We start from the raw sequence: 55429 nt of genomic DNA, 5'->3' as shown, positions 1-55429 counted from the left end.
GAATCGGCAAGACTCATTCACCTAGGTGATGAAAGTCGGCCGGTAAATGGGTTTCTATATGCACGGTCATGGATATCGGTTTCGGTCGCTCGAGCGACCGACTCGCGGTCGAACGATCGACGGCAGGTTGAAACAGGAGTGACGGTCGCCGACGGCTACGCACGTCGTGACGTCCCTATTCGAAATCGAGATCGAACTCGAGAGACACCTGGTTCGTCACGCTGTCGTACAGCGGCGACGTCTCGAGGACTTCCTCGTGTAACGCCTCGAGTTCCTCGTCCGACGCGTCGGCGTCGATGTGTGTCGTGGCACGGATCTCTTCGTATCCTGCCCGGACGTCGTCGCTCAATCCGAGAAAGCCCCGCAGATCGATGTCACCCTCGAATTCGAAGTGCATCTCGTCGATCTCGATGCCCTTCGCAGCGGCGTGTCCCGCGTAGGTCACGCTGAGACACGAGCCGATGGCAGCCAAGAGGTGTTCGACCGCGTTCGGACCGTCCCGTTCGCCGAGCAACGCCGCTGGCTCGTCGCCGGTTACGGTAAACTCCGGCGACTCGATCGGTGTCCCGTCCTGTTCGAAGTCGCTAATACGCGTCTCGCTTGCGAAGCCACCCGTCCATTCCGTCTCGGCACGGAACGTAAACGACGCTTGCTCTGGCTCGGCAGCGACTCCGTCGATGAGCGACTCGAGTTCGTCGACATCGAGTCCGTTCATGTCTTCCATGGATATATTGTACAATACTCTATTGTCTATGACTTCAGATAGCCCTTTCGAAGCGGCCACGACAACTGGTCGCAGACGAGGTAGAACGAACAATATTCATACCGAAGCAATACCCACATTTTGGGTTCCTGGATAGAGTTCCGATCGGCACAAACTGTCCAAGCGAACAGTAATAGCCACAGAGCGCCTGGTCCGAGAGCAGTGTTCTCAACAGTACACTGCAGAACTAACTGTACGTCGAGTATAGCTGTCTCATCTCATTCGGAAATTATGTTGATTTCCGCCGGGTTTATAATCAGGACAGCACCACATAGTATTGGACAGTATTTGCATGACTCTGAAAAACGGAATCGAGATGGAGAAGTTCGAACAGCTCACCGCCGCTGCCGAAGACGACCCGGAAAACGCGGCGTTCCGGTTTTTCGCAGAAACGGAGTGGACGGGCGAGACGACGTGTGAAACAACCGTCAGTGAGATCGAGAAAGGAGGCACGCTCGTCGACTCGCCCGAGTTCACCATGGAAGGTGCGTTGTTCGGCCATCGTGACGCACCGAACGCACTCGAGCAGTTGCTGTCCTCGCTTGGGACCTGTCTGACGATTACCTACGCCGCCCACGGCGCAAAGCGGGATATCGAGATTTCCGAGATCCGCCTCGAGTTCGAAGGCCGTGCCGACATGCGCGGCCTCCTCGGGCTCGCCGACGACGTCCGGCCGGGTTTCGATCACATCGAGTGTACTGCACACATCGAGTCGCCCGCGTCGACAGCGGAACTCGAAGCGGTACGAGAGGCGGCACACGCGAGTTCGCCCATCCTCGATAACCTCGAGAACGAAGTGACGGTCGACATTCACCACGCAGGGGAGTAACGCGGCGTCGCGTTCGCTCCGCACAGACACTCTCCGGCCTCGACTGATCGAACGCGCTATTTTCGCTTTCGCTCGGCTTCGAATCCACTCGGGTTCCGTCTCGACGGACATCCGTAGCCGTGGCTCGAGTCGCACGGCTAATCGAGTCGTTTTTGATCAGGCCGCCTAAACGTACGGTCGTGCTGTCGGTCGAACTCCACACGCACTCGTCGCTGTCCTACGACGGTCGCGACCCGGTCGAGCTCATCTTAGAGCAGGCCGAGGCAGTCGGGCTGGACGCGATCGCCGTGACGGACCACGACGAGATCGACGCGAGCCTCGAAGCCGCCGAACTGGCCCCCGAGTACGGACTGGTCGGCATTCCGGGCATGGAAATCTCGAGCAAGGCCGGCCACGTGCTGGGTCTGGGCCTGAAAGAGGCGGTCCCGCCGGGACTGTCCTTCGAGTCGACGCTCGAGGCGATCCACGCTCAGGGCGGGCTCGCGGTGATCCCGCATCCGTTTCAGGAGGCTCGACACGGCGTCATGGCTCGTATTTCTCGGGAACAGCTCGCGCGTGGCGACGCGATCGAGGTCTACAACTCGCGGCTGTTTACCGGCCGTGCGAACCGACAGGCAGAGCGCTACGCTCGGTCGCGGGAGCTACCGATGACCGCCGGCAGCGACGCCCACATCAGCGAGATGGTCGGACAGGCGGTCACCCGGGTCGACGCCGACGAACGCTCGGCCGACGCGATCCTCGCGGCCATCGCCGACGGCCGGACGACCGTCGAGGGGAAGCGAACGCCGTGGCGGATCAGCGTCCAACAGTTCGCCGGCGGCGTCACGCGACGACTGAACCGCGTTCTGAGTATCCTCCGATGACCGATGACCTGCGCGGCGACCGAACGATCGTCCGCGACGCCATCGAGCGGACCGACCCGCTGCCCGGTGGATCCGGGTTCGCCGGGCGCGTCGACGGCCGCCTCGTCCGCGACGTCCTCGGTCGCGAGCCGCTGTTCGTCGACGCCGACGAGTCCGCGGGCGAGGAGCGGACGTGGGCGTTCGAGCCCGCCTCGCTCGCCGAGCCCGTCCGCTTCCCGGCCGGCGCGGCCGCATCCGCCGCCGATCCGCTTCCCGAGCCGGAATCGTACTGGTCCCTGCCCGATCCCGAGCCGCGCGCCCCCGAGCGGGCCCTCGCGGCCCTCGAGCGGGCGGTCGAGACGGCGGCCGACGCCGCGCTTGGCGACGACCGCGATATCGCAGTCGCCTTCTCCGGCGGGGTCGACTCGGCGCTGGTCGCCGAACTGCTCGACGCGCCGCTGTACGTCGTCGGCTTCCCCGACAGCCACGACGTCGAAGCCGCGCGGACGGCCGCCGACGCGATGGGCCGGGACCTGACGGTCGTCGAACTCGAGCCCGCAGACCTCGAGCGGGCGGTGCCGGAGGTCGTGCGGGCGACCGGGCGGACGAACGCGATGGACATCCAGATCGCCCTGCCGCTGTATCTGGTCGGCGAGCGGGTCGCCGCCGACGGGTTCGACGCGCTCGCGGTCGGACAGGGCGCGGACGAACTGTTCGGCGGCTACGAGAAGGTCGTCCGACTCGACCACCGGGTCGAGGCCGAGACGGTCCGGGGGGCCGTCCGGGAGGGGATCCGGAGCCTCCCCGATCAGCTCCCGCGAGACGTGTTGACGATCGAAGCGACCGGGCTCGAGCCCGTCGCCCCGTTCCTCCACGACGCCGTGGTCGAGGCGGCGCTTCGGCTGCCCGACGAGCTACTGGCCGACGCGGACGAACGGAAACGCGGCTTCCGTCGGGTCGCGGCCGAGTACCTCCCGGCCGAGGTCGCTGAGCGGGACAAGAAAGCCGTCCAGTACGGCAGCCTCGTCGCCCGCGAACTCGACCGACTCGCCCGGCAGGCCGGCTACAAGCGCCGGATCGACGATCACGTCGACAAGTACGTCGCCGCGCTGTGTTCGGACGGCCCGACCGCCCGCGACGAGAATTAGGACGGCAGCGGACAGAGGCTCGCGGTGAAGATCACCGTCTCGCCGGTCTCGTTTCTCGCCCCGTGGTCGACGCCGCGCTCGTGGTGGACGACGCCGGGCGCGTCGATCGCTTCGCGTTCCTCGCCCTGTACGACGGTCACCGTCCCCTCGAGGACGTGAAAGACGTTCGTGCTGTCGGCGTGGTCGTGGGCCTCGAGTTCCGCACCCGGACCGAGGGCGAAGGCCTTCACTAGGACGTCGTCGCTGACGACCAGTTCGGCGGTCTCGATCTCGCCGGCTCCCGGCTCGAGGTCGGCGATCGATTCGGCGTAGCTATCGAGCATGTGAACTCCTTCGCTCGACCACACTATAACGCTCGGGGAACGGCCCCGATAGAAGTCGACGCGCCGGGCGACGACCGCGACCGGTGAGGGTTCAGTCTTCCGTCTCGGTCGGCAGTTTGTTCGTCGGTTCGTGGGTGACGTTCTCCGAGACTTTGCGGCGGTTCTGCTCGCCGATCCGGTCGGCGATCTCGCCGACGACGTCCTCGAGGGAGTCCTGGACCTCGCTGTCGTCGTCCTTGACGAGGGCCCCTTCGCTGCCGTCGGCCCCGAAGTCGGGGTGGATCGGGATCCGACCCAGCAGCGGCACGTCGTACCTGTCGACGATGGTGTCGGCCCCGCCGGTCCCGAACAGTCCGTGCTGGTCGCCACAGGACGGACAGACGAACGAACTCATGTTCTCGACGACGCCCAGCACCGGCGTGTCGTGTTTGTTGAACATCTGGATCCCCTTGCGGGTGTCGTCCAGGGCCATCTCCTGGGGCGTCGTGACGACGACCGATCCGGTCACCGGCATCGACTGCAGCAGGTTCAGCGTCGCGTCACCGGTCCCCGGCGGCAGGTCGACGATGAGGTAGTCCAGCCGACCCCACTCGACGCCCTCGAGGAACTTCATCATGAACTTGTTGACCATCGGCCCCCGGAGGATCGCCGGGTCGTCCTCGTCTTCCATCATCATCCCCATGCTGATGACGCGAACGCCGTCCGATCGCGGCGGGACGATCTCCTCGTTGGGCGTGACGCCGGGGTCGCTCTCGACCGGCAGAATCTGGGGGACGTTCGGCCCGTGGATGTCGGCGTCGAGCAGTCCGACCATCGCGCCGCGTTTCTGGAGGCCGGCCGCGAGGTTGGCCGCGACCGTCGTCTTGCCGACGCCGCCTTTCCCCGAGGAGACGGCGATGACGTTGCGAACCCGCGGGAGAACCTCCTGATCGAAGCCGTGTTCCTCGTCGACGTGTGCCCGCAGGTCGGGCTCGAGGCCGGCGTCTTCGATGACCTCACGGACCCGGTTGCCAAGCTCCAGTTCGGACGGCGCGTACGGCGCGTTAAAGGCCAGCGAGATCCGAGCGGTCTCGTCTTCGATCCGGACGTCGTTGACCAGCCCCAGCGAGACGATGTCCTCGCCGATGTCGGGATCTTCGACTCCCTCGAGTTTGATTTCGAGTTCGTGTTCAGTGATGCTCATTGTGGCTGTGTGCTGCGAATAAAGGGGATCGAACGGGATACGTGTGATGGTTCGGCCATCGGAGCCGTCGCTCGAGGGCGAAGATTCGCGCACAAAAAACGAAACCGGGTGTTCGAACGCGGTTCGACTCGTTACGGCGGGCCGACACTGCTGAACGGCTCGGGCAAGCCGCCGTAGAAGACGAACCCGATCAGCAGGGTCAGGATGAACATCCCGACCCACATCGACGTCGTCAGACCGACGAGATAGCCGACGCCCATCAGTCCGGACTTCGTATCGCGGGGCTCGCCGAGGAACCAGGCCGCGATCATGACGTAGATCGGCACCAGGATCACGGCGAAGATGATCCAGGTCCCTTCGTTGGCGAAGCCGGTGAAGCCGGCCGTGCCGTCGTAGCCGTGGTACAGGAGGTCGAGCGGGAGCGCCGAGCTCATGCTTCCACCTCCGGTTCGGTCGCGTCGTCATCGTGTGCGTGATCGCCACGCAGGTGTTCGATCGCGTGCAGTTCGACCACCGGGACTAGCTTCGAGAGGTTGAGGAATATAAGTACCACCATGCCGATCGTCCCGGCCAGCGAGAGCCACTCGATCGCGCTCGGGAAGTATTCCCCGGGCGTCGCGGCGTAGATGTCGAAGACGGGGTGCAGGAAGCCCTCGACGACGAACAGCAGTTTCTCGATGAAGGTCGCGGTCAGCACGACGAGGCCGGCGGCGACGGCTCGTCCCTTCGAGAACAGAGCGGGTCGGATGCCCTGGACGAAGATGTAGACGAGCGTCGCGAAGACGAGCCCCATCGAGAGCTGATACAGCGGGTGGGCGATCTTTGCCTCGGTCGAAATCGCACTGGAAGTCGGGCCGAGGAAGACGCCGTTGATGACCTGCTGCAGCTGGAACCACAGGAACAGCAGGCAGAAGAACCCGAGCCATAGCAGGAGGCCGCGGAAGATGTCGTCGGTGAAGATGTGATCCCAGTCGTAGGCGCGACGGAACGCGTACGCGATGAGGATCACGCCACTGATCGCCGAGGTGAGGGCGATCGAGAGGAACTGCGGCCCCTGGATCGCACCGCTCCAGGCCGGCATCGCCGGCAGCAGGGCGAACAGCCACGGAATGACGCCGCCGTGAAGCAGGAGCGGTGCCATGATGATGACCGCGGCCGCGAGCCACCAGACCATCCGCTCGATGATCTCGTCTTCTTTCTTGGAGTAGCCCAGAGTCAGGAGCTTGTAGACCGGTTCGAAATGAGACGGGAGGTCGTCGCGCAGTCGACTCACGTCGTAGCGAAGCGTCAGACCGAGGTAGGTCGCGGTCATCACGAAGTAGGCCGTGATGACGGTCACGTCCCACACCAGCGGCGAGTTGTTGACCGTGATGTGGTAGTGGCCGATAACGCTGGTGACCATCCGGTCCGGGCGACCCATGTGGACCAGAATGTAGAAGCCGGCCGCGGAGAGTCCGGCGATGGTCAGCATCTCGGCGAGGCGGGCGACCGGCATGTACCGGTCCATCCCCAGCAGGCGGACGGCCGCCGAGAGAATGATACCGCCGTGAGCGATCCCGACCCACCAGATGAACGCGCCGATGTACAGGCCCCAGGTCGAACCGCCGCCGGTCCCCCAGTCGCCGAGGCCGGTGACGATCAGGCCCTGTTGGAGCTGGTAGGCCCACGCGACGAGGAAGGCGACCAGAGCGAGCGCGGAGATGCCGTACAGAGCGATGTACTTGTTCGTGAACGTATTGATCGGTCGCAGGATGTCCTCCTCTGACGGCTCTTTCGTACTCATAGTCTCACCCCTGCGTCACCGACCGTCTCGTTGTCGAGGTATTCCTGGCGCTTGTCGAGCAAGTCGACGTCCTCGTACTTGGTCGGCCCTTCGACCTGATGGGCCTCCGGTCCGGGCTGAGTTCCGAGATACGTGATGTTCGGGTTCGTCCCGATATCTTCGAGCAACTGGAACGAACTCGGGTCGCCGGCGTACTGCTCGAGTCGGATCTGGGCGGCGCTCTCGAGATCGTCTACCTGGTCCAGATCCAGCGTCTCGCGGGCGCTCTCGCTCTCGAGGTCGACGTACTCCTCGAGCGCGGTGACGAACTCGAGGACCGCCTGTTGCTGCTCGAGGATGCTGTTGTTCTCCTCGTCGCCGGGCTCGGTTTCGGCATCCCGGCTTTGAATCTCGATCGCCTTCGCGACCGAAACCATGGTCTCGTCGAGCTCCGCGTTTTCGGTGCTGTCGATCGCCTCGATGGCGTCCTCGAGGCTGTCGCCGTCGCTGACGTTTTCGTCGACGACGTCCGCCGACGGAACGTCGGCGTTGATGTCGATCACCGCGCGGCTCTTGGTCGGGTACTCGCGGTGCTGGGAGGGGTCGCTGCGCTCGTCCTTGACGTTCCCGAACTGGATCGCGTCCGGCGGACAGGCCGTTTCGCACGCGGTCGTTCCGATCTTGTCATCGCCCTGTTTGCCGTCCTGCATGGACGGACACATCGTACACTTGCTCATCACACCACGGGGCGCGCGGCTGTCGACCCAGCGCTCGCCGTGTTCGTACTCGGCGTGGGTGATCTCGTCGGGGTCCTCGGGATCCTCGAGGCCGTCGATATCCTCGTATGCGACGTCGGGGTCGTCCCACTGGAAGTAGTTGACGCCGTAGGGACAGGCGACCTGACAGTACCGACAACCGATACAGACGTCGTAGTCGGTCAGGACGAGCCCGTCCTTGTCGCGGGTGTGGCGAGCCGTGGTCGGACAGACCTTCTCGCAGGGGGCGTCCGTGCAGTGCTGGCACGGCCGCACGAGCATGTTGTAGTCGCTGAGTCGGTTGAACTGGCTACTGGTATCGGTGTTCTCGCCGTCGCTGGCACCGGAGTGGTTCTCGTCCTCCCAGGCCATGACGTACATCCAGTTGACCCCCTTATCGACGTCGTTCTCCTGAGAACAGGCGGTCATACAGGAGAGACAGCCGTCACAACGATCGAGGTCGATCGTCATCCCCCACTGGGTGTCGCTCTCCTCGGTGGTCTCCTGTCGGGGTCCCTCTTCCGCCGCGAGGCTCTGTCCGGGACCGTCCGCAGCGGTCCCGAACGCGCCCATCCCGACGGCCGCAGCGCCGACACCCATCTTCTTCATCGTCTCGCGACGGGTCTCCTCGCCGTCGCCATCGAACCGACTGAGCATGTTGGAGACGGTGCCTTTCGCCTCCTCTTGGGCCGCCTCGTAGGCTTCCTTGGTCGGGCGTTCGTCCTCGCCGAACTCCTCCATGACCTCCTCGTGATAGCGGTCGTGGAATTCGGCCTCGGAGAGTTCGCCCTTCGTGACCCGCATCGCGTCCTGGGCCATCTCCATACCGAGTTCGCTGTCGTACTCGGTATCGTCGAGCATCGTCTCGAGTTCGTCTTCCCACTCCTCGCCGAGCGGGTGGAATGATTCGTCGTCCGTACTCATTAGATCAGAACACCTCTGGATATGACACTGGTGTCATGCCGGGGCTACTCGACGGCATGCACTTCAAATCGTTCATTTGTGGATCCTCACTCCGGCACTCACAACCCTACTCGGATGAAGCATCAAGCCAATTTCCAACGCCTGAGAATCAATACGACCATGTTCGTAGGTATATATAGGGTGTGCTATATTAGCAACTCCATCGAGCCGCGGAGGCCCGGACCGCGCGCGGACAGAGACCGATGACTTAGCTGGTCGCGAGTTGCTCCTCGAGTTCCTCCTCGTCGTCGAGTCCCGAGAAATCCTCGACGAACCGCTTGACGATCGCCCCCTCGGCCCGGTGGAGCGTCTCGCTGCAGGTCGACTTGGCGATGTCCAGGTGACCGGCCAGATCGGTCAGCGAACAGCACCGCGGGGTGTCGTAGTAGCCCTCGTCGACCGCGGCGATGACGACCTCGAGTTGGCGCTCGGAGAGCAGTTGGCTCTCGTGGAGCCGTTCGCGGACGTGTTCGATCCGGTACTGGAGCCCGAAGTGTTCGAGTTGTTCGGCGAGTCCTGCGAGTCGCTCTCGGGAGCCGGTCACCTCGATCTTCGCCTCGCCGTCCTGAATCTCGACCGGCAACTCGATGGGCATCCCCGACTCTCGAGAGGAGAACAGCAACAGCGGCGCCGTCGTCTCGAAGTGGACCGTCGCCTCGTCGTCGCTCCACTGGGCCAGCGTGAGTTCGGTAAGCTGGGGGTGATCGTTCATGTCCTCGATCACCTCCGGCACCGACGAGCCGGCGATCCGGACGAGAGCGAACCCGGACTCGGAGCCGGGGACGGCGGCCAGCACCCGGAAGGTCGACTCGGGGTAGTCTGTCGATATCTGGTGGATCCAGACCTCCTCGGGCATCGTGAGACTGAGTGTTGCTTGGGCCATACGAACGTGTTCCGTTCGAATCTATATCGCGGTGGCTACGAATATGTTCGCCCACTTCCTACCGCGTGGGAAGGTCGTCGGGCCGAACACGTTCGGACGAACGACCACCGATCCACGGGCGGAACGTGAGCTCGATCGCGACCGAATCAGCCGAACAAACGCTCGACGTCCGCGAAATCGATGGACAGCCGTTCGACGACATCATGGCCGCCCTCGAGGAACTGGAGGCTGAACAACGGCTCCGGCTGATCGCCCCGCTCGAGTCGGAGCCGCTCTACGAGGTCCTCGACGATCGCGGGTTCACCCACGAGAGCGAAAAACGGGAGCGCAGCGTCTGGCACGTCAACATCGAACACGCGTAGATCTCGTGGCTCCGTCCTCGAAAGCTGGGCGAACGCATTCGTGCACACGTCGATACGGGACTCGACCCGAGTACGGATCGCATGACGCGACTCGACGTCAGGGACGTCCCGCCGGCGAACCGCCATCCGACCATCCACGACGAGTTCGCGGCCCTCGAGCCGGGCGAAACGCTGACGATCGTCAACGGTCACGAACCCAAGCCGTTGTTCTACGAGTTCGACGCCGAAGTCGAGAGCTTCGACGCCGACGGCTATGAGGTCGAACGGGTCGCACCCGACGAGTTCGTCGCGACGTTCCCGAAAGTGGCGGCCCGATCGGGCCGCCCGGTCGGCCGGGCCGCCGGAGCCGCTCCAGCGGACGCTCGAGACGCTCGTCGACCTGCCCGACGAGACGGTTCTCGTCCAGCGAAACGACCGCGTTCCCCAGTTCCTCTTCCCGAAGCTGGACGGCCGCGGCTACAGCTACGAGGCGGTCGAACGCGACGACGACGTCGTGACCGTCATCTGGCGTGTCTAACGCCGTCGGGCGACGGGCGGATCGAGTAACTGACCGATCGAGAGGCCACGGAAACGGGGACGGGAACGGCCGGGAGTTTACCTACGGATGACAGCTGAACACAGTCGACGACGGTTCGCGGACCTGCTGACAGCAACGGTGATCGCGGCGTACGTCCTCGTCGCGCTCGGGACCGCCGTCTCGACGACCGATAGCGCGGTCGCCTGCAGCGCGTGGCCGACCTGTTCGACCGATCCGATCGTCGGCTCGGCCACCGGCACCACCTACCTCTACTGGGGCCATCGCGTGGCGGCGCTCGTGGCCGGCTGCCTCGTTCTCGCGTCCGGGCTCGCCGCTCGCCGGGTTGCGGTCGGCCGTCGCGTGACCGGTCTCGGCTGTGCGCTCGTTCTCTTCCCCGTCCAGGTCCTCCTCGGCGCGACCATCGCCGTCGGCGGCCCGTCGGTCGCGGGCGTAACTCGGCCGACGAGATCCAATCGGCGATCGACGCCGTCGGGGGTGGGTGACGTGACGAGCGGCGAACGCCACGGTACCGTGGCGTTCGCCCTCGGTGCCGGCATCGCTATACTTTTTTCACCGTGTGCGCACGCGCTCTTGCCCGGGTACGTCGGCTACTACGTCGTCGCGACCGGCGACGAGACCGCGCCGCCGCTGTCGGGGACGCTCGCCCGCGGGTTCGCCGCCGCCGGCGCGGTGGGAATCCTCCGCGCGCTCCGCGACGGGGACGGCGAAACGCTGCGACGGTACCGGCGGTCCGTGGCGTCGGTGTCCGAGGCGTAGGTCGTCGATCGGACGGTGCAGTCGAACGCCGCGACGAGTGCGCCGTCCCTATGGAGTCGTATATAGAGAAAATATCAACCTACTTTTAATCACCACGATACCTCGAAGCGATGGCTGGAAAGACGCTGGACAGCGAACTTATTACTGAGACGAACCTATATATTGACGGAGTTACAGAATGCGTCACTCTCGTCGGGACACTGCTCGACGACTATCTGGCCGAACGGGACTATCGGGAGACCGTCGACGAGATCCGCACCCGCGAAAGCGAGTGCGATCGGACCAATCGACGGATTAGCGCGCTCATCACGAACGCGACTGCCAGGGACATCGGGCTCCGGAACACGCGTATCCACTTGAACTCCACGCAGATCATCAGGCTGTACCAGCGGGTCGACGACATCGCAAACGCCGCCGAAAAGATCGCGGAGGAGTTGCTGACGATCGCCCCGTCGCCGCCCGAGACCCATTTCCGGCGGTACGAGGAGATGGTCGAGTGTGCGGCGTCGGCGATGGAGGCCCTCAGTCAGGCCATGGCGACGTTTGCCCGCCTGCTCTGTTCACCCACCGAATCCGGGTCCATCGTGGCGGAGATAGAGACGGTCCGTACCGCCGAGAGCGCCTGCGATGAACTCCGAAACGATCTCATCGCCGACGCGTTTTCGGACGAGAGCCGTTCGGACCCGTGGATGCTCCACCGGTTCGCCCACCTGTTCGACGAGTTGGTAGACACGATCGAGGACGTCACCGACCAGTTGGTACTCGTCTCGAGTAGCGAGGAATGGATAGCGACGGAACAGTAGCGGTAGTGACGGGGCCTACGACACACTGTCGGCAGAAGGGGAATCCCACGCTCAAGCCCACGGTTTTAGCCGTGGGTAGATGACTCGCGGTCCGACCGCCAACGGTAGCCGCCCGTCACCGCCAGCCGCCACGGGAGAATAAAACCGAGTCCGAAGGCGGCGTTGATCAGCAGGAACTCAGGCGATGCGCCGCCGAGGAACGGCGACGACGAGCGCGTCGACGACGGCCAACGACAGGACGAACGGTTCGGCGACGATTCGGCCGACCGACTGCGGGATTCGATCATGCTATAGTAGCTCTTGAAACTATTTACACACCGATCACAACGCTGTCCTGCGATCGGATGTGCATTGACTTTCAAGAGCTACTATAGTCCTCGAGCGCCGCGCGGACCGACGGGACGGGCCGGGATCGCCGGTGATCCGGCACGGAGCGACTCGGTCGGACCGACGCGCCCGTCGGATGCGGTTCCTCTCCCGAACGTGTTCCGTCCGTCCGGTCGGCGCCCGGTACCGACGGGGCCGGTCAATCAGCCAGCTGTCCGAGGATTTCGTCGGTGAGTCGCGCCGGCGCTTCGTGGGGAACCCAGTGGCTCGTCTCCGGGAGCAATTCGAGCCGACCGTCGGCACACAGCATCGCGCTGTCGACCGCCAGCGAGGGGACGAGCGCGACGTCGTCCTCGCCCCAGACGACGAGCGTCGGCGGCTCGATCGAGTCGGTCGGCATCCGGGGCGGATACCGAGCGGCCGCTCGATACCAGTTCAGCATCGACGTCAGCGCTCCCTCTCGGTCCCAGGCGCGGCGGTAGCGAGCCAGTTCGTCGTCGCGGAACGCGTCCGGTGTGGCCGTCCCGCGAAGGGCTCGCTCGAGGGCGCGGTAGTCGTCGTACCGGGCGACGCGTTCGGGAAGCCACGGCAACTGAAACGAGAGGGCGTACCAGCTCCGGCGCAACTGCGCCGGGTTCGACAGGAGCTGGCGGCGGTAGGCGGTCGGATGCGGGGCGTTCGCGATAGTCAGTCGGTCGACGACCTCGGGGTGGCGGGCCGCGACCGACCATGCGACCATGCCGCCCCAGTCGTGGCCGACGACGGCCGCCCGTTCGCGGTCCTCGGTCCCGATCAGTTCGACCACGTCCCGCGTCAGTTCGGCGAGCCGGTAGGAGCCGACGCCGGCGGGTTTCTCGCTTCGGTTGTAGCCGCGCTGATCCGGGACGACGACCCGATAGCCGGCCTCGACGAGCGGCCCGATCACCCGCCGCCAGCCGTACCAGAACTCGGGGAACCCGTGGAGCAAGACCACCAGCGGCGCCGACTCCTCGCCGGCGGCGACGACGTGCAGGTCGACCCCGTTGACCGGTCGGCGACTCGAGCGCAGTTCGACCGACGGAACGGCCGCCTCGAGCGCCGCGTTCGAAGCGCTCCCGTGTGGTTTCATGTCTTCGCTTCCACCGAGAGCGGATATATCGGTTCGGGTCGATCGCGCTCGAGTCCTCCGTTCGGACCGGTATCGACGCAGACGGCTTTGTGCGCGTGACGCCGACCGTCGGTTCGCCCGGCAGTAGAGCGCGTCAGGTCCAGACGTGGAGACAGTCGGTCGAGCAGAAGTGGAGTTCGACCGACTCCCGTCCGTCCGGTTCGACGTAGGTCGTCAGCGTGTACGCGACCGTGTCGGAATCGCAGTTGTCACAGTGCATACCGCCACGGTCGCGACGACCGCCTTTGAGTATCAACCCATTAAAATATCATTCTCGTGACTGTTCGGCGAGTAAGATAGTGTTGGAACGCGACAATCACGGATTGACCGCCGGCTGCGACGCCGCTCAGGCCGGCGTACCGCCGTCGGCCTCGAGCAGTTCCTTGTAGCGGTTCCGGATAGTGACCTCGGAGATGCTGGCGACGTCGCTGACGTCGTTCTGGGTGACCTTCTCGTTGGTCAGGAGTGCGGCGGCGTAGACGGCGGCCGCGGCGAGGCCGACCGGGGACTTGCCGCTGTGGACGCCGCGTTCCTTGGCCGTCGACAGGAGGTCGCGGGCGCGGTGTTCGGTCTCGTCGGAGAGATCGAGGTCGCTGGCGAACCGGGGGACGTAGCTCTCGGGATCGGCCGGCTGGACCTCGAGGCCGAGTTCTCGGACGACGTACCGGTAGGTGCGGGCGATCTCGGCTTTGGCGACGCGGGAGACGGCGGCGATTTCGTCGAGACTGCGGGGCGTGCCGGCCTGTCGGGCGGCGGCGTACAACGACGCGGTCGCGACGCCCTCGATCGAGCGGCCCGGCAGCAGATCCTCCTCGAGGGCGCGCCGGTAGATCACGCTCGACGTTTCGCGGACGGTGTCGGGCAGACCGAGCGCGGAGGCCATCCGATCGATCTCGCCCAGCGCCTGCTTGAGGTTGCGCTCCTTGGAGTTGCGGGTTCGAAAGCGCTCGTTCCAGGTTCGTAGGCGCTGCATCTTCTCGCGCTGGCGGTTCGAGAGCGAGCGGCCGTAGGCGTCTTTGTCCTGCCAGCCGATGTTGGTCGAGAGCCCCTGGTCGTGCATCATGTTGGTCGTCGGCGCGCCGACGCGGGACTTCTCGTCCTTTTCGGCGGCGTCGAAGGCCCGCCACTCGGGGCCGCGGTCGATCTCGTCTTCCTCGACGACGAGGCCACAGTCCGTACAGACCGTCTCGGCGCGTTCGTCGTCCGAGACGAGACGGCCGCCACACTCGGGACACTCGGTACGCTCGTCGGCGATCTCGGTCGATGCCTCGGGCTCGGTCTGGCAGGGCTCGTCGCTTCGGGTACGGATGGGCGTATCTGTCATTGTCAGCGGACGGGTACCGGTGGCTGGAAAACGTTCTCGCACCCCATATAACGGAATCCTGTCACTTAAATGCTTGGATCGCCGCCGAGTCCGCGGCGGGCGGCGGTCGGCGGACGGTTCGACGGCCCCGCGGTATCGAAACCCTTACTCTCCGGAGGCCGGTCTGACCACGTATGAGCGACGACGCCGTCAGTCCCGAGGAGGTCCGCCACGTCGCGGAGCTGGCCCGCGTCGACCTCGACGACGAGGAGGTCGACCGGTTCACCGGGCAGTTCGCGGACATCCTCGAGTACTTCGAGACCCTAGACGAGGTGCCGGCAGTCGATCGGGACGCCGAACTCGCGAACGTGATGCGGCCCGACGAGGAACGCACTTCGCTCGACAGCGAGGACGCGCTCCGGAACGCGCCGGAAACCGAGGACGGCTACTTCAAGGGGCCGAACGTCTCGTAACCATGTCCGACGACATTTTCATCACCGCGGAGCGAATCGAGGGAGCCGACGACGGCCCGCTCGCCGGTCGGACGGTCGCGGTCAAGGACAACATCTCGACGGCGGGCGTCCGGACGACCTGCGGCTCGAAGATGCTCGAGGACTACGTACCGCCCTACGACGCGACGGTCGTCGAGCGGCTGAAAGAGGCCGGCGCGACCATCGTCGGCAAGGCCAACATGGACGAGTTCGGTATGGGGACGACCACCGAGACCTCGCACTTCGGCGCGACGGACAACCCCGCCGCGCCCGGCCACGTCCCCGGCGGCTCCTCGGGGGGTTCCGCGGCCGCCGTCGCTGCCGGCGAGGCCGACCTCGCGCTCGGCTCCGACACCGGCGGCTCGGTCCGCTGTCCCGCGGCCTTCTGCGGCGTCGTCGGGATCAAGCCCACCTACGGACTGGTCTCGCGGTACGGACTGGTCGCCTACGGCAACAGTCTCGAGCAGATTGGTCCCTTCGGCGAGACCGTCGCGGACGCCGCCGAACTGCTCGACGTGATCGCAGGCAGCGACGACCGGGACGCGACGACACGCCAGGCGCCACGCGCCTCGGACGGTCGAACGGGCGACGCCCGTGAGACGCGCGAAACGCCGCTCGAGGCCGAGGAAAACTACGCCGACGCCGCGACCGGTGACGTCGACGGGCTCTCGATCGGCGTTCCGACGGAACTGCTCGAGGGAGCCGACGAGGGCGTCGTCGAGACGTTCTGGGACGCCATCGCCGACTTGGAGGACCGCGGTGCGGAGTACCACCAGGTCTCGCTTCCTTCGGTCGAACACGCGGTCGAGGCCTACTACGTGATCGCGATGTCGGAGGCCTCCTCGAACCTCGCGCGGTTCGACGGCGTCCGCTACGGTCAGTCGGGCGGTTACGACGGCAACTGGAACGAAACCTTCGCGAAAGCGCGCGAGGAGGGCTTCGGCGACGAGGTCAAACGGCGAATCCTGCTGGGTACCTACGCGCTTTCCGCGGGGTATCACGACAAGTACTACAAGAAGGCTCAGGACGCCCGCGCGTGGGTCAAACAGGACTTCGACGAGGCCCTCGCGGAGGCGGACGTCCTCGCCAGCCCGACGATGCCGGTGCCGCCGTTCGAACTCGGCGAGAGCCTCGACGATCCGCTGCAGTTGTATCTCGCCGACGCGAACACCGTGCCGGTGAACCTCGCGGACCTGCCCGCGATCTCGGTGCCGGCCGGCGAGACCGACGGGCTCCCCGTCGGCCTCCAGCTGATCGGCCCCGCTTTCGGCGAACGGCGGCTGATCCGGGCCGCGAGCGCGCTCGCCTGATACGGACTGCTGTCCCGACGTCCCGGCGCAACCGCTGCCCGGGCCGCGGTTGCGCCGGCAATGACTGACAGGAATCCGTATGAACGACGGATAGATTTTTGTGTACGTGTGTCAATCCTAGGCGTACCGAACGGTTCACTCGAGGAGACTCATGAAAATCGCACAGGATCAGCAGGTCGAATTCGACGAGTTCTCGCGGGCGTGTGACCTCGTCGAGAGTTATTTCGGGGAGACGATCGACAACGTCGCGTTGCACGCACCGGTTTCCCGCCGGCAGCTCATCGCCGTCCTCGCGCGCGCACAGCTGTCCGGCCGGCAGTTCGCCATCGACGGGTTGACCGAACAGGGCGAGGTCGTCTACCAGTCCAACGACGAAACGCTGCTGTGGCTCGACGGCGGGTTCTGGACCGACATGCGGGGCCAGCACCACTTAGAACCCGACGAGGGACGAGCGGCCCGCGAGGTTCACCGGCGGCTCATCGAGGCGTTGGACGGCGACGTCCCCTACTACAACCGCGAACGCGACCCCTTCGTTCTCATCGAGCGGTTCGACCCCCACGACTGATCGGGGGTTCCCTGCCGACCGTTCCCCGCCGTGTCGTCAGTCCGGCGTGTTCATGTCGCGCCCTTATATATCAACGAGCCGTAACTAGCCCGTGTCCGTCGCACCGGATCCCGCCGAGATATTCGACCGGGCGGTTACCGAGGGACAGCGGCGACTCGAGCAGTCGCTGCTCGAACTCGCCGCGACCAGCTTCATCGCGGGGTTTACGATCGTCTTCGGCATCGTCGCGCTCGGGGTCGTCGACGGGCTCGTCGAACCGCAGTTCGGCGAGGCCGCACACGTAGCGGGCGCGCTCACCTTCGGTATCGGCATGGTGTTTCTGGTCGTCGGCCGCACGGAACTGTTCAACGAGAACTTCTTCGATCCGGTCGCGGCGGCGACCGCTCGAGACGGGTCGTGGCTGTTGCTCCCGCTGGGTCGCCTGTGGGCGGTCACGCTCGTCTTCAACCTCCTCGGTGGGTTCCTCTTCGCGGTCGTCTTCGCCGTCGACGGGGTGCTGCCGCCGGAGTCGGCACACGCGCTGTCCGGCACCGCCGAGGGGATCGTCAGCCGACCGGCGAGGGGGATCTTCGCGAGCGCGATCGTCGGCGGGGCGCTCGTGAGTCTCCTGTCGTTTCTCCTGGCGGCGGCCGACAGCATCGGAAGCCGGCTCGCGCTGGCCTATCTCGTCGGCTTCCTGTTGGCGCTTGGCCCCTTCGACCACGTGGTCGTCACCGCGATCCACGTCTTCTTCGGGTTCCTCTTCGACGCGGCGATCGGTTCCGGCGCGCTCGGGGAGACGATCGTCGTCTCGGCCGCCGGCAACGTCGTCGGCGGGATCGGGCTGGTCACGTTCGCTCACGTCGCGCAGGCGCGGGGCGCTGACGGAAGAAACCGCTCGGACGGCGACGACTATAGTAGCTCTTGAAACGATTCACACACCGATCGCAATACTGTCCTGCGATCGGGTGGGCATTGACTTTCAAGAGCGACTATAACCCGACCGAGCGTCCGCGCTCGAGCGACTGTCGAACAACGGTGGCTGCAGGGGAAAAGCGGCGGTTCCGACTACTCCTCGTAGGCGAGGTTCATGATCCACTGGGAGAAGGCGTCGCTGTTGGGGTCGACCTCCTCCTCGCCGATAAAGGGCGAGAGCATGTCGCCGGCCATCAGCAGGGTGAAATCCAGGTCGCGGGCGGTCGGCGAGATGTAGTAGGTGTTGTGTCCATCGTAGACGGTCTCCTCCCGGTCGACCAGGTCCTTCTCGACGAGCGACTCGACGATTCGACTGCCCTTGCGCGAGGAGACGTCCAGTTCCTTCCAGAAGTCGCTCTGGTGGATGCCGCCGGACTCGCGGACGAGTTCGAGGCCCGCGCGCTCGTCCTCTGTGAGCTCGGCTTCGGCCGCGGACACGCTCACGGCCACCACCTCGCCGTGTGCGTCGCTACAGGCAGGAGTGCGTCCATACCCATACCAGATAGTGCGAGCCGCTTAAATGTGCCCTTCGCCGTCGATCGCCGGGTCGGCTCCGTCGGCGTCGATGGCTCCCGACGCGCGTTCGGGAAGGGGCACCGCCTCGTAACTCGTCCGACAGGGCGGGCCCGGCGCGAACTCGTATCGCATCGTCTCGGGGCCGAGCGCGAGCAGCGACGACGAACGGGTCCCGAACCCGTCCCGGTGAATGCAGACGCCGTAGTCGTGGTCTCCCAGCACCGCGCCCCCGCGCTCGAGCCAGTCGCCGACGGTCTCGTCCGGGTCGGGCGCGAGCACCTCCCGGACCGCGCGAGCGTTGTCGGCCTGCGCTCGCCCGACCGCCGCTCGGTCCGCGGGAACGTCGACGTCGTCGTCGACCGCGACGTTGACGACGACGTGGACGCCGGGTTCGAACTCGGTCAGGGCGAGATCGCCGTCCCACTGGTAGCAAACCGCCTCGTCGGCGTCGGCGACGACCAGATAGAACCCGCTGTACTCGTCGGCCTCGGTCGCGTCCGCCACGATCGAGCGGGCCTCGGCGGCCGAGCGCGCCTCGAGGACGTCCGCGACGAGCAGTCCCCGGGATCGTTCGCCGGCGAGGTCCGCGGTAGCCCACTTGTTCGTGATGCCGACGAAGACGCCGTGTTCGTTGTAGCCGATCCACGTCCCACCGGCCTCGGCGTCACGCGGTGCGACGATCAGCGGCTCCTCGCGGTAGACGCCGGGCGGCTCCGACGCCCGGCCGATCGCCTCGTCGCGGTTCGCGGCGACGGCGACCGGTGCCTCCTCGAAGACCTGCCAAGCGAGCGCGAGCGTACACACGGGTCCGCGTAGGGCCGCGAGCGGCTTAACTCCGGGTCAGGCGGCAATCCATCGCTCTCCGCCAGGTAGTCGTGCAGTGCGGTACCAATACTGTAGCGGCGTTCGATACAAAGGGTTCTTGAACGATCGGCGGTGGGATCCCAGACACATCTGATGCTGGCTCACACGACCGTGAGTAGCGACGATACGCAGTCGATCGCCGATCGGAACGGCAACGGGCACAGCGGGGCTAAACGATGAACGCCGGACGGCTCCTCGGCCTCGAGGACGCCTCGCGAGGAGAGCGGGCCCTGTTCTTCGTGACGATGGGAGTGATGCTCTCGCTCGGGACGGTCGGGTTCTTGCGGCCGACGGCGTTGAGTAGCGCGCTCACCGGAGCGAAAAACTGGATCCTCGTCTACTTCGGCTGGTGGTTCATCCTGCTGGGATTCGTCCTGCTGGTCGCCGCGACGGCGTTTACGGCCTCGAGATACGGCCGGATCCGAATCGGCGGCCCCGACGCCGAGCCCGAGTTCGATCGCTTCTCGTGGCTGTCGATGGTCTTTACCGTCGGATTCGGCGCGTCGGTCCTCATCTGGGGGGTCGCGGAACCGGTCTCGATCGTCCAGCATCCGCCGCCGGCTCCCGCGCCGGTCCAGAACGCGTCCGCCGAGTCGATGGCGCTCGCGTTCATGTTCATCCACGAGGTGTTCCCGGGGCTGGCGATGTGGTATCTCCCCGTCGCGATCGCCTTCGGGATCGCGGTCTACACGGACGGCATCGGCGAGTACAAGATCAGTTCGATGCTGGCCGGCGTCGTCGACAAGGACCGAATCCCGGGCCTCTACTGGCTGGTCGATCTGGCGGCGCTGATCGCCACGATCGGCGGCATCGCGACGACGCTCGGGTTCAGCGCACAGACGATGTCCGCGATCCTCGGCGGCGTCTTCGGCCTCGAGGCGCGGACGCTCACCTACGCGGTGTTCGCGCTGATCGGGCTGGTCTTCCTCGGCGACGTCTGGCTCGGCCTCCGGAAGGGGATCCGCAACGCGGCCCGGGCGACGGTGATCCTCATCGGCGTCGCGATGGCCCTGCTCGTGGTGGTCGGGCCGACGCTGTACATGCTCGAGCTCCACCTCGATGCGACCGGCGTCTGGCTCAGCAACCTGTTCCGCCTGTCGCTGTACACCGCGCCGGGGGCCGAGGGCAACTGGGCGGCCAACTGGACCGGCTTCTGGTGGGCCTGGTGGGCCGCCTGGAGCATCTTCGTCGGGAGCTTCGTCGCCCGCGTCTCGAAGGGCCGCACGATCAGGGAGCTGTTCGGCGTCCTCGTGCTGGTCCCGACGCTGTTCACCTGGATCCAGCACGGCCTCATCGGCGGCTGGGCGCTCGGGCCGGGGTATCAGGCCCCGATCGCCGAGGCCATGGCCGCGGCCGGCAATCCCGCGGCCGTCGCGAAAGCCCTCGAGATCACGCCCTACGGGACCGTCCTCGCCGTGATTTGTGTCTTCATCATCGCCGGTTACATCGTCACCTCGCTCGACTCGGCGGTGTTCATGATCTCGGCGATCACGCTTGGCGACGAGAACCCGAATCCCCGCAACCGCGCGTGGTGGGGCGCGCTGCTGGCGCTGTTCGGCATGATGTCGCTCGAACTCGAGGAGTTCAGCGCCATCGAGTCGCTGTCGGTGACGATGGCGCTGCCGTTCTCGCTGTTCCTGTTGCTCGTCCTCTACGGCAGCTACGTCGTCGCCCGTGACTACGTCCGCGAGAACGAGACGCCGATACGCGACCCGCGAGAGCGCCGCCAGCAAACGGCCTCGAAAAGCGTCTCCGACGACGACTGACCGGCCGCACTACCCGCTGTCGCTGACGTCCGTTCCGTCGGCGCGCAGGCGCTCGCGGACCGCCTCGCGATCGACGGTTCCCGACGCGGTCCGGGGAAGCGCGTCGGCGACCCCGATCGTCTTCGGCCGCTTGAACCCGGCGAGGCGTTCGTCGCAGTGGGCGAGCAGGGACGCGGGCTCGAGCGACCCCGGCGTCCCCGACTCGGGAACGACCAGCGCGGCGACGCGTTCACCCCACTCCGGGTCCGAGAGGCCGACGACCGCGGCGTCGTCGACGGCCGGGTGGGTCCGCAGCGCCGCGACGACCTCGCCGGGATCGACGTTCTCGCCGCCGGTAACGATGCGGTCGCTGCGGCGATTGAGGACCCACAGCCGGCCGTCCTCGTCGCGGTAGCCGACGTCGCCGGTGTGGAGCCCGTGATCGCCGAACGCCGCCGCGGTCTCGTCGGCGTCGAGATAACCCGGCGTCACCGTCGGCCCCGAGACGACGAGTTCCCCCTGTTCGCTCGGCCCGAGAACCGTGCCGTCCTCGTCGACGACGGTCACGTCGGTCCCGGCGAGCGGGCGGCCGACGGTCCCCTCGTGGGCCGCGGTCTCGGCCGGCGTCGCCGTCGCGATCTGGGAGGCGGTCTCGGTCATGCCGTAGGTCGGGTGGGCCGGCACGCCCCGCTCCCGACACCGCTCGAGCAGTTCGCGGGACGCCGGAGCGCCGCCCAGCAGGACGAATCGAAGCGACTCCGGCGGTTCCCAGCCGGCCTCGAGCAGGCGTTTGCACATCGTCGGGACGAGCGAGACGCCGGTGATATCGTACTCGTCGACGACGCGGGCGGTGTCCCGGGGATCGAACTCCCGCTGGATCACGGCGGTCGTCCCGTACAGCGTCGACCGGACGATCGGTGCCAGCCCGCCCATGTGATACATTGGCAGGCAACAGAGCCACCGGTCGGCCGGCAGGACGCCGAGTCGGAACGCCGAGGCGGTCGCGCTGGCGACGAGGTTGCCGACCGTCAGCCGGACGGCCTTCGGCTCGCCCGACGTGCCCGACGTGAACATGAGCAGGTGCGTGTCGTCGCGCTCGAGCGCGACCGGCGTCGCGGACGCCCACTCGATCGGCTCGAGCGGGTCGACGCCGTCGCGTTCGGGGTCGTCGACCGAGCGGATCGGGGCGTCCGTGATCTCGAGCGCGAGTTCTTCGGTCGCCGACTCGCAGACGATCGCGTCGACGGCGGTGCGGTCGGCCTTCGAGGCGAGTTCGGCGGCCGTCTCCCGGACGTTCAGCGGGACGACCGTGAGGCCGAGTCGCATCGCCGCGAAGTAGACCTCGGCGAACGCGACCCGCGTCCCCATGAGGACGCCGAGGCGGTCATCGGGGCCGGAGGCGACCGTCTCGAGTCGCGCCGCGACGGCGTCGACTCGCCGATCGAACTCGTCGTACGTCCGCGACCGGTCGGTCTCGGCGTCGACGAGCGCCGTCGCGTCCGGCGTCGTCGACGTCCGATGCGAGAGGAGGTCCCGCGTCGGCCACTCGAGGCCGCCGGTCATCGGTCACCCCAGACGTCCGAGACGCCCAGTCCCTTCGCCTGCGGGACGACCGCCGACCCCTTCTCGATCAGGACGGGGTCCCGGCCCAGGTCCGTCGCGAGCAGGTCGCCGGTTGCCAGCCCGCAGGCCGGCACGTCGGGGATCGCGGCCGCCAGATGCACCGCGCCGGTGCGCGCGACGACGCCGTCGATGGTGGTCGTCACCAGCGGCGCGACCTCGAGTTCGGTCAGCCAGGCGGCGATCTTGCGCGCAACGTCGATCCCGCCCAGCGCCATCGGTTTCAGGACGACGATGTCGGCCGCCCCGGCGTCACAGATCGCGTCGACGCCGTGTTCCAGCAGCCCCTCGTCGAGCGCGATCGAGACGCCCTGGTTCTCCTCGCGGAGGTCGGCGTGACCCTCGAGCGCGCCCGCCGGCAGGGGCTGCTCGAGGATCGAGACGCCGCAGTCGGCGAAGCCCTCGAGGGCCGACTGGGCCTCCTCGAAGGTCCAGGCCTCGTTGGCGTCGGCCCGCAGTTCGATCCGGTCGCCGACGGCCTCGCGGACCCGTCGGACGCGCTCGACGTCGGCCTCGACGCTCCGGAGGCCGACCTTCAGCTTGCAGGTGGTAAAGCCCCGATCGACGGCCGCGCGGGCCGCGGCGACCGTCTCGTCGGGCGAGCCGTCGCCGATCGTCGCGTTGACCGGCACCCGGCCGACCATCGGCCCCTGTCCGAGGTAGCGATACAGCGGCGTCGACTCGCGGGTCGCCTGCAGGTCGGACAGCGCCAACGACAGGGCGTGGCGGGCCGCGACCTGCCGGTCGACGGCCTCCAGGGCCTCGCTCGGCCCGTCGGTTCGGATCGCCTCCTGCGCGCGCTCGAGGGCGCGCTCGCAGTCCTCGCGGGACTCGGTCCAGCCCGGCAGCGGCGTCGCTTCGCCGTAACCGACGGCCGGTTCGTCGCCGTCGTCGGCCTCGTCGACGAGCCGGACGAGGAAACCGTCGCGGGACGCGATCGTCCCGTCTGCCGTCTCGAGCGGCTCCGCGAGGTCGAGCGAGAAGGGGCGGTACTCCAGCGAGAGGGCCTCGGCGGCGCTCATAACAACACCAGCCCCCCGGCGAAACAGACGGCGTAGATCGCGGTCAGCTTGCCCGTCGCCTCGAGCGCCGGGTTGAGCGCCTCGCCGTCGGTCCGGGTCAGCACGGTTCGGGCGATCGTCGCGGCGTAGGGCAGCGTCACCAGCGGGAGCAGGGCTCCGGGGCCGACGTCCGTCGCGAGCCAGAACCAGAAGGGGACGACGTAGGCGATGGCGAGCATGGCCACGTACTCCACGCGGCTCCACCGGTAGCCCAGCCGGACCGCGAGGGTCCGTTTGCCCGCCTCGGCGTCGGTCTCTCTGTCCCGGACGTTGTTCACGACGAGAATCGCCGTCGAGAGCCCGGCGATCGGCAGGCTCGCGATCACGGCCTCGAGCGTGACGGTGCCGTCGGGGATCGCCGTCGCGAGCGGCTCCGCGAGGACGGCCGCGGCCTGCACGTAGTAGGTCCCGGTCACGGCGACGAGGCCGAAGAAGACGAACACGAAGAGATCGCCCAGCCCGTGATAGCCAAGCGGGTAGGGCCCGCCGGTGTAAGCCCAGCCGCAGAGGACGCTGACGAGCCCCACGACGAGGATCGGGATACCCCCGACGTAGACGAGATAAGTCCCCGAGAGGATCGCCAGTCCGAAGGTGACGATCATCGCGAGCTTGACCTGCGCGGGCGAGATGAGCCCCGACTGGGTGACCCGGGTAAAGCCCTCGCGGTCTTCGGTGTCGGCCCCCTTGACGGCGTCGTAGTAGTCGTTCGCGAAGTTCGTCCCGATCTGGATCAGCGCCGCGCCGACGACGGCCGCGATCGCCGGCAACGGCGAGAACACGCCCTCGGCGGCCGCCAGCCCCGACCCGACGATCACCGGGGCCGCGGCCGCGGGCAAGGTCTGGGGACGGGCCGCCATCAGCCACGCCTTCGTCCGTGAGATTTCGACCTCGGCCGAACTCATAGTTCGAGTGTCCCACTCGAGAGAGTGTCAACGTTGGCATTGCGAGCGGCCCCTGCCGGTCGCGGCCGCGTGCGAGCGGGGACGAGAACGGAGCCGACGCCTACGACGGGACCACCAGCTCGACCGGCTCCATCCCGAAAAACGCCGTCTCGTAGCCCTGATGGCGGGCCGTTTGCGGCGGGGACTCGATCGCGATCCGGACCGAATCGCCCGGTCGGACGTCGGCGACCGATCGCCCGTAATGAAAGCCGTACTCGCCGTCGATCGTCGGCTCGAGGCGGTCGTCGAGGACCCGCCGGGCGTCGCGCTCGAGGACGACCCGCAGCGACGCGTTCGGTAGCGGCACCCGGTTGTACGGCGTCCGCGGCGAGACGAGCAGATAGGAGTCGTCGCCGTCGGCAAGCCGCGACTCGGGCTCGAGCAACGCGACGACGAACGCCGCGTCGCCGCTCGTGGGGAGGCCGTCGCCGGCCGACTCGATTAGCCGCGTTCCCGGATAGGCGTCCGCCGGCGGCACCCTCGAGTAGGGGACCGGCGGATCCGGCCCCCCGTCGCTCTCGCCGGCCGCGTCGTCGCCGCGCTCCCTGCCGTCCTCGTCACTGTTCGTCCCCCGCTCCGTCATCGGCTCGAGCGCGCCCCGCTGGCCCCACCGCTCCCGGTCCAGCAGGTCGATCCCCTCGACGACGGCCTCGCGGAACGCCCGATCGTAGGTGAACTCGAAGGTGGCGGTCGCCCCCTCCGCGAACCGGCCCGCCAGCGAGCCGGTCCGGCGGATCGAGAGCGGCGGGAGTTCGACGTCGACGGCGTAGGTCCCGTCGGCCGGGAGGGCGACGTTGTCGCCGACGTGGACGCCCATCTCCTGTGAGAGCATCGGCCACAGCGCCCGCGAGTCGATCTCCCGCCCGTTTCGCGAAATCGTCGTCCTCGGCTCGGCGCCGAGCAGGACGCGTCCCGTCTCCCGGTCCCAGACGACGATCATCAGGTGGACCCCACGGCCGGCCGCCGGCTCGACGAACTCGCGGTCGTTCGCGGTGACGATCCAGAACGGATGGGGGTACGACAGCATCGGCGTCAGCACGTAGTCGCCGGCGTCGACCGGCTCGAGCACGCGCATCGACTTCCGGTGGCCGGGCAGATAGACCGCCTCCGGCGGGTCCTCGAGCATCGGGATCGGCGGGGTGCCCGAGACGCCCTCGGCGTCGTCGCTCCCTCGGTCGCCGGCGTTCCCGTCAGACTCGCCGCTGGGCGCGGTACAACCCGCGAGCGCGAGCGCGGCCGGCAGGGACGTCCACCGGAGGGCCGTTCGTCGGTGCATCGGTTCGATTTACGGGCCCGACGTTAGTAGTGCCACGGGAACTCGTCGAAGTCCGGGTCGCGACCCTCGACGAACGCGTCCCGGCCCTCCTTCGCTTCGTCGGTCATGTAGCCCAGCCGCGTCGCCTCGCCGGCGAAGACCTGCTGGCCGACCATCCCGTCGTCGGTCATGTTGAACGCGTACTTGAGCATCCGCATCGCCGTCGGGCTCTTCGAGTTGATGCGCCGGCCCCACTCGAGGGCGGTCTCCTCCAACTCCTCGTGGGGGACCGCCTCGTTGACCATGCCCATCTCCGCGGCCTCCTCGGCGTCGTAGGTCTTCCCGAGGAAAAACACCTCGCGGGCCTTCTTCTGGCCGATCTGTTTCGCGAGGTAGGCCGAGCCGAAGCCGGCGTCGTAGCTGGCCACGTCGGGATCGGTCTGGAGGAACTTCGCGTGCTCTTCGCTCGCGAGGGTCAGGTCACAGACGACGTGCAGCGAGTGGCCCCCGCCGACGGCCCAGCCCGGTACCACGGCGACGACCACTTTCGGGATGTGCCGAATGAGCCGCTGGACCTCGAGGATGTGGAGCCGTCCCTGTTCGGACGCTTGCGCTCGCGGACTCTGTCCGCTCGCGTCTTCCGAGGCGTCCTCAGAAGTGCTTTGCACTTCTGATGGGCTGCGAGAATCGCTTTGCGATTCTCGAACGCGTTGCGCCTCGCTCTCCTCATCCCCTTCGTACTGATACCCGTCCTCGCCGCGAACCGTCTGATCCCCGCCGGAACAGAAGGCCCAGCCGCCGTCCTTCGAGGACGGCCCGTTCCCGGTCAGCAGGATACAGCCGACGTCGGTCTGGCGCTTGGCGTGGTCGAGGGCGTCGTAGAGTTCGTCGACGGTCCCCGGTCGGAAGGCGTTGCGGACGTCGGGCCGGTCGAACGCGATCCGGACCGTCCCGGAGTCGACCGCGCGGTGGTAGGTGATGTCCCTGAACTCGTCGTTCAGTGCCGCGGGCTCCCACTGCTCGGGGTCGAAGCGTTCCGAAACCATTGCTCGAGTGTGGCGGGCGACGGCTGAAATAGATTCGCGTCTCGGCCACGCCGTCGACTCCCCGCTCGCGACCCCGGTGCCGATCAGGCGGGAACGTCGTCGGTCTCGGCGTCGTCTGCGTCGGAGTCGGTGTATCGGGCCCAGACCGCGAGCAGGCTCGGCAGGACCACGATGCTCGCGAGGAACGCGTAGGCGATCGCGACGCTCGTGACGAAGCCAAAGCGCCGCAGCGACGGCACGAGCGCGAACACGAGGACGCCGAAGCCGGCAGCGGTCGTGACGGCGCTGGCGAGCAACGCGCCGCCGGTCCCCCGGACCGTCCGCCGGAGCGACGCGATGGGGTCGGCCCGCGCTCGCTCCTCCTCGAGGAAGCGTTCGCCGACGTGGATCGCGTAGTCGACGCCGATCCCGATGCCGATCGCCGCGATAATGGCCGTCTCGGAGGTGAAGGGAATCCCCGCGAGGTACATCGTCCCGAACAGCCACGCCTGTGCGAACAGGACCGGGGCGATGACGACCGCACCCAGCGAGAGCGTGCGGTAGCGAGCCCAGAACGTCGCCGTCAGGAACGCGAGGATGACGCCGAACGTGATCGCAAAGCCCTGCACGAGCGTCTCGAGCAGTCCCTTCTGGACGAGTTCCTCGACGATGGGCTGGCCGGTCGCCGTCACCGTCAGTTCGGAATCGTCCTCGATGGTCGTCGCGACCGCCCGCATCTCCTCGGTGATCGTCGCGGTGTTCGCCCCGCCGGAGAGGCCCACCGAGAGCCGGAGCGACCGATACTCGCCGTCCGCGCGATGGATCGTCTCCGCGGCCGCCGACGGATCGGCGGCGTAGACCGCGTCGTAGACCGCCGTGAGGTTCTCCTCCGGCACGCCGTCGCCGTCGGTGTCGGCGTCCGCAACTACGGCGGCGACCGTCCCGTTGTCCTCGGCGACCGACCGGATCGTCTCGAGCGGTCCCGTCGCCTGCAGGCGGCCGTTGGCCAGCGTCTGTGCGGACGAGGTGTTCGCCGCACGGTCCCTGCCGGCCGCGACCCGCTCGAGCGTGTCGGGGTCGGTGACCGGCCCCTCGATCAGTACCTCCGCTCTCGACTGATCGCGCGACTGGGCGAACCGATCGTTCAGGTACAGCGCCTGCTCGCGCAGCTGGTAGTCGCTGGGCTGCAGCGAGTCGGGCAGCGAGTCCATCCAGGCCGGCGAGTCCCGCGGGAGGAAGTCCGTCTGCTCGATCGACGTGTCGATGTCCGTCGCGGCCGCGCCCCCGGCCGCGCTCAGGACGAGCGCGACGGCGATGACGACTGCCGGCGCCCGGTCGGCGAGTTCTGCACCGACGCTGAGGACCCGGCCGGCGACGCCGCCGCGACCGAAGGCGGGTCGCCGACGCGACAGGCCGAACCGCTCGAGTCCCCCGTCGAGTTCGACTTTCAGGGCGGGAAGCAGCAGGCCGAAGACGAGAAACGCCGACAGGATGCCGACGGCGCTGACGATACCGAACTCCCTGATCGAAGCGAGCGGGCTGACGACGTTCGAGAGGAACCTGACGGCGGTCGTGAACGTGGCGGCACCGATGGCGACGACGACGCCGGCCAACCCCCGGCGCATCGCCGTCCGCGGCGTCGCGTCGGGGTCGTCGGCGCTGGCCTCCCGGTAGCGCATCACGACGTGTAACGCGTAGTCGATCGAGAGCCCGATCAGCAGGAACGGGACGGCGATCAGGATCTGCGTCACGCCGATTCCGGCCCACCCCATGAAGCCGGCCATCCACGCGAGGACGAGCGCGATCCCGGCGAGTCCGAGCCCGATGTCGAAGACGTCGCGGTAGGCGATCCCCAGCGCGAGGACGATGACCAGCAGCGCGACCGGCGAGACGATCGCGAAGCTCTCACCGGTCGCCTGCGTACTCTCGGCGTCGACGACAGCGCTCCCGAAGACGAAGCTCTCGCCGGACGTCAACGTCGCCGCGGACAGCTCCCGGATCTCGAGTTGAGCGTCGGCCACGTCGGCGGGGAGGTCGTCGCCGCTCGCGCCGCTCGTGTCCTGAAAGACGTAGAGGACGCGGCCGTCGGTCGTCGTCGCCCCCGGCTCGTAGTCGGTCGGCAACAGCGAGTAGGGATCGACCGCGCCCGCGGCCGCCGAGTCCGGGGCCAGCACCCGTTCGACGGTCGCCTCGACCTCGCTCTCGGACATCGACTCCAGTTGCGCGATCTGGGCCTCGAGCGACGGCGGTGCCGAGTCGTTGGCCGCGCCGGCGGACCCGTTTCGAGTCGCGTTTCCGGCCTCGGCCTCCCGAACCGCCGCCGTCGCGACGACGTTCGAGAGTCCGACCATCGGCTGCCGATCCCGCAGCGTCGCGTTCACGTCGCCGTCGTTGGCGATGGCCCGCTGGAGGGTCAGCCCCTCGAGCAGCGACGCCTTCGACAGGGCGTTCTCGTCGCGGACGACGACCTGGACGACGGTCGTGTTCTCGCCCTCGGTCGCGAAGTCGGACCGAAGTTGATCGTACTTTTCGGCCTCCGTCGAGTCGCTCTCGAAGTTCGCGATCGTCAGCTCCGAGTCGACGCTTCCGGCCCCGCTGGCGACGAGCAACGTCGCAATCAACACGACCGCGATGATGGCCTTGCTGTGTGCAGTTACGAACGCTGCGTATCGATCGGCCGGACCCATTACCCACAGTTTCCATCCCCGGGAGCATAAGTATTGTAGGATACTACAAAATATATCGAATCGGAGAACCCCGCTACTGATAGGCCCGACACCCGAACCCTCGAGCGACCGACCCGCAGGTAGTCATGAGTACACGAGATGCAGTCGCGGCGCTGAAACGGCTCGGCCTGACGAACTATCAGGCCCGCGTCTTCGTCGCCCTCCAGAAACTGGGAACGGGGACCGCACAGGATGTCAGCGACGTCTCCGAGGTCCCCCGGTCGCAGGTCTACGGCGCGGCCGACGACCTCGTCGAGCGCGGACTCGTCGAACTGACCGAGTCGTCGCCGAAACGGTACCGGCCGGTGAGTCTCGCCGCCGCCCGCGAGCAGTTGACGAACCGCCTCGAACGCGAGCGCGAGCGCGCGTTCGAGAACCTCGCGGAACTCCGGACGGCGACGCCGGACCGCCCGGACGACGGTTCGGTATCGACTCTGCGGGGCCGCCAGCCGATCGACGATCGGATCGCGGACCTGATCGGGTCGGCGAAGTCGACCGTCGTCTTCACCGCGCCGTCGAAGCGGTCGCTGACCGAGTCGATCGAAACGGCGCTGCGGGAGCAAGCGACGCAGGGGGTCGCCGTCACCGTCGTCACGGCCGAGGACGCGATCCGCGAGCGCTTCGCGGAGCGCCCGGTCCGGGTGATCGTGATGGGCGAGGACAACCCCGCCGACTTCGCCGGCCGGGCCCTGATGATCGACGAGGGGACGGTGTTGCTGTCGGTCGCGACCGACGACGATGCCGTCGACGAGGAGGCGATGTGGACGGCCGGCAGCAGTATCGGCCGCATTCTGGCGCAGTTCATGCAGTCCGGCATCGAGTCCGGAACGAACCACAACGCCTGACTCGAACGGAGCGGTCGACCGACCACTCCTCGAGACCGCGAGATGGGCGCGTCGTCTCCGCGCCGAAGGACGCGAGGAGCCGACGGTCCGCTTCGACCGATCGGTTCACTGTGGCCCGATATCGACGGCGGTCGATCCGGGATCGCCCCGGCGAATTTTGTATACCGTTATACGGTTTATTTGTTCGAGGACGACCGGGTCGGCCGCTCGTTCGCCGGGCAACGAGACCTCGAACACATCAACGAGGCCGAGTTATTTTTCACCCGGCCGGCCGATCGGCTACGCGATGGGGGAGACCTACTACGAGGTTCTGGGGGTCGACCCGGACGCCACTCCCGACGAGATCGAGTCGGCCTACCGCGATCGCGTCCTCGAGGCCCATCCGGACCACTCCGACGCCCCCGACGCGGCCGAGCGGTTCCAGCGGGTCCAGACTGCCAGGTCGGTGTTGACCGACGGTGACGAACGGGCCCGCTACGACCGGCTCGGCCACGAGGCCTACGTCGGACTCGCCGACGGCAATGCAACCGACGACGCGGCCGGCGAGACTGCCGATACCGACGATTCGGGCCGGAGCAGCGACCGACGCCGCTCGCACGCGACGGGCGGCCGGACGAACACGACGGGGACGGCCAACGGAGACGGAAGGGCGACGACGGGAACGGGAGCCGGCGGCGCGACGACAGGCCGACGAACAAGTCGCGGGACCGACTATACGACCGCCGGGAACGAAACGACGGATCGAACGGCGGGTCACCACGCCCGCCACCGGTCGCGACGCCGCCGGCAGCGGGCGACGCGGCAGGCGGCCGGCGACTGGCCCTTCGGCGCGGACGATAACGAGGCGGCGACCGAGTCGGCGGGATCGACCGAGGCCGGCGATACCACGTCGGAGGACGACTTCAGCTACACCGTCCACGGCTGGGACGACGAGATCGACCTCGAGTGGGAGAGACCGCGGATCGATAGGACGACGGCGACGTCGGTCGGCGCGGTCGCCGTGCTGTATCCGCTGCTCGTCTGGGCGACGCTCACGCCGCTGTTTCCGCTGGCGGTCAACGCCGTCCTCGCCGCCTGTACGCTCGCGCTGGTGGGATACCTCGTGACGATGCCGCGGCTGGCGATCGGCGTCTTCGGTGGGTGGAGCGTTCTGTTCCCGCTCGGAATCGCGGTGCTGTCGCCGGTCGAGATCGGGTCGCTGCTCGGCCTGTTCGCGCTCGGGTTCGTCTGGATCCCGCTGGGATACGCCGTCGTACTGTGGTGGGTCCTGCGGCCGTAGCGACCCGAAACGCGGGCGAAAACGGGAGTTACGCGTCGTCCTCGAGATCGGTCGCGACCGCGCCACGGACGCGGTCCGCGAGGTCGTCGCGGCGCCGATGGCTCGCCTCGGAATCGAACCCGACCGAGAGGACCTGCGTGCCCGGCGTCTCGAGCGAGCGGCGATAGGCCGCCGAAAAGTCCGCCGGAGCGACGCGTTCGAACGCGAGGTCGTATACGTCCTCGAGGGCCGAAAAGTCGAGGCCGTGGGGCGTCTTGAACTGCTCCGTGAACGGCGGTTCGAACTCCTCGATCGGCAGCTCGTGGAAGATGCCGCCGCCGTCGTTGTCCAGCAAGACGATCGTGGCGTCGACGCCGCAGCGCTCGAGCGCGAGCAGGCCGTTCGAATCGTGATAGAACGCCAGATCGCCGGTCACCAGTACGAGCGGCTCGTCGGTCGTGCTGCCGGCCCCGAGCGCCGTACTCGTGATCCCGTCGATCCCGCTGGCTCCGCGATTGGCAAGCACCGTCAACTCGGCCGCTCGCGGCCGGGCGAACCGATCGGCGTCCCGGATCGGCATGCTGTTCGAGACGAACACCGTGGCCGGATCCGGCGCGGTCGCGACCACGTCGGCGAGGATCGCCCCCTCGAAGGGGTCGGCCGCGAGTGCGTCCGCGGCGAGCGCCGCGTCGCGGACCGCCCAGTGGCGTCGTTCCGCCGACTCGACGCGCTCGCGCCAGTCGCGGTCGATCTCGGAACGCCCGCCCCGGTCGGGGAGCGCCTCGAGTAGGCCGTCGACGACGGTCGCGGGATCGGCCGCCAGCAGGTCGGTCGCGGTGAACGTGGCCTCGCGCCACTCACCTGCGGGATCGACGAGGAACTGGCGGGCGTCGGCGTCGCGCAGCCAGTGCCGGAGCGGCTTCGAGGTGGGGGAGGCACCGATCCGGAGGACGACATCGGGCGGCGGCAGTTCCCCGACGTAGGCGTCGTAGCCGCCGTAGATCGTTCGCGGTTCGGCCGGAGTCGCTCCGCTCTCGCGGTCGACGTGCGGGCCAAAGCGCAGTCCAGAGAGGGGATCCGCCAGGATCGGCGCGCTCAGCCGGTCCGCGAGTTCGGTAACAGCGGCCGGCCCGAGGTCGGGAAGCGTCGTCGGATCGGCCGGGCCCGCGACGAGCAGCGGGCGGTCGGCGTCGGCGAGCGCCGCAGCCAGCCGGTCGCGGTCCGCCTCGGCGGGGGCCCGCCGGCCGCTCGCGGTTTCTACGAACGGCCCGTCACGCCCCCGGCCGGCGGTCGTCTCGGCGAAGGCGTCGGGCACGTCGCCGGGCACCGCGATCGGCTCGAGGGGCTTGCGGAACGGACAGTTGACGTGGACGGGACCGGGCGATACGCCGCCGGTCTCGGCGAGCGCCCGGGCCGCGGTGGTCCGCAGACTCCGCACTTTCCGCTCGTCGGCCTCCGGTTCGGGGAGTTCGGCGTACCACCGGACCGCGTCGCCGTAGAGTTTGACCTGGTCGACGGTCTGGTTCGCACCGCTGTCACGGAGTTCCGAGGGCCTGTCGGCCGTCAGCACGAGCAAGGGCACGCGGGCCCGGTCGGCCTCCACAACGGCGGGGTGGAAGTTCGCCGCCGCCGTCCCCGAGGTACAGACCAGCGCCGTCGGCTCGCCGGTGCGTCGCGCACGCCCGAGCGCGAAGAACGCCGCCGAGCGCTCGTCGAGATGCGAGTAGGCGTCGATCCCGTCGTGTTCCGCGAAGGCGACCGTCAGCGGCGTCGATCGGCTCCCGGGCGCGATACAGACGGCCTCGAGGCCGCTTTTCGCGAGTTCGTCGGCCAGCACGCGGCCCCACAGGGTCGCGCGGTTCGGTGCCGTCATCGGTCTATCTGAGTTCGTCGAGGACGGGTCGGAACTTCAACTGTACCTCGTCCCACTCTTCGTCGGGATCGCTGTCGGCGACGATTCCGCTGCCCGCAAAGAGGGTGACCTGCTCGTCGGTCGCGACGCCCGAGCGGAGTCCGACCGCGAACTCGCCGTCGCCGTCGCCGTCGAACCAGCCCACCGGCGCGGCGTACCATCCCCGGTCGAAGGTCTCCGTCTCGCGAATCGTCTCCCACGCCGCGTCCGGCGGAACGCCGCCGACCGCGGGGGTCGGATGCAGCGCCTCGACGATCTCGAGGACGTGTCGATCACCCGAGAGCGTCGCCTCGATCGGCGTTTGCAGGTGCTGGATCGTCGCCAGCCGGCGGATCGTCTGCTCGCTGACCGTGAGATAGCGTGCAAGCGGCGCGAGCTGTTCGCGGATCGCGTCGACGACGAGCCCGTGTTCGTGCTGGAGCTTCTCGTCCCCGCGCATGCGTTCGACGTGGGCCTCGTCCTCGGCCGGCGTCTCGCCGCGGGGCACCGAACCGGCCAGCGCCTCGGTCTCGACGCGCCGGCCGCGTTTCGCGACCAGCCGCTCCGGCGGCGCGCCGAAGAAGGTGCCGCCGGTACCGTGCCCGATCGAAAAGCGATAGCAGTTCGGGTACCGTCGGCCCAACCGCTCGAGCGTCGCCGGGACGTCGATCGACTCCTCGAGTTCGACCGACAGGGCCTGTGCGAGGACGACCTTCGTCAGCCGGCCGTCGGCGATCCGCTCGAGCGCGGTTTCGACCTGCGTCGTCCACTCGGCGGGCGAGGTCGTCCGACGGGTCGCGGCGACGCCGGGCGTCGAACCGCTCGAGTCCGTCCCCGGCGAGGCCGTCAAGCGGTCGTGCCAGCGCTCGAGTCGGTCCGCGGCCGCACCGGCCCGGTCGCCGACGGTCGTGAGCCAGGTCCCGTCGTCGGTCCGTACGAGCTGCACGTCCGGGACGACGAACGACGCCGCCGGAAAGCCGGTCCAGGGCGGTGTCGGCTCGTGGCCGTCGTGGAAGGCGACGCCGCCGACGGCTCGCGGGCGGGCTGGCTCCGGTCCCTCGTGAACGAGCCCGGAAAACACCCGGTCCGCCCGTTCGCGGAGGCGATCGAAGCGATCGGTTCCGTCGGCGGTGACCTCGGCGGCGACCCCTCGTCCGACCAGTTCCAGCCCGTCGGGCGTGGCCCATCGGACGCGAGCGGCGGCGCTGCCGTCGAGGATCGCGTTCGCGGCGACCCCCTCGAGTTCGCGGCTCCGGCTGACGAGATCGGCAGCGCCGTCGGCCCCGTTCGTCTCGCCTGCCAGTCGACTGTCGCCCGACGATCGGTCCATCGATCGCACGTCAGGACCGGCCGGACTTCAGCCTGACTATTGGCGAATCGATCAGCTGTATCGCTGCTCCTTCCACGGATTCGCAGTTTGAGAATAACCGCGTCGCTCCCAGTAGCCCCGCTGGGACTCGGTGAGGAACTCGACGCCGTCGACCCACTTGGCTCCCTTGTAGGCGTACTTGTGTGGCGTCACCACTCGAAGCGGACCGCCGTGGTCCGCGGGCAGGGCCTCGCCGTCGAACGCCCACGCGAACAGGACCTCTTCGCGCATGCAATCCTCGAGTGGCAGGTCCGTGGTGTAGCCGTCCAGCCCGGAAAACATGACGTGGACGGCGTCGTCGTCGACGCCGGCCCGCTCGGCGATTTCGGGGAAGGAAACGCCGGTGAACGGACAGTCGAACTTGCTCCAGCCGGTCACGCAGTGGAAGTCCTGCTGTTGGGTGACCGACGGCAGCTCCCGGAACTCCGCCCACGAGAACGTCAGTTCCTCCTCGACCGCGCCGGTGACGGTGAACTCCCACGTCTCCGGGTCCCAGTCGGGCGTCCCGCTCTTCGAGAGGACCGGAAACTCGGTGGTCTCGCGCTGTCCCGGCGGCAGCCGCTCGTCGCCGAACTCCTGATAGAGATCCGTGACGTCGGTCGCGTCCATGTCCGTCCGTACGGTCGAACGGACGTAGATGTGACGCCATCGATCGCCGCGTTCGATAATAGTCGAGGGCGGTTCGGTACCCACCGATCGCCCCCTATCAAGGCGATATTCCCGGGACGGGACCGGGGGTAGAAACTGACCGAAACGGTCGCATCGCGGTCCCAACTCGGGGGTTTCCGTCGAAACCCTCGCCATCCCTTAGTACGGTCTCGCCGAGCGTACGATCGCATGGCGAGTGGACAACAGCTAACGGAACGAGAAATGACCGACACAGAACCGGAAGAGATGGGCGAGCAGGCGATGGGGCCGGCGTTCGTCGCGTCGGCCGCCTCGGTCGGGCTCGCGCTGTATTACTATTTCGTCCGCGGCGACCGCGAACTCGGGACGTTCGTCGGTCTCTGGCCCCCGACGATCCTCGCGTTCGCGAGTTACTTCAACCAGCGCAAAATGCGCCAGCAGTTGGAGACGCTGACCCAGCCCGGCACGACCCTGAAGAACGCGTTCGATTCGATGATGGGCAACCGCTGAGCGGATCGTCTCGACCCTCGAGTGCCGAGCCTGATATGGTCCCCTGGATGACAGTACCGGTGCGACCGCGACCGCGCTGCGATCCCACCGGGACAGCAAACCGTATGAGACGGTGCTATCGGACTACCGTTCGATCGCCGATCCTGCGTTTTCGGTTTTCGAGTCGGAACTGACGACGGCACTCGTTTCGGCTTCCTGATCGGTCGGTTCCGTCCGGTGTGGAGTCCCCGTCAAACCTAAATACCCCCTCGCCGAAAGCCGAATCAGATGCCGAAAGTAGAGATCACCATACCGGAGCACCTCGAGATGCAGATCGCCCAGATGGTCGAGCGCGGCGAGTTCGTCAACCGCGAGGAGGCGATCGAGGACCTCCTGTCGACGGGCATCAAGGCGTACAAGACCAGCGGCCCGTCGGACGAAGAGGAGGGCGCGACCGGCGGTACCGGCTTCGAAGACGACGGTATGATGGGCCACGACGACGAGTACGTCTTCTAACCTAGATACCGAACGCGAGCAGCGGGATTCCGAACGCGATCGCGACGCCGATCAGTGCGACGAGCGCACCGGTCAGCGCTTCGCCCGCCGAAAAGTCGCTCATCGGTGCGGTCGTCCGGTCGGCCGTGGGATCCCGATCGACGTCGGCTTCCGCGTCGTCCTCGGCTGTGGTGTCGCTGTCGTCCGTCATACTCGCGTATTCTCGGCTCGATCGCTTAAGGTCACCGACACGGGTCTCGAGCGGCCGCGCCGCCGACGGTTCGCCGCCGAACGGAATTCGCCCGATCCAGACCCCTTTACTATCCCGGGCGCGAACGATCCGGTAACGACCACATGACACTGACAAAACGCGTCATCCCGTGTATCGACGTGGATCTCGACGAGGACGGGAACCCGGCGGTCTACACCGGCGTCAACTTCGAGGACCTGCAATACACCGGCGACCCGGTCGAGATGGCCCGCGCCTACAACCGTGCGGGGGCAGACGAGTTCGTCTTCCTCGACATCACCGCCTCCGCGGACGGTCGGGAGACGATGCTGAACGTCGTCGAACGGGTCGCCGACGAGGTCTTCATTCCCCTCACCGTGGGCGGAGGGATCCGTACCACCGACGACATCAAGGAGACCCTGCGGGCCGGCGCGGACAAGGTCTCGATCACCACCGGGGCCTTAGAGCGCCCCGAACTCATCAACGAGGGCGCGCGGGCCTTCGGCAACCAGTGTATCGTCATCAGCGTCGACGCCAGACGGCGCTTCGACGAGCAGGGGGAACACTACGTCGAGATCGACGGCGAGTCCTGCTGGTTCGAGTGCACCAAGAAGGGCGGCCGCGAGGGGACCGGGATCGACGTCCTCGAGTGGGCCGCCGAGGCCGAGGCCCGCGGCGCGGGCGAACTCTTCGTCAACTCCATCGACAAGGACGGTACCAAGGACGGCTACGACCTCCCGCTGACGGAGGCGGTCTGTGACGCGGTCGATACGCCCGTGATCGCCTCGTCGGGCTGTGGCAGTCCCGAGGACATGTACGATGTCTTCACCGAGGCCGGTGCCGACGCCGGGCTCGCGGCCTCGATCTTCCACTTCGACGAGTACTCCATCGAGGAGACGAAGGCCTACCTCGACGAGCGCGGCGTTCCCGTCCGGCGCTGAGACCGTTCTCGCGCTCCGACCGCTCGCCGTCACGACTCCGGCGACTCCGGCGGTCTGGTCGGGCATCCAGTACGCTTATTCCGTCCCGGTCCTCCGTTCCGATAGTGAAATGGCGGTGTACGCGGTGTGGCAAACCGCACGCTGAAAACGACCCGCCCTGTGACGACTGTGGCCACAACGCCTTCGAGAAGGCGATCGTCCGGGTCGACGACACCGACGACGACCGCAACGGCGGCGACCGCGGCGGCAGCGAGCCGATCCCATCCGGAACCGTCGAGACCGGCCCGGACTACGTCTGGGCCTGCACGAACTGCGGCCGGGAACACGTCCGGAACACCCCGCCGTGTTCGCGCTGTGGCAACCCCGACCTCGAGCGGGTCGAGCGGACCTACGAGGACGTCGAGCGGGACCTCGAGACGCCGAGCTGGCTCGAGGTCGCCAAGCCCTACCTGCCGGTCTTCGCCGTCATCGGGATCGTCGTCGCGCTGTTCGCGACGGGAGTCGTCTCGCCGTCGATACTGCCAGGGATCGGCCCGCCCTCGCCGCCCGACGCGCCGGGTCAGGCCGACGAAGCGGCCGGGCTCGACCTCGAGGCGACCGAGTCCGCGGTCCACGACCGACTCGAGGCCGAGCGCACCGGCTCCGACACGCGGCGGTACGACGACGGGCTCGTCGCCTACGCGGAGTACTACAACCGGATGCTCGTGGCGGTCGAGTTCGGCGACGCGGAGCCCGACGCGCCCGACCCGGACGCCTTCGACCACGGCTGTGGCGACGCGCAGATCGTCACGGCGCAACTGACGAGCAGTAATCTGTCCGCCGGCCAGTACGGCGACGAGCGAGCGTTCGGGGACGCGATCGCCGAGGCGCTGCTCGCGGAGTACGGCGAGGACATGCGACGCGGGTTCGACGCCGAGGGCATCGACATCCACGTGGCACCGAACGACGACGTCTACGTCTTCTACTCGGCGTGTTGAGCCGGCCAGGAGAGCCGCGGCGGTCCGGGATTCGGATTCGAAGGTGAAAAACGATTTTTCGACGACGGGAGCGAGTCGAGATCCCTGCAACCGCCGTTGTTGTCCTTACGCGGCCGCCTCGAACGCGTCGCGGAACGCCGTCGCCTTCTCGCGGACGGTGACCGCCGCCTCCTCGAGTGTCTCGAGGGGGTCGGCTCCACCCTCGGTCTTGATCGTCAGGATCGGCTCGGTCTGGCCGCCCGACTGTTCGGGGTTGACGTCGTAGGTCGCCGCGCTCACGTCGTCGTGTTCGAGCAAGGCGCCCTTGAGTACGTTCATGAAGGTGTGATCCTCGCCGGCGATCTCGATCGAGAGTTCGTCGTCGGTACTCTCGGTAACCCGCAGTTCCATGCTGTATGGGTCCGACCGTCGGCCGCTTGTACCTTTCGAAGCGGCCGTTGTGCGGTCGGTCGCGTCTCCCGCGACGCGGCCTCGCGGCCGGGTTCGGCCGACGCAACGCCGGCGGTTCGCCGAAGGCAAACCACTATAGGTCCCCGTTCGAACCACGCGACATGGTTTCGGTTGCGGCCCTGTTGACGGTCCTCGTCGCCGCGACGCTGCTCGGGTCGGTCGCGATCGTCAGGCGACTCCACCGGCCGGCACGACGCTGGCGCGACAGTCTCCGATCGCGGTTCGTCCTCGGCGTGCCGTGGGGCTCGCTGCTCGTGATCGCCGTCGTTCTCGTTGTCTACCTGTTCGTTCAGGACGGGAGCACGGACTTCGACGATCCGGTGACGATCCCCTTCCGGACGTGGTCGTACTTCTACCCGCTGGGGATGGTCACGGCGTCGTTCTCCCACGCGGGGCCGAGTCACCTGCTCGGCAATCTGGCCGGGACGGTCGTCGTCGCACCGCTCGCCGAGTACGCCTGGGGCCACTACCCGACCGGCGGCGACGTGGCGACCGACGGCGATGCGGGACGGCTCCGCTCGCTGTACGGCAACCCGCGAGTCCGGGCGTTCGTCTGCTTTCCGCTGGCCGTCGTCGCGGTCGGACTGACGACGAGTCTGTTCGCGCTCGGCCCCGTGATCGGCTTCTCGGGCGTGGTCTTCGCCTTCGCCGGCTTCGCCGTCGTCCACTACCCGATCGCGACGATCGTCGCCACGCTCGGCGTGCAGGGTGCCGTCTTGCGCCTGTACTCCGCGCTGCAGGATCCGATCTACGTCTACACCGCCCAGCCCAGTCCCCCGTCGGCACCGTCGTGGGCCGGCATCGCGATCCAGGGCCACGCACTGGGCCTCTTCGTCGGGTTCGTCCTCGGGATCGTCTTGCTCGAGCGACGGGGACGACGCCCCGACCCGCTGCGGCTCTGGCTGGCCGTCCTCCTGTTCGGGTTCGCAAAGCGGCTGTGGGCGATCTACTGGTTCGGCGGCGAGAACACGTATCTCCTCTATCAGGGACCGGGGGTCGTCGTCGTGGCCGTCCTCGCGCTGGTCGTCACCCTCGCGGTGACCGCCTCCGAGCGGCCGGCGATCCCGCGACGGCTCGCGACGGGACTCCCCGGATCATCGGTGGGCGCTTCCGAGGGAGACAGCGACCGCGCGACCGATCGGCCGCTCGAGCTGGCCCGCACCGACGACGGCGACGAGCGCCCCGTCAGCGACCGCCTCGAGCGGGTTCGCGAACTCGTCGGCGGTACCCGGGACCAGGCGGCTGACGGCGGTTCGCTGGCGGCGCTGTCCCGAAAGCAGGTCGCGTTCCTCGCGGTGATCGGCGTCCTCGCGCTGTTGGCCGGCGTCGCCGTCCCCGCCAACTTCCTCGTCGTCGAGGACGCGAGCGCGACCACGGAGACCGCAGTACAGATCGAGGATTACACCGTCGAGTACGTCGAGGGCGTTCCCAACGGGCTCGTCTCGGGGATCGGGATCGAGGCCATCGAGAGCGACGAGGGCCTCGAGGCGAGCGGGGTGATCGTCGCCAGCGAGCGCCGCGAGGTGTGGCTCGAGGCGGTCAGCGCCCAGCGACTCTCCGTTACCGGCGAGGAGACCGTCTCCGTCGGCGGAGCCGGCTGGCGGGAAACCGTCCACGTCGAACGAACCGGCTGGGAACCGGTCGGCAACGACACCGTCTATCAGGTCTGGCTCCGGCCCGAGGGCGGGGACCGCCGGCTCGCCCACGAGTCCAACGAGTCGCGGGCCGAAGCCCGAATCGCCGGGCAGAACGTGACGCTCGGCTCCGAGGACGGCGAGTTCGTCCTCGAGGTGACCGGAGAGGGAACGACTCCCGCCACGACGACGGTCCCGGCCGCGAACGAGACGGTAACGGCGGGCGGGCTGATCTTCGAGCGAGAGAGCGAAACGATCTACGCGGCCGCCGACGGAACGCGGGTCGCCATCGCCAGCGAGGAGACGTACAACGGCTATTGACCGGTCCACCGCGCGGTGGCGCGCGCTGTCCCGCGGTGAACCCGAGGCCGAACGGAGTGAGGCCTCTCATAGGCGAACCGCGCGACGGCTTCGTGCGAGGGATGAGCGAACGCCAACGGCGTGAGCGTTAGCGCGGGACCTGCGGTCCCGCGAACCATCCGAACGGCGCTTCGCGCCGTGAGGAGAAATCGGTTGGGGAGGGCGTAGCTACTCCGTGTTGCCAGTTTGAGAATCGTTTCCGGTTCCGGGCTCGGTATTTGCCGCCCGATCGACGGTTCACCCCCTCTCGTGGCAGCGGTAATTGCAGTCGAAGCGACCGATTATGCTCGAGGCGACCACTCGATCCGGAAGACCTCGGCCTCGAGCGTCGCCTCGGCGTCGGTGTGGAATTCGAACCGGTTGGGGATCGGAAATTCGGCCCGGAACGCGTGGGTCACCTCGCCGCCGGCGTCGGCGGCGTAGGACTCGACGAACTCCTGGCTCCCCTCGTTGTGGATCGTATAGGAGACCGCGGCGATCTCGCTGGCCGCCTCGAGAAACTCCCTGTCGGCGTGGCGGTTGCCCCGCTGGGCACCGAATGGCGGGTTCGAGAGGACCGTCGCCTCGGTCGTCGCGAACGGATGCCGGCTCACGTCTCCCCGGAGCCACTCGATGGCTCGATCACTGTCGCCGGCGGCCCCCTCGCCCTCGAGTGCGGTCCGTTCGTTCTCCCGTGCCAGCGCGAGCGCGTCCGGATCGACGTCGATCCCCGCGACCCGCTCCGCGCCGGCCAGCGACGCCGCGATCGCGAGCATCCCGGTCCCGGTCCCCAGATCGATCACCCGCCGCTCGAGGTCGTCCTGCAGTCCGGCGAGATGGCAGAGGTGGGCGGCCAATTCCGCCGGCGTCAGGTACTGCTCGAGGGCCGGCGAGGGGTCGGCGAAGTCCGCGATCGACTCGAGCCGACGGGCGAGGGTCCGGCGTGAGGGGCCGGCCATTTACGCCGCGAGCGAGAGCGAGCCCTCGAGGTCGAACGCGAGCCCCTCCCGATCGGCGCGTTCGGCACAGGCCGCGAGCGCGGGCCGGACCTTCTCCGGGTCGGCGACGTCGCCGACGCTGACGGTCACCGTGCCGACGCCGAGGAAGGAGCCGGCGCGGACGTAGCCCCGGATCCGGTCGACCTCCTCCTGGGTCGCCAGCGAACAGTCCGCGTCGAAACGCGCCTCGACGGTCAACTCCGCGGGGACCATCCCTTCGTCGGTCAAGTCGGCCTTGAGGTCTCGGAGGTACTCGGGAGCGGTCGACTCGAGGGCCGCAGCCTCGAGGGCGACGGGGGTCGCGTCGGCGGGCTGACAGCGTTCGATCGCGGGGTCGGGAGACGTCGTACTCATCGCTCACGAATACATGGCTTGCATACAAAAAGTTTGTTGAATACGCAGTAGTAATACACAGCCGCGGGCCGGTCCGGTATCGTCCCGGTGTGACGACGGCTGCGGACTCCGCCTCGAGCGGACAGACGCCTCAACGTTTCCGTTTCGCGAGAGGTTCGAATAGAGTTAAGGCCGAGCCGTGAAAGTATCAGACATGGACGACTGTCCGCGGTGTGGGGGAGCGATCGAGGAACTCTCGCTCGGCGACGCGTCCACGGTCACGTGTCCCCACTGTGGGTTCGCCGACGTTCCCGTCGAACACCAGCCGGTCGGCGAGGAGTCCGAGTCCTGGCGGGACGCGTTCAACCGCTTTTACGAGGAGTAGCGACTCGAGTCGAGACTACGCGATCGCGTCGCCGAAAAATCGAACGCCGAGTCCGGCGCTATTCGTTCGCGGCCGCCGCTTCCGCTTCCTCGTCGTCGCTGCCGCCGTCGTGATCGACGTCCTCGTCGGAGCGGGCCGCGACCAGGCCACCGCGAGCGACGCTGTACAGCGGTTCGTTCGCGTGGGTCACGCCGCTGATCGAGAACGGAATGTTCGCCTCCTCGAGGTGGTCTTTGAACAGGGCCTCGAAGCCGCTCGGGCTGGAGGTACCGCCGGTGACGACGACGGGGACGTCCAGTCCCTCCTCGACGTCTTCCTCGTCGACTTCCTTGACGATGTTCTCGATGACGTAGTCCAGCAGGTTCTCGTAGTAGATCGAGAGCGCCCCCTCGACGCCGCCCACGTCGGTCGTGAAGTCGAGTTCGAAGTCGTCTTCCTTGATCGAGGTGACCTTGTCGACGGGCGTGCCCGTCGCGCGGGCCGCCTGCTCGTCGACCCAGTCGCCACCGCGGGCCACCGAGAACTTCATGACCGGGACCGCGTAGTAGGCCAGGCAGACGTTCGTCATCCCGGCACCGAACGAGATCCCGAGGCCGGTGAAGTTGTTGTCCGCGAGTTCGGAGTAGATGACGGACATCCCCTCGTTGATGGGCTCGGCGTCGTAACCCATGTCGTCGAGGAACGACTCGATCGTCTTCTGGTGGTACAGCGTCGAGAGGTCGGAATCGATCGGATCCGCGGGCGTCGAGAAGTAAAGCTTCTCGTCCGGATACGCGGGCTCGCCGACGACCTGCTCGATGATGAGTTTCATCATCGGGATCGCGCTCTGCTCGTCGTTCGAGAGGATCCCGTGTTTCATCGGCCGACGAGTCTCCTTGTTGAAGATGTTCGCGAAGTTCAGGGCGTCGTCGCCGACGACGTAGACCTTGTCGTCCTTGCGAATGTGCAGTACTTCGCTTCGCGAGAGCATCTGCTCGGCCATGTCCGAGTACTCGATCTCGACGAAGGAGTTACGCTGTTGCACGAAAACCGTGTCGTTCCCATCCTGTTGTGCCGACAGGATGTTCATCGTACCGACGTCCAGGCCTTTGGCCATGTGTGGGCAAGGCCACCGACGGATTATAAATCTATGTGCATTAATTCCTCTCTTTACCGTTTCCGAAGTAAGAATTAATTACTGTCGTTCGGTCGCGTTAATCCCGTTTTACCAGCGAACGAACCCGATTCAGGAAGCCTGCGAAGGGTTTTCTGACGCGCTCGGTGGCGCTTTCCTCGTCGGCCGTTGCGAGTTCCTCCGCGCGTTGCTGTTCGCGCAGTTCCTTGAGCTTCGCCGTCTGGTCGTCGACCGTCGAACTCGAGGTGGTCTGTTTCGTCTCGCCGCCTTTCAGTCCCTTGAGGCCGGCTACCTGCTGGTCGACGCCCGAGGAGCGGGTCGTCGTCGTGCCGGCGTCGGTATCGACGCTGACCTCGTCGAAGTCGTCGCTCGAGAAGCTCAGTCGCTTGTGTTCGGTCTTCTCGACGCCGCCCCACGAGAGTTCGACGCCTTCCATCGCGTCGTCGATGTCCTGCTTGACCTGGTCGTCGGTCAGTTCGGGTTCGTCGTCGGTGTCTTCCTCGACCGCGACGGCCTCGGCCTGCTGTGCCATATCGAGGTAGTGGGCGATCAGGGCCGCCCCGGTCGAGGCGGTGATCGCCGCCAGCCCGACGGCGTAGGTGGCGATGATCGAGACGGTGTAGTCGTTGCCGTACCCGTTCCAGTCGCCGGGATAGGCCACGAGGAAGCCGACGGTCGCGGCGATCGTCACGGCGACGCCGGCGATCGACGCGTACTGCATCCGCCGTTCCGACGGCAACAGGACGACGATACCGAGCATCGTCACGGGCAGTGCCGACATCGCGAGCGCGTACGCCGGGCCGACCCACGCGAAGTAACCTGCGGTGCGGGCGTCGTAGGTGTTCCCCCACAAAAAAAGCAGCAGTCCGACGAGCGCGAGCGCGATCCCGCCCAGGAATAATCCGAACCCGACGTAGACGTCGGTCCGGTCTTCCGGTTCACCGATGTATCGACGATAGAGGTCGAAGAGATAGCCGTCTGTGGCCTGTTCCGCTGCCATTACCCCCCCTGTTTACGCTCCAGTACTATGACTGTTGGGACGGAAAACGAAGTCGATCTGGCTGCTGTCCCGGTAGATCTGCCGATACAACGCCTCTCGAGGGCATAACGATTGGATACACGCCGATACATGTATACTGTATTGGTTGTATCCATAGTTTGATATCCAAGCCGACAGCAGAGAGGTCTATCGAGAGTAATGACTGATGCAGAGCGAACCGTTCTCGTCGCGGACACCGACGCCGACGCGGTCGCCGAGTACCGCTCGTGGCTCACGGGGGAGTACCGGGTCGAGACGACGACTGATGGGACCGACGCGCTCGCGCGACTCGAGGCCGTCGATGTAGCCCTGATCGGACGGGGCCTGCGAACGGCCGATGGAACCGTCGTCGCGCGAGCCGTCGAGCGCAGGGGTGAGGGATACGCGATGGCGGTACTTCGCGGGGACGACGAGTCCGAACGCGACCGCACGGCAGCCGTCGCACTCACCGAACCGGTTTCGAACGCCGCGCTGTGCGAGACCGTCGATCGACTACTGCGTCGCGTCCGATACGACGAACTGATGGACGAATGCGCGGCTCTCGCGGCCGGCGACGCTCCCGAGGATACCGGGACCGGCATCGACCGAGACGTGTCGGAAGCGGACCGCCTCGAGGAACTGCTCGCGGCGGTCGACGCGTTGCGCGACGGCTTCGACGGCGAGGACTTCCGGGCCGCGTTCGGGACCTGCACGTACGGCGAGTCCGCTCGCGCCGAGGGGGTCCGCGAGCGGTCGTAACCGATGTGAGAAAAGCGTCGGCGTTATACGTTCGTGGGCGCAAGCAGTGCTAATGAGTCAGGAGTCGGAGTACACTGACGGGGACCTCCGGAACACCGGAATGCAGCTCAAGCACGACCGGGAGTGGGACTACGAACTCGAGACGATCGTCGACGCGATCGAGGAGCGAGACGCCACGAAGGTCGGCCTGCAGTTCCCCGAAGGACTGAAGCGTCGAGGCCCGTCCGTCGCCGACGACCTCCGGGAACTGGCCGACGACGACGTGACGTTCATGCTCTCGGGCCAGCCCTGTTACGGTGCCTGCGATCTCGACACCTATCTGATGAAACGCACCGACGTGTTCGTTCACTTCGGCCACTCGCCGATGAAGGACACGGACAAGGTGATCTACGTGCCGCTGTTCTCGAACGTCGAGGTGACGCCGATCATGGAGGACGCCCTCGACACGCTCGAGTCGCCCGAGGAGACCGAAGACGTCGGCCTCGTGACGACCGCCCAGCACATGAACCGCTACGAGGAGATGGCCGCGTTCCTGGAGGACCGTGGCTACGAGGTCCACAGCCGCCGCGGCGACGAGCGGCTAACTCACGAGGGGCAGGTGCTGGGCTGCAACTACGCGAGCGCGGACGTGCCCGCGGACCAGGTCCTTTACGTTGGCGGCGGCAAGTTCCACCCGCTGGGGCTGGCGATGGAGTATCCCGACAAGCACGTCGTCATCGCCGATCCCGTCAACAACGTCGTCACCGTCGCCGACACGGAGAAGTTCATGAAACAGCGCTACGGTGCCGTCCACCGCGCGATGGACGCCGAGAAATGGGGCGTCATCTTCTGTACCAAGATCGGCCAGGGTCGCTGGGAACAGGCCCAGGAGATCCTCGAGGACAACGACGACGCCTACCTCATCACGATGGACGAAGTGACGCCGGACCGCCTGCGGAACTTCGACATGGACGCGTTCGTCAACACCGGCTGTCCGCGGATCACGACCGACGACGGGCCGCAGTTCCACAAACCGATGCTCACGCCCGGCGAGTACGAGATCGCGGTCGGCAACAAGCCCCTGGACGAACTCTCCTTCGACACGTTCCACGGCACCTGGTAACGCTTTCCCGTCCCGCTCTCCCGTACGGCGTCGACGCGCCTCGGGCTCCTCTGACTATCTCCCTTCCCAAACATTCGTTTCGATAGTTTCGAAATATCTTGCTACGTTCTCGCTCAAATAACAGCTTTGTGTAGGACCTCCATCAAACTAGCCATACTCACGTACTGATTCCAAATCAGTCTGGAAGAGCCCGTTTGCACGTTGGTCTCCGACCGGTAGTCGACGAGTAACTCTGCCTCGAGCGGATCCGCGGCCGCCGTTCGCGACGATCGCTTCGCCGTCCTCGCCGACGACCGTCGACGAACCGTCTGCCGGCTCGTTCGCGATCGATCCCCGGCTGGAATCGGGAAAGACGATCTTGCGCGCGAGTTCGCGGCGGTAACCGACGATAAACGCCCCGTCGACGTCTCGACCGACGACCACCGGCGGGCGCTCGTCGAATCCACCACGACCTGCTTCCGCGGCTGACGGACGCGGTGCTGCTCGAGGCGGTCGGCAACGGCGTTCGGGTCTCCGACGAGCGGCCGCTGGACGTCGCCGAGTTCACCGAAGCGCTCTCGGGGTCGAACCCGATCCGATAGCGGCCGCTCCCTCGGCCGAGACGACAACACTTACCGGGTCGCTGCCCGCACCCTCGAGTATGATCGAGAGCGACTGGGACGACTGGCTCGTTCGCGACGTCGCGGAGGCCGACCCAGACGGCGTGGCGATCTGGTATCTCGGCTGTAACGGCTTCGTTCTGAAAGGCAGCGAGGGAACGACGGTCTTCATCGATCCCTACCTCGGCCTTGGCGATCCGCCGCGGACGATCCGGATGATTCCGGTCCCGTTCGACCCCGCGGACGTCGCGGCCGCCGACGCCGTCCTCGCGACCCACGAACACACGGATCACGTTCACGGGCCGAGCCAGGCCCCGGTCCTCGAGACAACGGGTGCGACCTTCTACGGACCCGACGACAGCGTCGCCGTCGCCCGCGAGGAAGAGGCCTGGACGGACGAGTGGGCCGTTTCGGACGAGCAATTGACCGAGGTCACAGAGGATGACACGCTCGAGATCGGCGAGTTTACCGTCCACGTCGAGGTCGCCAACGACCCCGACGCGACCCACCCCGTGAGCTACGTGATCGACCACGACGCGGGCACGTTCTTCCACGGCGGCGATACGAAACCCACCGACGAGTTCGAACGCCTCGGCGACGAGTACGAGATCGACCTCGCGGCGCTCGCCTTCGGCACGGTCGGGCGGATCCCGGACAAGCAGACGCGCGAGCCGAAGCGGACCCGCTGGTACAACGACGAAAACCAGCTCATCGAATGCGCCGCCGCCATCGACGCCGATCGGCTGCTCCCGAGCCACTGGGACATGTGGAAGGGGCTGACCGCCGACCCGACGACGCTGCACCACCACGCGCGGAGCTTCGACTCCCCGCAGGACCTCGAGATCGTCGAGATCGGTGACCGCGTCGACCTCTAAGCGCCGGCGGAACCGACCGTCGGCCCGTCCGCACGTTTTATAATAATGGTATAGTAACGTTGGTCCCATATGAGTAGCACCGCCGATACGGACGACGTGATCGAGGTCAGTGCTGACGGTGTAACCGTCCGGAAGACGTTCGCAGCGGACGAGTTCCCCGTCCCCGCGATCCGGTTCGAGATCGAATCGAACCGCGACGAGCCGATCACGTTCCAACTCTCCGAGGACATCCCCGAATCGTTCCCGATGGACAAAGTCGGGTTCCACCCCGACTACCACAGCGACGACTGGACCGCCTATCAGGACCACCACGTCGAGTTCACGGCCACCCTCGAGCCCGACGAAACGCTCCTGACAGTCTATGGTATCCAACTCGAGGACGAGAGCCGCGCGACGGCGTTTCTCGGGGAGCCCACGATCGTCGATCTCAGCACCCACGACAACGACGACGCCGCGGCCGACGAGGTCGACGACGAAGTCATCGGCAACATCGTCTCGGAGGACCGAAATCAGGCCGTCAAAGACATGATATCCGGCGAGTCCGACTCGATGCCGGGACTCGAAGACGAGGACGACGAGACGACCACAGCAGCCGCCGAAACCGACACCGAACCCGCCGACGACGAGGATCCGGCCGACGATTCGGCGGGGCTGGACCTCGACCTCGAGAACGTCGACCCCGAGCCGGACGCGGCCGCCGCGGACGACGACGAGGACGAGACGGAGGACACGCCGGATATCGATCTCGGCTTCGACGACGAGGAGATCCCCGAGCCCGACGACGGGACGGCTGTGGACGACGATTCCGGCCTCTCAATCGGGGCCGACGACGACGGCGGAATCGAGATCGAGACCGATGACGACCCCGAGATCGACGTCGAGATAGACGAAGACGACGCGGCGGCGGACGAGCCGGACGAGCCCAGCGTCGACCTCGATCTCGGCGACGGGACCGACGAATCGAGTTCCGCGAACGACGGGGCTGCGACCGAAGCGGCTACCGAAACCGACGACGACACGGCCGACGACTCCGGGATCGACCTCGACATCGACGACGACACGGCCGACGAGTTCGATTCCGACGACACGGCAGATGAGGCCGATGCCGAACTGTCCGAACCCGACGAGACGTCGGGTGACGACGTCGACGCAGCCACGACGGACGCCGAGGAAGCCGACGATGCGCTCGAGGCGTCGACGGAATCCGACGCGAAAGCGGACACCGAAGCGGCCGACGACGACTTCGTCACTGAGCCCGGCGACGACGCTGAATCCCAGCCCGAACCCGGGGTCGAATCCGAACCGGCAGCCGACGAGCCCGACGTGACGGCCGACACCGAGGACGAGCCGCCGGTCGACGACGCCGCCGCGACGGCCGACGCGGCCCCGAACCCGGCACCCGAGTTCACCGGCTCCGTCGCCACCCGACTCGCAACCGAGATCCGCGAGGGCACCGTCGACGACGACGACCTCGAGGCGATCCGGGTCGAACTCGACGTCGAGCCCACCGGTGCCGAGGTCGCGAAGATCGATCACCTCCAGTCCCGCGTCGAGGAAGTGGCCGCCTACACCGACGCCCTCGAGACGTTCCTCGAGGAGAACGGGACGGGGGCACAGCTCATCGAGGACCTCCAGTCCGATCTCGAAGCGCTGGAAGCCGAGATCGAGTCGGTCGACGACCGACTCGAGGGGACGACCACGCAGGTCGACGAGGTCGCCGCGGACGTCGACGATCTCAGCGACTGGAACAGCGACCTCCAGTCGGAGCTGACCGCCGTCGAGGACGACGTCGAGGACCTCGAGGCCGGCCTCGCGGACGTGGAAGCCGATGTCGAGTCGGTCGACGACGAGGTCGAGACGGTCGCGGACGATCTCGAAGCCGTGGAAGCCGATGTCGACTCCGTCGAGGACGACGTGGAATCCGTCGAAGACGATGTCGACGATCTTGGAGACGACGTTGACGAGGTCGAGGCTGACGTCGAGTCCGTCGAAGACGACGTCGAGGACCTCGAGGACGACATCGAGACGGTCGAGAGCGATCTCGAGGCGGTGCGCGCGGACGTGACCGATATTCAGGAGTGGCGCGACCAGCTCGGGTCGATGTTCTCGGACTGACGGCGTCGAATCGCGCGGGAAACACAACTCGTTTATCCGTCGCCGGTCGACAGTCGCTCGATGGGCGAGACGATACCGATCGCTGTGCCGCGAAAGGGACGACCGCTCGAGTCGGTACTCGACCGGCTGGCCGACCGGCTCGACGTCCCCGCCCTCGCGGACGATATCACGTCGACGCTTCGCCACGAAAAGGCGCTCACGAAGGGGACGATCGACCCCGACGAGGAGGACGTTTACCATCGTCTCGCCGCCTACAGCGCCGTCGACGATCCGACCGCGCCCGAGTACACGCTCTTGCGCGACGATCGCGCCGGTAAGCCCCGCCGGATCGTCTTCGACAGCGTCACGATCCCTTTGACCGACGTCGAGGGCGCACCCGACGGTGCGGCGATCCAGCTCGTGGGTCGCGAGGAGCCGTTTCGCTCTCTGCGGACCCACGAGTTCGCCCTCGGGTTCGACAGTGCCGATCTGGTTCTCGAGGAGGTCGTCGAACTCCGCCCGGAGCCGCTGAACCGGATCGCCGACGTCAACGCTCGAATTAACCCCTCGGATACCGACGTACAGGTCGTCACCGGGATGGGCGACACCGTCTATCACACGCTGCTCGCGACGCCCCAGGTCGCGCCCTCGAACGGCTCGCTCGACGGGGACTTCCTCGAGCGCTACGAGGGCCCGCTCTGTATCGAACCGCGGTACGAACGGCTCGTTCAGGCAGTGCTGGGAACGCGGGCACTCGAGGGGATCGAGTTTCGCTACCCCGAGGAGGGCCGCGAGGAAGAGGCCGCCATCGCCGAGACGGGCCTCGGCGTCTACCTGACCGTGACCGGCTCGACCGCACGCGATCACGGCCTCCTGCTCGGCGAGCAACTGTTCCCCAGCGAGACCGTGTTGCTCGAAAACACCGCGGAGACGACCGAAACGGTCGAATTCGTCCGGTCGCTGTTGGACGGCGGCGACCTCGAGACGGAACTCACCGTGGGTCGATAAGACGGGTTTCCGTCACCGTTCCCGGCCCCGACCGGAGATTGCTCGAGCCGTCACCACACCCAACAGTCTCGGTTCGGTGTGGACCGCCTGTTCGGCCCGTGAGCGGGTCGTCAGTTCGATCGAGATGACACCGAGTTGGTATAGCTGTATATAGTTTATGTGGAGGTTGCCAGACACGCATCTTGAGTCGGATCGTAGTAAATCCACTCAGGGAAGTGGGGACTCGAGCGAAAACGGGTACTGGTCTATCCGTCGCGACTGCCGGGTCGGCCCCTCCGAAACGGCAGTAGCCGCTCGCAGTCGCTCCGTCACCGTGTAGATACTGCCGAGGTACGTCTCTCGAACCCGATCCCCCCAGTTGTGGGTGTAAGTGTCGATCACGTCGCCGGCGACGTCGCCCCGAAGGTACTGGACGGTCCCGCGATCGCCGGTCCGGTCCCGCAGATGGGTGGTGAAGAAGTGCCGGAAGTAATGTGGCGTCACGTTCTCCGTCGTTCCGCCGCCGGTGCGGTACCAGCCCCGTTCTCGAGCGTGTTTCTCGACGATATAGCGGACGTCCGACGGCGTGAGCTGTTGGCCCCAGGAATCGCGCGTGTCGAGAAAGAGCGGCCGTGCCGGCGAGACCGCGTCCGGCCGGATCGCCAGCCACTCGCAGAGCACCCGGCGAAGTTCCTCGTCGACGGGGACGACCGTCTCGCGCTTTCGCTTGTTCGAAGCCGTCCGCTCCTCGCCGTTGACCGTGGTGTCGCGGGCCGACTCCGACGACACGAACAGCGACGACGGTCGCTGCTCGAGGCCGACTCGCGAGATCCACTCGAGGGCGATTCCGGGCGTCTCGAGGTGGAGGTCCCGCAGGTCGAGGTTGCACAGTTCGCCGACACGCATCCCGGTCTTCAAGAGCGTGACGACGACGGCCCGCTCGAGCGGATGGGCAATCTCGGCGACGAACGATCGCATTTCGGCGACCGAGACGTCCCGACGAGAGGGGTTCGTCTCGATCGACTCGGACAACTCCTCCGTGACCAGTGCCATCGGGTTGTCCTCGAAGACGTCGACACGGGCCATGTACTGGTAAAACCGGTTGAGATAGGAGGCGTAGGTCGCGATCGTACTGGACTCGAACGCGCCGCGCAGCGAGTGGATCCAGGCCATACACTCCCGACCGCCCCGGCGCGCCGATCGCATCGATATCGAACCGCTCAGCGAGAAAGGACTCGAACCGTCGCAACACCCGCTCGTAGGCTTCAGGGTGCGCTCGCTCTTGCCGTGGTACCGTTGGTCGTCGAGGAAGTACGCGATTGGGTCCGTCACGTCCCCCGGTGCGTCGGGCGCGGGTTCGGTCGCCATCGCCACCACCCTCGACGACGGCGTACCCGCCGTGGCGGCCGCTGTATCGAATCCGGGTGTCCGCTTGCAACTCCTCGAGGATCTCGTCTCAGACACGACTCGATGTCGTCGGCGACCGCCTCGAGCAACTCGTCCCAGGGGTACGTGTCGGATTGCAGCAATTCGAGGGCCCGCATCTCGAGGCCGTTACCCCAGGGGTCAGAGCTGAGAAACCTGGTTGCGATTCCGATGTCTTTGCCGCTGACCTCTGGAGTCGATCCGACCCTCGAGTAATATTATTTGTGTATCCATTACCATTCACTGTCCGCTAGTAGTCCCATATATACAACTAAGTTCCAAAGATCGGCGCTTTGACGGTAATGGACGCACAAATAAACATCCTTATTTGTGAATGTGGGATAGATTGAAGTGACAGCGATTCGATCTCGAGCGTATGGCAGACGACGATCGAACTGCAGTGAAAACGTACGTTCCACGATACCAAAAGGAGGAATGGGCCGACCACGCCGACGAACTCGACATGAGTCAAAGTGAATTCGTCCGGACGATGGTGCAAGCGGGTCGGCGCGATTTCGATGTTCCGTCGTCAAATGCTATCGATACCGGGACGGAAGCAGGGGACCAAACCCGAACACGGACGGATACCGACGATCTGCAGGAACGGGTCCTCGCAGCGATCGACCGGGAAGCGGTCCTCGACTGGGACGAGTTAGTAGATGAGCTGATCGACGATATCGAGAACGAAGTCGATACTGCATTAGGCGAGCTTCAGGACAAAAATCACATCCGGTACAGCGGGCGGGATGGCGGTTACGTTCGGGTTAAAAATGACTGACAGGTCCGAATCGATCGAATATTTCCTCGAGGATATCGAACACCACGGTCGTAACGACCGGACCGCGGCGGCCTATCGGCGCGTCCTCTTCGAATTCGATGATTTTCTCGACGAGCGGTTCGGCAAAGCACCGGCTGAGGCGAGTTACAGGGACTGTATGTCCTTCACACACGACCTGCGTTCGGAATACGCCGAAAGCACCGTTGCGAGCTATGCGTCGTACTTGAACCGGTTCTACGGCTATCTCGTACGGGTTGGACGACACGATGAGAACCCGATGGAGCTTGTACTGGAGGAGATGTCCGAATCGATCGAATCGAACCCCTCCCGTCGGGACGTTTCGCTCGAGGAGATGCGTAATTTCGTCGCAACTATCCATCATCCGCTTCATCGAGCGATCATACTAACGATGTTGAAAACGGGGATACGATCCGGCGAACTCTGCAACATCGACCTGATCGATTTGCATCTCGATCACGAGGCGAGATCATGGAACCCACGGGCACAGATCAGTGATGAATCGAACTCACTGTATATCTCCGCTGAACACACGTACGCCGAAGAATCCGGGGGAATAGTCCGGACTGAATCAAATAAACGTAAACGAGAAACGATCATTCCGATCGACTCCGAACTCGAAACTGCGCTAGTTCGATGGCTTGCAATCCGACCGGAGGCGATGTCTCGGAGTGAGCCGCTGTTCGTCGGAACCGTCGAACGGTGGGGAAAGCGACTCACAATCGATACGGTCCATCATATCGTCGAACAGTATACGAGAGACTACGGCTGGTTCCGCACCGGTGGTGGTGCAGCAGAAAACGTGACACCGCACTATTTTCGGCACTTCTTCACCACCCATCTGCGGGACCGGACCGGTGACCGTGGGGTAGTTAAATATCTACGCGGGGACGTGGCAAGTGACATAATCGACACCTACACCCACAACTGGGGGGATCGGGTTCGCGAAACGTATCTCGATCGAATTTATTCGCTCACGGACCATCGCTGAATAGTCGGAAGATAGACGTCAGGTAACCGGACTCGAGAGTAAATAAATCGATCTCCGAACGATCGATCGACCGAGACTGTAGTCACGATGCTGTGGTCGGCCCTGAAAGCGCTCTTCGAAGAAATATCGCAACTGGAGTGATGTTCTCTATCGTATAGTAGCCGCTGAAACGAGTTACACACTGATCGCAACGCTGTCGTGCGATCGGTGTATGAATCGTTTTAATTGGAAGTACCGTTGGTTGTTTTGAGAAAGACAACCGTTTTCTCGCCCTATCGTCTCGAATATGGCGGGCAGTCGAGAGTTGAATTCGGTTTTTCCAGTTTCCCTTCGTCTCGAGAAAGAGGGCGTTCGTCTGGTCGGGTCAGGACGGATCTCGATCCATGCATTCCTATGAAGGCGTATTACAACTATCTATCTTATTATATTACTTTATTTATATTACTACATGGTGCATTAAATAGTATTACCGGTGGTTAGACGGCACCACGACGATTATTCAAATGGTATAAATCGAATACCGCTATATGGATCTAACGAAGGGTAAGATACACGGTTGGAGAGCGTTCGTATTCACCAGTCAATTGGATCTGCACCAGCAAATCAACTGCGTGCCAAAGCGAGTACAGGAGACACGCGAACGCGAAGT

The 55429-nt window shown here is 66.4% G+C and carries 56 protein-coding genes and 3 pseudogenes (2 of these 59 running past the window's edge); 28 read left to right on the top strand and 31 right to left on the bottom strand.

The genetic code is table 11. The annotated features are described in order from the left end of the window. Positions 1-17, bottom strand: the 5' portion of a protein-coding gene (purL, locus tag A6E15_RS09330; RefSeq protein WP_076145727.1) for a phosphoribosylformylglycinamidine synthase subunit PurL. It extends 2128 nt beyond the left edge of the window; the window shows 17 of its 2145 coding nt (coding positions 1-17); the start codon lies at positions 15-17; the stop codon falls past the left edge of the window. A 158-nt stretch (positions 18-175) separates the two neighbouring features. Next, complete coding sequence (locus A6E15_RS09325) at positions 176-724, bottom strand: OsmC family protein (protein ID WP_076145726.1); 549 nt, start codon at positions 722-724, stop codon at positions 176-178. A 331-nt stretch (positions 725-1055) separates the two neighbouring features. On the opposite strand from A6E15_RS09325, the gene A6E15_RS09320 reads away from it, so the two are divergent. From A6E15_RS09320 to A6E15_RS09310, 3 genes are all read left to right on the top strand, one after another. Further along, complete coding sequence (locus A6E15_RS09320; protein WP_076145724.1) at positions 1056-1592, top strand: OsmC family protein; 537 nt, start codon at positions 1056-1058, stop codon at positions 1590-1592. Positions 1593-1771: 179 nt separating this feature from the next. Beyond that, positions 1772-2455 (top strand): PHP domain-containing protein, encoded by a 684-nt coding sequence (locus A6E15_RS09315; protein WP_076145723.1) that lies wholly within the window; start codon positions 1772-1774, stop codon positions 2453-2455. Then, a complete protein-coding gene (locus A6E15_RS09310) occupies positions 2452-3582 on the top strand; it encodes an asparagine synthase C-terminal domain-containing protein (protein ID WP_076145721.1) in 1131 nt (376 codons plus the stop codon). Before A6E15_RS09315 ends, A6E15_RS09310 begins: the two co-directional genes overlap by 4 nt. Here A6E15_RS09310 and A6E15_RS09305 read toward each other — a convergent pair. The 6 genes from A6E15_RS09305 to A6E15_RS09280 form a co-directional block, all read right to left on the bottom strand. Further along, entirely contained in the window at positions 3579-3905 is a 327-nt protein-coding gene (locus tag A6E15_RS09305; protein WP_076145719.1) for a cupin domain-containing protein, read from the bottom strand. The two genes, A6E15_RS09310 and A6E15_RS09305, sit on opposite strands and share 4 nt — an antisense overlap. Before the next feature lie 91 nt (positions 3906-3996). Continuing rightward, positions 3997-5088: an Mrp/NBP35 family ATP-binding protein gene (locus A6E15_RS09300; RefSeq protein WP_076145718.1), complete on the bottom strand. Its 1092-nt coding sequence runs from the start codon at positions 5086-5088 to the stop codon at positions 3997-3999. 131 nt (positions 5089-5219) lie between these two features. Continuing rightward, positions 5220-5522, bottom strand: coding sequence for a hypothetical protein (locus A6E15_RS09295; protein WP_076145716.1), 303 nt, complete (start codon positions 5520-5522; stop codon positions 5220-5222). Continuing rightward, positions 5519-6871, bottom strand: coding sequence for an NrfD/PsrC family molybdoenzyme membrane anchor subunit (gene nrfD / locus A6E15_RS09290; RefSeq protein WP_076145714.1), 1353 nt, complete (start codon positions 6869-6871; stop codon positions 5519-5521). Before nrfD ends, A6E15_RS09295 begins: the two co-directional genes overlap by 4 nt. After that, the gene (locus A6E15_RS09285; protein WP_076145713.1) at positions 6868-8529 is read right to left on the bottom strand and encodes a 4Fe-4S ferredoxin N-terminal domain-containing protein; all 1662 of its coding nucleotides are present in this window, start codon (positions 8527-8529) and stop codon (positions 6868-6870) included. Before A6E15_RS09285 ends, nrfD begins: the two co-directional genes overlap by 4 nt. Positions 8530-8776: 247 nt before the next feature. Next, positions 8777-9451 carry a helix-turn-helix domain-containing protein gene (locus A6E15_RS09280; protein WP_076145711.1) on the bottom strand — a complete coding sequence of 225 codons (675 nt, stop codon included), beginning with the start codon at positions 9449-9451 and terminating at the stop codon, positions 8777-8779. Positions 9452-9585: 134 nt separating this feature from the next. Here A6E15_RS09280 and A6E15_RS09275 point away from each other — a divergent pair, with 134 nt between their 5' ends. From A6E15_RS09275 to A6E15_RS09250, 5 genes and pseudogenes are all read left to right on the top strand, one after another. After that, positions 9586-9813 (top strand): DUF2249 domain-containing protein, encoded by a 228-nt coding sequence (locus A6E15_RS09275; RefSeq protein WP_076148279.1) that lies wholly within the window; start codon positions 9586-9588, stop codon positions 9811-9813. Between the two features lie 81 nt (positions 9814-9894). Beyond that, positions 9895-10125: pseudogene (locus A6E15_RS09270) on the top strand (DUF2249 domain-containing protein); the annotation flags it as partial. After that, positions 10067-10330 carry a DUF2249 domain-containing protein gene (locus A6E15_RS09265; RefSeq protein WP_076145710.1) on the top strand — a complete coding sequence of 88 codons (264 nt, stop codon included), beginning with the start codon at positions 10067-10069 and terminating at the stop codon, positions 10328-10330. The pseudogene A6E15_RS09270 and the gene A6E15_RS09265, both read left to right, overlap by 59 nt. A gap of 87 nt (positions 10331-10417) precedes the next feature. Then, entirely contained in the window at positions 10418-11107 is a 690-nt protein-coding gene (locus A6E15_RS21885; protein ID WP_394329270.1) for a COX15/CtaA family protein, read from the top strand. Between the two features lie 110 nt (positions 11108-11217). Next, entirely contained in the window at positions 11218-11910 is a 693-nt protein-coding gene (locus A6E15_RS09250; protein ID WP_076145708.1) for a DUF47 domain-containing protein, read from the top strand. A gap of 526 nt (positions 11911-12436) precedes the next feature. On the opposite strand, the gene A6E15_RS09240 is transcribed toward A6E15_RS09250, so the two are convergent. From A6E15_RS09240 to A6E15_RS09235, 3 genes are all read right to left on the bottom strand, one after another. Continuing rightward, complete coding sequence (locus A6E15_RS09240) at positions 12437-13345, bottom strand: alpha/beta fold hydrolase (protein WP_076145705.1); 909 nt, start codon at positions 13343-13345, stop codon at positions 12437-12439. Positions 13346-13478: 133 nt separating this feature from the next. Next, the gene (locus A6E15_RS21685; RefSeq protein ID WP_277612910.1) at positions 13479-13604 is read right to left on the bottom strand and encodes a hypothetical protein; all 126 of its coding nucleotides are present in this window, start codon (positions 13602-13604) and stop codon (positions 13479-13481) included. A 126-nt stretch (positions 13605-13730) separates the two neighbouring features. After that, a complete protein-coding gene (locus A6E15_RS09235; RefSeq protein WP_076145703.1) occupies positions 13731-14708 on the bottom strand; it encodes a transcription initiation factor IIB in 978 nt (325 codons plus the stop codon). Positions 14709-14881: 173 nt separating this feature from the next. Here A6E15_RS09235 and gatC point away from each other — a divergent pair, with 173 nt between their 5' ends. The 4 genes from gatC to A6E15_RS09215 all read left to right on the top strand — a co-directional run bounded on the left by gatC (position 14882) and on the right by A6E15_RS09215 (position 17960). Further along, entirely contained in the window at positions 14882-15160 is a 279-nt protein-coding gene (gatC, locus tag A6E15_RS09230; protein ID WP_076145701.1) for an Asp-tRNA(Asn)/Glu-tRNA(Gln) amidotransferase subunit GatC, read from the top strand. A gap of 2 nt (positions 15161-15162) precedes the next feature. After that, a complete protein-coding gene (gene gatA / locus A6E15_RS09225; protein ID WP_076145699.1) occupies positions 15163-16488 on the top strand; it encodes an Asp-tRNA(Asn)/Glu-tRNA(Gln) amidotransferase subunit GatA in 1326 nt (441 codons plus the stop codon). Between the two features lie 151 nt (positions 16489-16639). Beyond that, positions 16640-17053 carry a hypothetical protein gene (locus A6E15_RS09220; RefSeq protein WP_076145697.1) on the top strand — a complete coding sequence of 138 codons (414 nt, stop codon included), beginning with the start codon at positions 16640-16642 and terminating at the stop codon, positions 17051-17053. A 91-nt stretch (positions 17054-17144) separates the two neighbouring features. Beyond that, a complete protein-coding gene (locus A6E15_RS09215; protein ID WP_076145695.1) occupies positions 17145-17960 on the top strand; it encodes a formate/nitrite transporter family protein in 816 nt (271 codons plus the stop codon). A gap of 140 nt (positions 17961-18100) precedes the next feature. Here A6E15_RS09215 and A6E15_RS09210 read toward each other — a convergent pair whose 3' ends face one another. Further along, positions 18101-18451: a helix-turn-helix transcriptional regulator gene (locus A6E15_RS09210; protein ID WP_076148278.1), complete on the bottom strand. Its 351-nt coding sequence runs from the start codon at positions 18449-18451 to the stop codon at positions 18101-18103. A 72-nt stretch (positions 18452-18523) separates the two neighbouring features. Further along, a complete protein-coding gene (locus A6E15_RS09205; protein ID WP_076145693.1) occupies positions 18524-19327 on the bottom strand; it encodes an NRDE family protein in 804 nt (267 codons plus the stop codon). A gap of 236 nt (positions 19328-19563) precedes the next feature. On the opposite strand from A6E15_RS09205, the gene A6E15_RS09200 reads away from it, so the two are divergent. Continuing rightward, positions 19564-21153: a BCCT family transporter gene (locus tag A6E15_RS09200; RefSeq protein WP_076145691.1), complete on the top strand. Its 1590-nt coding sequence runs from the start codon at positions 19564-19566 to the stop codon at positions 21151-21153. A 9-nt stretch (positions 21154-21162) separates the two neighbouring features. Here A6E15_RS09200 and menE read toward each other — a convergent pair whose 3' ends face one another. From menE to A6E15_RS09170, 6 genes are all read right to left on the bottom strand, one after another. Further along, complete coding sequence (gene menE / locus A6E15_RS09195) at positions 21163-22695, bottom strand: o-succinylbenzoate--CoA ligase (RefSeq protein ID WP_076145689.1); 1533 nt, start codon at positions 22693-22695, stop codon at positions 21163-21165. Next, positions 22692-23774: a mandelate racemase/muconate lactonizing enzyme family protein gene (locus tag A6E15_RS09190; RefSeq protein ID WP_076145687.1), complete on the bottom strand. Its 1083-nt coding sequence runs from the start codon at positions 23772-23774 to the stop codon at positions 22692-22694. Before A6E15_RS09190 ends, menE begins: the two co-directional genes overlap by 4 nt. Continuing rightward, positions 23771-24715, bottom strand: a complete 945-nt coding sequence (locus A6E15_RS09185; protein WP_076145685.1) for a 1,4-dihydroxy-2-naphthoate polyprenyltransferase — start codon at positions 24713-24715, stop codon at positions 23771-23773. Before A6E15_RS09185 ends, A6E15_RS09190 begins: the two co-directional genes overlap by 4 nt. Positions 24716-24815: 100 nt before the next feature. Continuing rightward, the gene (locus tag A6E15_RS09180; RefSeq protein WP_076145683.1) at positions 24816-26030 is read right to left on the bottom strand and encodes a DUF7350 domain-containing protein; all 1215 of its coding nucleotides are present in this window, start codon (positions 26028-26030) and stop codon (positions 24816-24818) included. A gap of 23 nt (positions 26031-26053) precedes the next feature. After that, positions 26054-27055, bottom strand: coding sequence for a 1,4-dihydroxy-2-naphthoyl-CoA synthase (locus A6E15_RS09175; RefSeq protein WP_076145681.1), 1002 nt, complete (start codon positions 27053-27055; stop codon positions 26054-26056). Positions 27056-27138: 83 nt separating this feature from the next. Beyond that, positions 27139-29721, bottom strand: a complete 2583-nt coding sequence (locus tag A6E15_RS09170) for an efflux RND transporter permease subunit (RefSeq protein WP_076145679.1) — start codon at positions 29719-29721, stop codon at positions 27139-27141. Positions 29722-29846: 125 nt separating this feature from the next. Between A6E15_RS09170 and A6E15_RS09165 the strand changes: the two genes are divergently transcribed. Together A6E15_RS09165 and A6E15_RS09160 are read left to right on the top strand one after the other, a co-directional pair. Continuing rightward, positions 29847-30605: a TrmB family transcriptional regulator gene (locus A6E15_RS09165; RefSeq protein ID WP_076145677.1), complete on the top strand. Its 759-nt coding sequence runs from the start codon at positions 29847-29849 to the stop codon at positions 30603-30605. A gap of 286 nt (positions 30606-30891) precedes the next feature. Next, positions 30892-31884 (top strand): DnaJ domain-containing protein, encoded by a 993-nt coding sequence (locus A6E15_RS09160; protein WP_076145675.1) that lies wholly within the window; start codon positions 30892-30894, stop codon positions 31882-31884. Between the two features lie 28 nt (positions 31885-31912). Here the strand turns inward: A6E15_RS09160 and menD are convergent, their stop codons facing one another. From menD to A6E15_RS09145, 3 genes are read right to left on the bottom strand one after another with little or no spacing between them, the layout of a single operon-like run. Beyond that, positions 31913-33736, bottom strand: a complete 1824-nt coding sequence (menD, locus tag A6E15_RS09155) for a 2-succinyl-5-enolpyruvyl-6-hydroxy-3-cyclohexene-1-carboxylic-acid synthase (RefSeq protein ID WP_076145673.1) — start codon at positions 33734-33736, stop codon at positions 31913-31915. Between the two features lie 4 nt (positions 33737-33740). Beyond that, positions 33741-35084: an isochorismate synthase gene (locus A6E15_RS09150; RefSeq protein ID WP_076145671.1), complete on the bottom strand. Its 1344-nt coding sequence runs from the start codon at positions 35082-35084 to the stop codon at positions 33741-33743. Positions 35085-35135: 51 nt separating this feature from the next. Further along, positions 35136-35732, bottom strand: a complete 597-nt coding sequence (locus tag A6E15_RS09145; RefSeq protein ID WP_076145669.1) for a sulfite oxidase-like oxidoreductase — start codon at positions 35730-35732, stop codon at positions 35136-35138. A gap of 228 nt (positions 35733-35960) precedes the next feature. On the opposite strand from A6E15_RS09145, the gene A6E15_RS09140 reads away from it, so the two are divergent. Further along, positions 35961-36260, top strand: a complete 300-nt coding sequence (locus A6E15_RS09140; protein ID WP_076145667.1) for a hypothetical protein — start codon at positions 35961-35963, stop codon at positions 36258-36260. Between the two features lie 267 nt (positions 36261-36527). Further along, positions 36528-36755, top strand: a complete 228-nt coding sequence (locus tag A6E15_RS09135; RefSeq protein WP_006184071.1) for a ribbon-helix-helix domain-containing protein — start codon at positions 36528-36530, stop codon at positions 36753-36755. 1 nt (position 36756) lies between these two features. Here the strand turns inward: A6E15_RS09135 and A6E15_RS09130 are convergent, their stop codons facing one another. After that, on the bottom strand, positions 36757-36945 hold the full coding sequence (locus tag A6E15_RS09130) for a DUF7550 family protein (RefSeq protein ID WP_076145665.1): 189 nt from the start codon (positions 36943-36945) through the stop codon (positions 36757-36759). Between the two features lie 143 nt (positions 36946-37088). On the opposite strand from A6E15_RS09130, the gene hisF reads away from it, so the two are divergent. Together hisF and A6E15_RS09120 are read left to right on the top strand one after the other, a co-directional pair. Further along, complete coding sequence (gene hisF, locus A6E15_RS09125) at positions 37089-37904, top strand: imidazole glycerol phosphate synthase subunit HisF (RefSeq protein ID WP_076145663.1); 816 nt, start codon at positions 37089-37091, stop codon at positions 37902-37904. 104 nt (positions 37905-38008) lie between these two features. Next, positions 38009-38881, top strand: a complete 873-nt coding sequence (locus A6E15_RS09120) for a hypothetical protein (RefSeq protein ID WP_076145661.1) — start codon at positions 38009-38011, stop codon at positions 38879-38881. 105 nt (positions 38882-38986) lie between these two features. Here the strand turns inward: A6E15_RS09120 and A6E15_RS09115 are convergent, their stop codons facing one another. Then, positions 38987-39271: a DNA-directed RNA polymerase subunit L gene (locus A6E15_RS09115; protein ID WP_076145659.1), complete on the bottom strand. Its 285-nt coding sequence runs from the start codon at positions 39269-39271 to the stop codon at positions 38987-38989. A gap of 161 nt (positions 39272-39432) precedes the next feature. Here A6E15_RS09115 and A6E15_RS09110 point away from each other — a divergent pair, with 161 nt between their 5' ends. Next, on the top strand, positions 39433-41286 hold the full coding sequence (locus tag A6E15_RS09110) for a rhomboid family intramembrane serine protease (RefSeq protein WP_076145657.1): 1854 nt from the start codon (positions 39433-39435) through the stop codon (positions 41284-41286). Positions 41287-41606: 320 nt separating this feature from the next. Here A6E15_RS09110 and A6E15_RS09105 read toward each other — a convergent pair whose 3' ends face one another. Then, positions 41607-42263 carry an METTL5 family protein gene (locus A6E15_RS09105; RefSeq protein ID WP_076145655.1) on the bottom strand — a complete coding sequence of 219 codons (657 nt, stop codon included), beginning with the start codon at positions 42261-42263 and terminating at the stop codon, positions 41607-41609. After that, a complete protein-coding gene (locus A6E15_RS09100) occupies positions 42264-42656 on the bottom strand; it encodes a hypothetical protein (RefSeq protein ID WP_076145653.1) in 393 nt (130 codons plus the stop codon). It abuts the gene before it with no gap. 193 nt (positions 42657-42849) lie between these two features. Here A6E15_RS09100 and A6E15_RS09095 point away from each other — a divergent pair, with 193 nt between their 5' ends. Then, a complete protein-coding gene (locus A6E15_RS09095; RefSeq protein WP_076145651.1) occupies positions 42850-43020 on the top strand; it encodes a zinc finger domain-containing protein in 171 nt (56 codons plus the stop codon). Positions 43021-43078: 58 nt separating this feature from the next. On the opposite strand, the gene A6E15_RS09090 is transcribed toward A6E15_RS09095, so the two are convergent. Together A6E15_RS09090 and A6E15_RS09085 are read right to left on the bottom strand one after the other, a co-directional pair. Next, a complete protein-coding gene (locus tag A6E15_RS09090) occupies positions 43079-44116 on the bottom strand; it encodes a disk-shape morphogenesis protein volactin (protein ID WP_066298900.1) in 1038 nt (345 codons plus the stop codon). Positions 44117-44213: 97 nt separating this feature from the next. Beyond that, on the bottom strand, positions 44214-45134 hold the full coding sequence (locus A6E15_RS09085) for a DUF7139 domain-containing protein (protein ID WP_076145649.1): 921 nt from the start codon (positions 45132-45134) through the stop codon (positions 44214-44216). 198 nt (positions 45135-45332) lie between these two features. Between A6E15_RS09085 and A6E15_RS09080 the strand changes: the two genes are divergently transcribed. The 5 genes from A6E15_RS09080 to A6E15_RS09055 all read left to right on the top strand — a co-directional run bounded on the left by A6E15_RS09080 (position 45333) and on the right by A6E15_RS09055 (position 51589). Then, positions 45333-45911 carry a response regulator transcription factor gene (locus A6E15_RS09080; RefSeq protein ID WP_076145648.1) on the top strand — a complete coding sequence of 193 codons (579 nt, stop codon included), beginning with the start codon at positions 45333-45335 and terminating at the stop codon, positions 45909-45911. Between the two features lie 52 nt (positions 45912-45963). Next, on the top strand, positions 45964-47013 hold the full coding sequence (gene dph2 / locus A6E15_RS09075) for a diphthamide biosynthesis enzyme Dph2 (protein ID WP_076145646.1): 1050 nt from the start codon (positions 45964-45966) through the stop codon (positions 47011-47013). Positions 47014-47653: 640 nt separating this feature from the next. After that, the gene (locus tag A6E15_RS09065) at positions 47654-48487 is read left to right on the top strand and encodes an MBL fold metallo-hydrolase (RefSeq protein ID WP_076145642.1); all 834 of its coding nucleotides are present in this window, start codon (positions 47654-47656) and stop codon (positions 48485-48487) included. A gap of 69 nt (positions 48488-48556) precedes the next feature. Further along, a complete protein-coding gene (locus A6E15_RS09060) occupies positions 48557-50602 on the top strand; it encodes a prolipoprotein diacylglyceryl transferase (RefSeq protein WP_076145641.1) in 2046 nt (681 codons plus the stop codon). 60 nt (positions 50603-50662) lie between these two features. Further along, positions 50663-51589 (top strand): hypothetical protein, encoded by a 927-nt coding sequence (locus A6E15_RS09055; RefSeq protein WP_076145639.1) that lies wholly within the window; start codon positions 50663-50665, stop codon positions 51587-51589. Positions 51590-51895: 306 nt separating this feature from the next. On the opposite strand, the pseudogene A6E15_RS09050 reads toward A6E15_RS09055, so the two are convergent. Further along, positions 51896-52936, bottom strand: a pseudogene (locus tag A6E15_RS09050) (tyrosine-type recombinase/integrase); the annotation flags it as partial. Continuing rightward, positions 52929-53139, bottom strand: a pseudogene (locus A6E15_RS21390) (DUF5805 domain-containing protein); the annotation flags it as partial. The pseudogenes A6E15_RS09050 and A6E15_RS21390, both read right to left, overlap by 8 nt. 230 nt (positions 53140-53369) lie before the next feature. On the opposite strand from A6E15_RS21390, the gene A6E15_RS09040 reads away from it, so the two are divergent. Both A6E15_RS09040 and A6E15_RS09035 read left to right on the top strand, forming a co-directional pair. Further along, positions 53370-53771 carry a DUF5805 domain-containing protein gene (locus A6E15_RS09040; RefSeq protein ID WP_076145637.1) on the top strand — a complete coding sequence of 134 codons (402 nt, stop codon included), beginning with the start codon at positions 53370-53372 and terminating at the stop codon, positions 53769-53771. Next, positions 53740-54780 carry a tyrosine-type recombinase/integrase gene (locus tag A6E15_RS09035; RefSeq protein ID WP_394329269.1) on the top strand — a complete coding sequence of 347 codons (1041 nt, stop codon included), beginning with the start codon at positions 53740-53742 and terminating at the stop codon, positions 54778-54780. The genes A6E15_RS09040 and A6E15_RS09035 overlap by 32 nt, the downstream gene beginning before the upstream one ends. A 603-nt stretch (positions 54781-55383) precedes the next feature. Here the strand turns inward: A6E15_RS09035 and A6E15_RS22035 are convergent. Further along, a protein-coding gene (locus A6E15_RS22035) for a hypothetical protein (RefSeq protein ID WP_175607231.1) crosses the window boundary here: on the bottom strand, positions 55384-55429 show its 3' end. The gene runs 197 nt beyond the window's last position; 46 of the gene's 243 nt are visible here — the last part of the coding sequence; the start codon falls outside the window, past its right edge; its stop codon occupies positions 55384-55386.

Source organism: Natrinema saccharevitans (assembly GCF_001953745.1).
Taxonomy (GTDB): Archaea; Halobacteriota; Halobacteria; order Halobacteriales; family Natrialbaceae; genus Natrinema; species Natrinema saccharevitans.
The sequence above is the reverse complement of the archived record's forward strand: the minus strand, read 5'-3'. Positions and strand labels throughout refer to the sequence as shown.

Coding starts and splice junctions, on each gene's coding strand:
- A6E15_RS09325 (WP_076145726.1), bottom strand. CDS start 724: ATGGAAGACATGAACGGACTCGATGTCGACGAACTCGAGTCGCTCATC.
- A6E15_RS09320 (WP_076145724.1), top strand. CDS start 1,056: ATGACTCTGAAAAACGGAATCGAGATGGAGAAGTTCGAACAGCTCACC.
- A6E15_RS09310 (WP_076145721.1), top strand. CDS start 2,452: ATGACCGATGACCTGCGCGGCGACCGAACGATCGTCCGCGACGCCATC.
- A6E15_RS09305 (WP_076145719.1), bottom strand. CDS start 3,905: ATGCTCGATAGCTACGCCGAATCGATCGCCGACCTCGAGCCGGGAGCC.
- A6E15_RS09300 (WP_076145718.1), bottom strand. CDS start 5,088: ATGAGCATCACTGAACACGAACTCGAAATCAAACTCGAGGGAGTCGAA.
- A6E15_RS09295 (WP_076145716.1), bottom strand. CDS start 5,522: ATGAGCTCGGCGCTCCCGCTCGACCTCCTGTACCACGGCTACGACGGC.
- nrfD (WP_076145714.1), bottom strand. CDS start 6,871: ATGAGTACGAAAGAGCCGTCAGAGGAGGACATCCTGCGACCGATCAAT.
- A6E15_RS09285 (WP_076145713.1), bottom strand. CDS start 8,529: ATGAGTACGGACGACGAATCATTCCACCCGCTCGGCGAGGAGTGGGAA.
- A6E15_RS09280 (WP_076145711.1), bottom strand. CDS start 9,451: ATGGCCCAAGCAACACTCAGTCTCACGATGCCCGAGGAGGTCTGGATC.
- A6E15_RS09265 (WP_076145710.1), top strand. CDS start 10,067: ATGAGGTCGAACGGGTCGCACCCGACGAGTTCGTCGCGACGTTCCCGA.
- A6E15_RS21885 (WP_394329270.1), top strand. CDS start 10,418: ATGACAGCTGAACACAGTCGACGACGGTTCGCGGACCTGCTGACAGCA.
- A6E15_RS09250 (WP_076145708.1), top strand. CDS start 11,218: ATGGCTGGAAAGACGCTGGACAGCGAACTTATTACTGAGACGAACCTA.
- A6E15_RS09240 (WP_076145705.1), bottom strand. CDS start 13,345: ATGAAACCACACGGGAGCGCTTCGAACGCGGCGCTCGAGGCGGCCGTT.
- A6E15_RS21685 (WP_277612910.1), bottom strand. CDS start 13,604: ATGCACTGTGACAACTGCGATTCCGACACGGTCGCGTACACGCTGACG.
- A6E15_RS09235 (WP_076145703.1), bottom strand. CDS start 14,708: ATGACAGATACGCCCATCCGTACCCGAAGCGACGAGCCCTGCCAGACC.
- gatC (WP_076145701.1), top strand. CDS start 14,882: ATGAGCGACGACGCCGTCAGTCCCGAGGAGGTCCGCCACGTCGCGGAG.
- gatA (WP_076145699.1), top strand. CDS start 15,163: ATGTCCGACGACATTTTCATCACCGCGGAGCGAATCGAGGGAGCCGAC.
- A6E15_RS09220 (WP_076145697.1), top strand. CDS start 16,640: ATGAAAATCGCACAGGATCAGCAGGTCGAATTCGACGAGTTCTCGCGG.
- A6E15_RS09200 (WP_076145691.1), top strand. CDS start 19,564: ATGAACGCCGGACGGCTCCTCGGCCTCGAGGACGCCTCGCGAGGAGAG.
- menE (WP_076145689.1), bottom strand. CDS start 22,695: ATGACCGGCGGCCTCGAGTGGCCGACGCGGGACCTCCTCTCGCATCGG.
- A6E15_RS09190 (WP_076145687.1), bottom strand. CDS start 23,774: ATGAGCGCCGCCGAGGCCCTCTCGCTGGAGTACCGCCCCTTCTCGCTC.
- A6E15_RS09185 (WP_076145685.1), bottom strand. CDS start 24,715: ATGAGTTCGGCCGAGGTCGAAATCTCACGGACGAAGGCGTGGCTGATG.
- A6E15_RS09180 (WP_076145683.1), bottom strand. CDS start 26,030: ATGCACCGACGAACGGCCCTCCGGTGGACGTCCCTGCCGGCCGCGCTC.
- A6E15_RS09175 (WP_076145681.1), bottom strand. CDS start 27,055: ATGGTTTCGGAACGCTTCGACCCCGAGCAGTGGGAGCCCGCGGCACTG.
- A6E15_RS09170 (WP_076145679.1), bottom strand. CDS start 29,721: ATGGGTCCGGCCGATCGATACGCAGCGTTCGTAACTGCACACAGCAAG.
- A6E15_RS09165 (WP_076145677.1), top strand. CDS start 29,847: ATGAGTACACGAGATGCAGTCGCGGCGCTGAAACGGCTCGGCCTGACG.
- A6E15_RS09160 (WP_076145675.1), top strand. CDS start 30,892: ATGGGGGAGACCTACTACGAGGTTCTGGGGGTCGACCCGGACGCCACT.
- menD (WP_076145673.1), bottom strand. CDS start 33,736: ATGACGGCACCGAACCGCGCGACCCTGTGGGGCCGCGTGCTGGCCGAC.
- A6E15_RS09150 (WP_076145671.1), bottom strand. CDS start 35,084: ATGGACCGATCGTCGGGCGACAGTCGACTGGCAGGCGAGACGAACGGG.
- A6E15_RS09145 (WP_076145669.1), bottom strand. CDS start 35,732: ATGGACGCGACCGACGTCACGGATCTCTATCAGGAGTTCGGCGACGAG.
- A6E15_RS09140 (WP_076145667.1), top strand. CDS start 35,961: ATGGCGAGTGGACAACAGCTAACGGAACGAGAAATGACCGACACAGAA.
- A6E15_RS09135 (WP_006184071.1), top strand. CDS start 36,528: ATGCCGAAAGTAGAGATCACCATACCGGAGCACCTCGAGATGCAGATC.
- A6E15_RS09130 (WP_076145665.1), bottom strand. CDS start 36,945: ATGACGGACGACAGCGACACCACAGCCGAGGACGACGCGGAAGCCGAC.
- hisF (WP_076145663.1), top strand. CDS start 37,089: ATGACACTGACAAAACGCGTCATCCCGTGTATCGACGTGGATCTCGAC.
- A6E15_RS09115 (WP_076145659.1), bottom strand. CDS start 39,271: ATGGAACTGCGGGTTACCGAGAGTACCGACGACGAACTCTCGATCGAG.
- A6E15_RS09110 (WP_076145657.1), top strand. CDS start 39,433: ATGGTTTCGGTTGCGGCCCTGTTGACGGTCCTCGTCGCCGCGACGCTG.
- A6E15_RS09105 (WP_076145655.1), bottom strand. CDS start 42,263: ATGGCCGGCCCCTCACGCCGGACCCTCGCCCGTCGGCTCGAGTCGATC.
- A6E15_RS09100 (WP_076145653.1), bottom strand. CDS start 42,656: ATGAGTACGACGTCTCCCGACCCCGCGATCGAACGCTGTCAGCCCGCC.
- A6E15_RS09095 (WP_076145651.1), top strand. CDS start 42,850: ATGGACGACTGTCCGCGGTGTGGGGGAGCGATCGAGGAACTCTCGCTC.
- A6E15_RS09090 (WP_066298900.1), bottom strand. CDS start 44,116: ATGGCCAAAGGCCTGGACGTCGGTACGATGAACATCCTGTCGGCACAA.
- A6E15_RS09085 (WP_076145649.1), bottom strand. CDS start 45,134: ATGGCAGCGGAACAGGCCACAGACGGCTATCTCTTCGACCTCTATCGT.
- A6E15_RS09080 (WP_076145648.1), top strand. CDS start 45,333: ATGACTGATGCAGAGCGAACCGTTCTCGTCGCGGACACCGACGCCGAC.
- dph2 (WP_076145646.1), top strand. CDS start 45,964: ATGAGTCAGGAGTCGGAGTACACTGACGGGGACCTCCGGAACACCGGA.
- A6E15_RS09065 (WP_076145642.1), top strand. CDS start 47,654: ATGATCGAGAGCGACTGGGACGACTGGCTCGTTCGCGACGTCGCGGAG.
- A6E15_RS09060 (WP_076145641.1), top strand. CDS start 48,557: ATGAGTAGCACCGCCGATACGGACGACGTGATCGAGGTCAGTGCTGAC.
- A6E15_RS09055 (WP_076145639.1), top strand. CDS start 50,663: ATGGGCGAGACGATACCGATCGCTGTGCCGCGAAAGGGACGACCGCTC.
- A6E15_RS09040 (WP_076145637.1), top strand. CDS start 53,370: ATGGCAGACGACGATCGAACTGCAGTGAAAACGTACGTTCCACGATAC.
- A6E15_RS09035 (WP_394329269.1), top strand. CDS start 53,740: ATGGCGGTTACGTTCGGGTTAAAAATGACTGACAGGTCCGAATCGATC.